The organism is Bradyrhizobium iriomotense (assembly GCF_018129405.1).
Lineage (GTDB): Bacteria > Pseudomonadota > Alphaproteobacteria > Rhizobiales > Xanthobacteraceae > Bradyrhizobium > Bradyrhizobium iriomotense_B.
In genome coordinates this window covers 1-56,786 of the sequence record NZ_JAFCLP010000019.1, presented here as the reverse complement: position 1 = coordinate 56,786, position 56,786 = coordinate 1, and the positions used below count along the sequence as shown (strand labels likewise).

The 56,786-nt window shown below is 64.6% G+C and carries 53 protein-coding genes (1 of these 53 running past the window's edge); 19 read left to right on the top strand and 34 right to left on the bottom strand.

What is annotated here, in order from left to right:
• The 3 genes from JQ592_RS29590 to recJ all read right to left on the bottom strand — a co-directional run.
• A protein-coding gene (locus JQ592_RS29590; protein WP_211406303.1) for an aldolase crosses the window boundary here: on the bottom strand, nt 1–228 show its 5' portion. The gene continues 570 nt to the left of window position 1, outside the view; only the first 228 of its 798 coding nucleotides appear in the window; it begins with the start codon at nt 226–228; its stop codon lies beyond the left edge, outside the window.
• Nucleotides 229–324: 96 nt separating this feature from the next.
• Entirely contained in the window at nt 325–1,134 is an 810-nt protein-coding gene (locus JQ592_RS29585) for an SDR family NAD(P)-dependent oxidoreductase (RefSeq protein ID WP_211406302.1), read from the bottom strand.
• A 91-nt stretch (nt 1,135–1,225) separates the two neighbouring features.
• Nucleotides 1,226–3,067 carry a single-stranded-DNA-specific exonuclease RecJ gene (recJ, locus tag JQ592_RS29580; protein ID WP_211406301.1) on the bottom strand — a complete coding sequence of 614 codons (1,842 nt, stop codon included), beginning with the start codon at nt 3,065–3,067 and terminating at the stop codon, nt 1,226–1,228.
• Between the two features lie 285 nt (nt 3,068–3,352).
• Here recJ and JQ592_RS29575 point away from each other — a divergent pair, with 285 nt between their 5' ends.
• Nucleotides 3,353–4,429 (top strand): methyl-accepting chemotaxis protein, encoded by a 1,077-nt coding sequence (locus tag JQ592_RS29575; protein WP_211406300.1) that lies wholly within the window; start codon nt 3,353–3,355, stop codon nt 4,427–4,429.
• 212 nt (nt 4,430–4,641) lie between these two features.
• Here the strand turns inward: JQ592_RS29575 and JQ592_RS29570 are convergent, their stop codons facing one another.
• From JQ592_RS29570 to JQ592_RS29530, 9 genes are all read right to left on the bottom strand, one after another.
• On the bottom strand, nt 4,642–5,649 hold the full coding sequence (locus tag JQ592_RS29570; RefSeq protein WP_211406401.1) for a L,D-transpeptidase family protein: 1,008 nt from the start codon (nt 5,647–5,649) through the stop codon (nt 4,642–4,644).
• Nucleotides 5,650–5,890: 241 nt separating this feature from the next.
• Nucleotides 5,891–6,691 (bottom strand): phytochelatin synthase family protein, encoded by an 801-nt coding sequence (locus JQ592_RS29565; RefSeq protein WP_211406299.1) that lies wholly within the window; start codon nt 6,689–6,691, stop codon nt 5,891–5,893.
• Between the two features lie 323 nt (nt 6,692–7,014).
• Nucleotides 7,015–8,784 carry an adenylate/guanylate cyclase domain-containing protein gene (locus JQ592_RS29560; RefSeq protein ID WP_246820752.1) on the bottom strand — a complete coding sequence of 590 codons (1,770 nt, stop codon included), beginning with the start codon at nt 8,782–8,784 and terminating at the stop codon, nt 7,015–7,017.
• Between the two features lie 255 nt (nt 8,785–9,039).
• Nucleotides 9,040–10,047, bottom strand: a complete 1,008-nt coding sequence (locus JQ592_RS29555) for a 4-hydroxythreonine-4-phosphate dehydrogenase PdxA (protein ID WP_211406298.1) — start codon at nt 10,045–10,047, stop codon at nt 9,040–9,042.
• Nucleotides 10,044–11,594 carry a tripartite tricarboxylate transporter permease gene (locus JQ592_RS29550; protein ID WP_211406297.1) on the bottom strand — a complete coding sequence of 517 codons (1,551 nt, stop codon included), beginning with the start codon at nt 11,592–11,594 and terminating at the stop codon, nt 10,044–10,046. The genes JQ592_RS29555 and JQ592_RS29550 overlap by 4 nt, the downstream gene beginning before the upstream one ends.
• A 12-nt stretch (nt 11,595–11,606) precedes the next feature.
• Nucleotides 11,607–12,089, bottom strand: coding sequence for a tripartite tricarboxylate transporter TctB family protein (locus JQ592_RS29545; protein WP_211406296.1), 483 nt, complete (start codon nt 12,087–12,089; stop codon nt 11,607–11,609).
• A 225-nt stretch (nt 12,090–12,314) separates the two neighbouring features.
• The gene (locus JQ592_RS29540; RefSeq protein ID WP_211406295.1) at nt 12,315–13,307 is read right to left on the bottom strand and encodes a Bug family tripartite tricarboxylate transporter substrate binding protein; all 993 of its coding nucleotides are present in this window, start codon (nt 13,305–13,307) and stop codon (nt 12,315–12,317) included.
• Nucleotides 13,308–13,359: 52 nt separating this feature from the next.
• The gene (locus JQ592_RS29535) at nt 13,360–14,613 is read right to left on the bottom strand and encodes a CaiB/BaiF CoA transferase family protein (protein WP_211406294.1); all 1,254 of its coding nucleotides are present in this window, start codon (nt 14,611–14,613) and stop codon (nt 13,360–13,362) included.
• A 9-nt stretch (nt 14,614–14,622) separates the two neighbouring features.
• Nucleotides 14,623–15,417 carry an enoyl-CoA hydratase/isomerase family protein gene (locus JQ592_RS29530; protein ID WP_211406293.1) on the bottom strand — a complete coding sequence of 265 codons (795 nt, stop codon included), beginning with the start codon at nt 15,415–15,417 and terminating at the stop codon, nt 14,623–14,625.
• 119 nt (nt 15,418–15,536) lie between these two features.
• Between JQ592_RS29530 and JQ592_RS29525 the strand changes: the two genes are divergently transcribed.
• From JQ592_RS29525 to JQ592_RS29505, 5 genes are all read left to right on the top strand, one after another.
• A complete protein-coding gene (locus tag JQ592_RS29525; protein ID WP_211406292.1) occupies nt 15,537–16,202 on the top strand; it encodes a GntR family transcriptional regulator in 666 nt (221 codons plus the stop codon).
• Nucleotides 16,203–16,392: 190 nt separating this feature from the next.
• On the top strand, nt 16,393–17,364 hold the full coding sequence (locus JQ592_RS29520; protein WP_211406291.1) for an MBL fold metallo-hydrolase: 972 nt from the start codon (nt 16,393–16,395) through the stop codon (nt 17,362–17,364).
• Nucleotides 17,365–17,608: 244 nt separating this feature from the next.
• Complete coding sequence (locus JQ592_RS29515; protein WP_211406290.1) at nt 17,609–18,352, top strand: SDR family oxidoreductase; 744 nt, start codon at nt 17,609–17,611, stop codon at nt 18,350–18,352.
• 43 nt (nt 18,353–18,395) lie between these two features.
• Complete coding sequence (locus JQ592_RS29510) at nt 18,396–18,818, top strand: cupin domain-containing protein (protein ID WP_211406289.1); 423 nt, start codon at nt 18,396–18,398, stop codon at nt 18,816–18,818.
• A gap of 166 nt (nt 18,819–18,984) precedes the next feature.
• Nucleotides 18,985–19,671, top strand: coding sequence for an alpha/beta fold hydrolase (locus JQ592_RS29505; protein ID WP_211406288.1), 687 nt, complete (start codon nt 18,985–18,987; stop codon nt 19,669–19,671).
• A 97-nt stretch (nt 19,672–19,768) separates the two neighbouring features.
• Here JQ592_RS29505 and JQ592_RS29500 read toward each other — a convergent pair whose 3' ends face one another.
• The 3 genes from JQ592_RS29500 to JQ592_RS29490 form a co-directional block, all read right to left on the bottom strand.
• Entirely contained in the window at nt 19,769–22,912 is a 3,144-nt protein-coding gene (locus JQ592_RS29500) for an efflux RND transporter permease subunit (RefSeq protein ID WP_211406287.1), read from the bottom strand.
• A 5-nt stretch (nt 22,913–22,917) separates the two neighbouring features.
• A complete protein-coding gene (locus tag JQ592_RS29495) occupies nt 22,918–24,123 on the bottom strand; it encodes an efflux RND transporter periplasmic adaptor subunit (protein WP_211406286.1) in 1,206 nt (401 codons plus the stop codon).
• A 175-nt stretch (nt 24,124–24,298) separates the two neighbouring features.
• Nucleotides 24,299–24,481, bottom strand: a complete 183-nt coding sequence (locus tag JQ592_RS29490) for a hypothetical protein (protein WP_211406404.1) — start codon at nt 24,479–24,481, stop codon at nt 24,299–24,301.
• Between JQ592_RS29490 and JQ592_RS29485 the strand changes: the two genes are divergently transcribed.
• A complete protein-coding gene (locus JQ592_RS29485; protein WP_246820751.1) occupies nt 24,471–24,983 on the top strand; it encodes a TetR/AcrR family transcriptional regulator in 513 nt (170 codons plus the stop codon). The two genes, JQ592_RS29490 and JQ592_RS29485, sit on opposite strands and share 11 nt — an antisense overlap.
• Here JQ592_RS29485 and JQ592_RS29480 read toward each other — a convergent pair.
• The 7 genes from JQ592_RS29480 to JQ592_RS29450 form a co-directional block, all read right to left on the bottom strand.
• Entirely contained in the window at nt 24,971–25,729 is a 759-nt protein-coding gene (locus JQ592_RS29480; RefSeq protein ID WP_211406285.1) for a sulfite exporter TauE/SafE family protein, read from the bottom strand. The two genes, JQ592_RS29485 and JQ592_RS29480, sit on opposite strands and share 13 nt — an antisense overlap.
• 391 nt (nt 25,730–26,120) lie before the next feature.
• Nucleotides 26,121–26,672, bottom strand: a complete 552-nt coding sequence (locus JQ592_RS29475; protein WP_211406284.1) for a hypothetical protein — start codon at nt 26,670–26,672, stop codon at nt 26,121–26,123.
• Nucleotides 26,673–26,693: 21 nt separating this feature from the next.
• Nucleotides 26,694–27,413 carry a haloacid dehalogenase type II gene (locus JQ592_RS29470; protein ID WP_211406283.1) on the bottom strand — a complete coding sequence of 240 codons (720 nt, stop codon included), beginning with the start codon at nt 27,411–27,413 and terminating at the stop codon, nt 26,694–26,696.
• A 138-nt stretch (nt 27,414–27,551) separates the two neighbouring features.
• The gene (glpX, locus tag JQ592_RS29465) at nt 27,552–28,553 is read right to left on the bottom strand and encodes a class II fructose-bisphosphatase (protein ID WP_211406282.1); all 1,002 of its coding nucleotides are present in this window, start codon (nt 28,551–28,553) and stop codon (nt 27,552–27,554) included.
• Nucleotides 28,554–28,633: 80 nt separating this feature from the next.
• The gene (locus JQ592_RS29460; RefSeq protein WP_211406281.1) at nt 28,634–29,950 is read right to left on the bottom strand and encodes a homoserine dehydrogenase; all 1,317 of its coding nucleotides are present in this window, start codon (nt 29,948–29,950) and stop codon (nt 28,634–28,636) included.
• A 29-nt stretch (nt 29,951–29,979) separates the two neighbouring features.
• Nucleotides 29,980–31,200, bottom strand: coding sequence for an LL-diaminopimelate aminotransferase (locus JQ592_RS29455; protein WP_026311799.1), 1,221 nt, complete (start codon nt 31,198–31,200; stop codon nt 29,980–29,982).
• Between the two features lie 214 nt (nt 31,201–31,414).
• Complete coding sequence (locus JQ592_RS29450) at nt 31,415–31,690, bottom strand: hypothetical protein (protein WP_211406280.1); 276 nt, start codon at nt 31,688–31,690, stop codon at nt 31,415–31,417.
• 257 nt (nt 31,691–31,947) lie between these two features.
• Here JQ592_RS29450 and JQ592_RS29445 point away from each other — a divergent pair, with 257 nt between their 5' ends.
• Together JQ592_RS29445 and JQ592_RS29440 are read left to right on the top strand one after the other, a co-directional pair.
• Nucleotides 31,948–33,765: a PHA/PHB synthase family protein gene (locus JQ592_RS29445; protein ID WP_211406279.1), complete on the top strand. Its 1,818-nt coding sequence runs from the start codon at nt 31,948–31,950 to the stop codon at nt 33,763–33,765.
• 64 nt (nt 33,766–33,829) lie between these two features.
• A complete protein-coding gene (locus JQ592_RS29440) occupies nt 33,830–34,228 on the top strand; it encodes an MAPEG family protein (RefSeq protein ID WP_211406278.1) in 399 nt (132 codons plus the stop codon).
• Nucleotides 34,229–34,377: 149 nt separating this feature from the next.
• Here JQ592_RS29440 and argC read toward each other — a convergent pair whose 3' ends face one another.
• Both argC and JQ592_RS29430 read right to left on the bottom strand, forming a co-directional pair.
• Complete coding sequence (argC, locus tag JQ592_RS29435; protein ID WP_211406277.1) at nt 34,378–35,361, bottom strand: N-acetyl-gamma-glutamyl-phosphate reductase; 984 nt, start codon at nt 35,359–35,361, stop codon at nt 34,378–34,380.
• Nucleotides 35,358–36,023, bottom strand: a complete 666-nt coding sequence (locus JQ592_RS29430; protein WP_211406276.1) for an FMN-binding negative transcriptional regulator — start codon at nt 36,021–36,023, stop codon at nt 35,358–35,360. The genes argC and JQ592_RS29430 overlap by 4 nt, the downstream gene beginning before the upstream one ends.
• A 558-nt stretch (nt 36,024–36,581) precedes the next feature.
• On the opposite strand from JQ592_RS29430, the gene JQ592_RS29425 reads away from it, so the two are divergent.
• Nucleotides 36,582–37,475 (top strand): MBL fold metallo-hydrolase, encoded by an 894-nt coding sequence (locus JQ592_RS29425; RefSeq protein WP_349630507.1) that lies wholly within the window; start codon nt 36,582–36,584, stop codon nt 37,473–37,475.
• A gap of 41 nt (nt 37,476–37,516) precedes the next feature.
• Here JQ592_RS29425 and JQ592_RS29420 read toward each other — a convergent pair whose 3' ends face one another.
• On the bottom strand, nt 37,517–38,047 hold the full coding sequence (locus JQ592_RS29420; RefSeq protein ID WP_211406275.1) for a DedA family protein: 531 nt from the start codon (nt 38,045–38,047) through the stop codon (nt 37,517–37,519).
• A gap of 272 nt (nt 38,048–38,319) precedes the next feature.
• Here JQ592_RS29420 and parE point away from each other — a divergent pair, with 272 nt between their 5' ends.
• The 4 genes from parE (at nt 38,320) to JQ592_RS29400 (ending at nt 42,750) form a co-directional block, all read left to right on the top strand.
• A complete protein-coding gene (gene parE, locus JQ592_RS29415) occupies nt 38,320–40,365 on the top strand; it encodes a DNA topoisomerase IV subunit B (protein WP_211406274.1) in 2,046 nt (681 codons plus the stop codon).
• 407 nt (nt 40,366–40,772) lie between these two features.
• Nucleotides 40,773–41,555 carry an outer membrane protein gene (locus JQ592_RS29410; protein WP_211406273.1) on the top strand — a complete coding sequence of 261 codons (783 nt, stop codon included), beginning with the start codon at nt 40,773–40,775 and terminating at the stop codon, nt 41,553–41,555.
• 218 nt (nt 41,556–41,773) lie between these two features.
• Nucleotides 41,774–41,959 (top strand): hypothetical protein, encoded by a 186-nt coding sequence (locus tag JQ592_RS29405; RefSeq protein ID WP_018641722.1) that lies wholly within the window; start codon nt 41,774–41,776, stop codon nt 41,957–41,959.
• A 20-nt stretch (nt 41,960–41,979) separates the two neighbouring features.
• Nucleotides 41,980–42,750: an SDR family NAD(P)-dependent oxidoreductase gene (locus JQ592_RS29400; RefSeq protein WP_211406272.1), complete on the top strand. Its 771-nt coding sequence runs from the start codon at nt 41,980–41,982 to the stop codon at nt 42,748–42,750.
• Nucleotides 42,751–42,845: 95 nt separating this feature from the next.
• Here JQ592_RS29400 and JQ592_RS29395 read toward each other — a convergent pair whose 3' ends face one another.
• Complete coding sequence (locus JQ592_RS29395) at nt 42,846–43,607, bottom strand: outer membrane protein (RefSeq protein ID WP_211406271.1); 762 nt, start codon at nt 43,605–43,607, stop codon at nt 42,846–42,848.
• A 163-nt stretch (nt 43,608–43,770) separates the two neighbouring features.
• Nucleotides 43,771–45,036, bottom strand: coding sequence for an FAD-dependent oxidoreductase (locus JQ592_RS29390; RefSeq protein WP_211406270.1), 1,266 nt, complete (start codon nt 45,034–45,036; stop codon nt 43,771–43,773).
• A 105-nt stretch (nt 45,037–45,141) separates the two neighbouring features.
• Here JQ592_RS29390 and JQ592_RS29385 point away from each other — a divergent pair, with 105 nt between their 5' ends.
• Nucleotides 45,142–45,426 (top strand): hypothetical protein, encoded by a 285-nt coding sequence (locus tag JQ592_RS29385; protein ID WP_211406269.1) that lies wholly within the window; start codon nt 45,142–45,144, stop codon nt 45,424–45,426.
• A gap of 25 nt (nt 45,427–45,451) precedes the next feature.
• Here JQ592_RS29385 and JQ592_RS29380 read toward each other — a convergent pair whose 3' ends face one another.
• Entirely contained in the window at nt 45,452–46,963 is a 1,512-nt protein-coding gene (locus JQ592_RS29380; RefSeq protein ID WP_211406268.1) for a caspase family protein, read from the bottom strand.
• A gap of 188 nt (nt 46,964–47,151) precedes the next feature.
• Between JQ592_RS29380 and JQ592_RS29375 the strand changes: the two genes are divergently transcribed.
• From JQ592_RS29375 to fabA, 4 genes are all read left to right on the top strand, one after another.
• A complete protein-coding gene (locus tag JQ592_RS29375; protein ID WP_211406267.1) occupies nt 47,152–48,150 on the top strand; it encodes a helix-turn-helix transcriptional regulator in 999 nt (332 codons plus the stop codon).
• Between the two features lie 300 nt (nt 48,151–48,450).
• On the top strand, nt 48,451–49,950 hold the full coding sequence (locus JQ592_RS29370; RefSeq protein WP_211406266.1) for a DEAD/DEAH box helicase: 1,500 nt from the start codon (nt 48,451–48,453) through the stop codon (nt 49,948–49,950).
• Nucleotides 49,951–50,113: 163 nt separating this feature from the next.
• Nucleotides 50,114–51,181, top strand: a complete 1,068-nt coding sequence (locus JQ592_RS29365) for a GGDEF domain-containing protein (RefSeq protein ID WP_211406265.1) — start codon at nt 50,114–50,116, stop codon at nt 51,179–51,181.
• Nucleotides 51,182–51,258: 77 nt separating this feature from the next.
• Entirely contained in the window at nt 51,259–51,789 is a 531-nt protein-coding gene (gene fabA / locus JQ592_RS29360; RefSeq protein ID WP_211406264.1) for a bifunctional 3-hydroxydecanoyl-ACP dehydratase/trans-2-decenoyl-ACP isomerase, read from the top strand.
• A 96-nt stretch (nt 51,790–51,885) separates the two neighbouring features.
• On the opposite strand, the gene JQ592_RS29355 is transcribed toward fabA, so the two are convergent.
• The 6 genes from JQ592_RS29355 to sufC all read right to left on the bottom strand — a co-directional run bounded on the left by JQ592_RS29355 (nt 51,886) and on the right by sufC (nt 56,635).
• Complete coding sequence (locus JQ592_RS29355; RefSeq protein WP_211406263.1) at nt 51,886–52,323, bottom strand: TfoX/Sxy family protein; 438 nt, start codon at nt 52,321–52,323, stop codon at nt 51,886–51,888.
• Nucleotides 52,324–52,506: 183 nt separating this feature from the next.
• Nucleotides 52,507–52,905, bottom strand: coding sequence for a HesB/IscA family protein (locus JQ592_RS29350; RefSeq protein ID WP_026311794.1), 399 nt, complete (start codon nt 52,903–52,905; stop codon nt 52,507–52,509).
• Nucleotides 52,906–52,954: 49 nt separating this feature from the next.
• Nucleotides 52,955–53,326, bottom strand: coding sequence for an SUF system Fe-S cluster assembly protein (locus JQ592_RS29345; RefSeq protein WP_018641712.1), 372 nt, complete (start codon nt 53,324–53,326; stop codon nt 52,955–52,957).
• On the bottom strand, nt 53,323–54,570 hold the full coding sequence (locus tag JQ592_RS29340) for a cysteine desulfurase (RefSeq protein WP_211406262.1): 1,248 nt from the start codon (nt 54,568–54,570) through the stop codon (nt 53,323–53,325). Before JQ592_RS29340 ends, JQ592_RS29345 begins: the two co-directional genes overlap by 4 nt.
• Nucleotides 54,567–55,871, bottom strand: a complete 1,305-nt coding sequence (gene sufD, locus JQ592_RS29335; RefSeq protein WP_211406261.1) for a Fe-S cluster assembly protein SufD — start codon at nt 55,869–55,871, stop codon at nt 54,567–54,569. Before sufD ends, JQ592_RS29340 begins: the two co-directional genes overlap by 4 nt.
• A gap of 11 nt (nt 55,872–55,882) precedes the next feature.
• Complete coding sequence (sufC, locus tag JQ592_RS29330; RefSeq protein WP_211406260.1) at nt 55,883–56,635, bottom strand: Fe-S cluster assembly ATPase SufC; 753 nt, start codon at nt 56,633–56,635, stop codon at nt 55,883–55,885.
• Nucleotides 56,636–56,786: the final 151 nt, after the last annotated feature.

The window sequence follows — 56,786 nt, the reverse complement described above, 5'->3', positions numbered from 1 at the left end:
CTCGCGGAAGGCGTAGCCGTAGGGGTTGACCAGGAAGAGATCGTCATGGCCGGGCACGACGGCCGAGAAGTGGTTGCAGATGCCCTCTTCAAAGCCGTTGCGCGCGGCCATGCGGAAGCAGGCGGCGAGGTCCTCGCGCGCGGTCCGGATTGCGTCGGTGGCAAGGTCCGGCCGGTTCGAGCGGAATGGCGCGGGCGAGGAAGCAGGCGAATGAAGGCTGTGCGCCATGGCGATGGACACCTCTGTCGGTCGGAAGTTGCCGACGTTGTACAGGGGCTGCGCCTGCGCGTCAGCCCCTGCGACCGCCACCCTGCCCTGCGCCGCTCAAGCGCGCCGCGGCACGCCGCCGGCATTCATGCCGCCATCGATGACGAGCTCGCTGCCGGTGACGTAGCGCGAGGCGTCGGAGGCCAGATACAGCACGCCGGAGGCGATTTCGGCAGCCTGCCCGGCGCGGCCCAATGGCGTGACGACCCGCGCGCGCTCCTCCGGATCGATCGGGGCGTTCTGACCGGCACCGGTCGCGCCGGTCGGGATCTTGCCCCAGATCGGCGTGTCGATGATGCCGGGATGGACTGAGTTGACGCGGATGCCGTCGCCGGCGGCCGCGCACTCCATTGCGATCGACTTGGCGAACAGCCGCACGCCGCCCTTGGTCAGCGAATAGGCCGAGAGGCCCGGCGAGCCGCGCAGGCCCGCGAGCGAGGACATCATGACGATCGAGCCGCCGCCGGTTTTGCGCATCAACGGCAGGCAGTGCTTGACCGAGAGGAAGACGCCATCGAGATTGATCGCATTCTGCCTGCGCCAGTCAGCGAGCGTCATGTCGACGATCGAGGGCACGGAAATGCCGATGCCGGCGTTGGAGACGAGTGCATCGAGCCGGCCGTAGCGCTTGGCGATGTCCGCGACGACCTCGATCCAGCGCTCCTCGCTGGTGACGTCCTGCTCCAGGAAGATCGCCTTGCCACCGGCTTTTGTAATGCGCCGCGCGAGTTCGGGGCCGCGCAGTTCGTCGATGTCGGTTGCAATGACGGTGGCGCCCTCGCGCGCGAACAGCTCGACGATGGCTTCGCCGATGCCCGAGGCGCCGCCCGTCACCAGCGCGACCTTGCCCTCAACCTGCCCTGCCATGTTCACTCCCTTTTTTGTTGTTTGAGCGAGTTACCTTTTGCGCATGATCTCCGCGCAAACGCGTTCCGCGTTTGTCGCGAGGGATCATGCGTCATCTAATCACGGATGGCCCCTGGTCCGGTAGCGCGACGTCGACGACGCGGAATTGCACCCGTTCGGCGCCCTGGTAGCGGTCGACCGACAACGAGCCCGCGACATGCATCTGCTGGCCGCGATTGGCGAGCAGCGCATTGCCGAGCTTCTGGCCGACCGAGCGGAACGCGATGCCGTTGACGATGGCGCCGTCGCCAGACTTGAAGCGCAGGCGCAGATGCGCCTGCCCGACCTCGTCGGCAAACACGAGCTGATGCCCCGGCAGTGCCAGCACGGGCTCCGGATTGCCGCTGCCGAAGGGACCGGCGCGATTGAGCGTGGTCGCAAGCTCCGTCGTCACCGCGCGCGCGGAGACCGCGCCGTCGATATAGAGTTCATTGACGTGGCGCGCTTCGGCGACGTCGCGCGCCAGCGCGTGCTCGAGATAGGCGCGGAATTCGGCGAGCTTCTCCTTCCGCAGCGTCACGCCCGCGGCCATCGCGTGGCCGCCGCCTTTCAGCAGAATGCCATCGGCGACCGCCTGCCGCACCGCCTTGCCGAGATCGACGCCGGCGATCGAGCGGCCCGAGCCGGTGCCGATACCGCCCGGCTCCAGCGCGATGGCGAAGGCGGGCCGCGAAAACTTCTCCTTCAGGCGCGAGGCAACGAGACCGACCACGCCCGGATGCCAGCCTTCCGACGCCGTGACGATGACGCCGAGCTTGTCCTCGAGACCGATCGAAGCGAGCGCCTCGGCTTCGGCCTGCGCTTCCGCGGCCTGCTCGATGACACGGCGCTCGCTGTTGAGGCGATCGAGCTCGGCCGCGATCCGCGCCGCCTCGACGCTGTCGCCTTCGAGCAGCAGCCGCACGCCGAGATCGGCGCGACCGATGCGGCCGCCGGCATTGACGCGCGGCCCCAGCATGAAGCCGAGATGCCATGCCTCGGGCGGCCCGTTGAGCCGCGCCACGTCCATCAGCGCGGTATGGCCGATATGGTCGCGGCGCCGCATCGCAATCAGACCCTTGGCGACGAAGGCGCGGTTGAGGCCGATCAGCGGCGCGACGTCAGCGACGGTGCCGAGCGCGACGTGATGCAGCATGCCGAGCAGATCGGGCTCGGGCATCTCCGTACTCCAGAAGCCGCGCTGGCGCAGCTCGCGATTGACGGCAACCAGCGTCACCAGCACGAGCCCGACGGCGGCGAGATGGCCAAGGCCCGAGAGATCATCGAGCCGGTTCGGATTGACCAGGGCATCGACCTCCGGCAGCTCGGTGCCGGCCTGATGGTGGTCGATCACGACGACGGACATGCCGAGGCGCTTTGCTTCCGCCAGCGGCTCGATGCTGGTGGTGCCGCAATCGACGGTGACGAGCAGCGTGGCGCCTTTGGCCGCCAGCCCCCGCACGGCCTCGACGTTCGGACCGTAGCCCTCAAAGATGCGGTCGGGAATGTGGATCAGCGGATCGAGCCCGCAATGGCGCAGGTGCCAAGCCAACAGCGCCGCCGAGGTCGCGCCGTCGACGTCGTAGTCGCCGAAGATCGCGACCTTCTCGCCCCTCGCCGCCGCATCCGCGATCCGCTTTGCGGCCGCCTCCATCTCCGTGACCGTGAACGGATCCGGCAGCAGCTTGCGGATGGTCGGATCGAGGAAGTCGGGCACGGCGTCGATATCGACACCGCGACCCGCCAGCACCCGCGCCAGCAATTCCGGCAGCTGGTGCCGCTGCACGATGGCGAGCGCCTTGGCCGCCCCGCGGGCGTCGAGCCGGTCGCGCCAGAGCTTGTCAGTGAGCGAGCGCGCCACCCCCAGGAACGCCTGGGGCAGTTCGACGGGCAAGGCTGTGGCAGGCGGCGTCATGACGAGGCTATCGGTTGGGAACTCGGACTCCGGGCGCTCACGCTGGCGGCCCGGGACTGGCTTGAAGGGATTGGCCGGGAAACTCCGGCGATTTGCAACGGCCGGGCCGCACAAAGCGGTGGATGGCCGGCCGGGAGGCCGGAGTGACTACCATTTAGGCATTCCGCCGAACAGCAAATTAAGCAGGCGTTAGGCGGAATCCTCGAAAAAGAATCGTATTCGATCTGACGTGATTTTGTTCCGGGTTCATTGCAGATCTGGCCTCATTGCCAAGGGAAGTCCCCGATGTCTGCTGCGCTGGGTCTGAAAGCCAAGCCGATCGCCACCGAACCTGCCGACGATGACTCCGACATCTCCGCACTGATCAATCGCCTCACTGCGGAGGTCAACCAGATCGCGGTCGACAAGACCAAGGCGATCCAGCAGATCACCAACCAGATGAAGATGCTGGCGCTGAACGCGCTGATCGAAAGCTCGCGCGCCGGCGCACAAGGCGCGGGCTTCGCGGTGGTGGCGCAGGAGGTGCGCGGCGTCGGCCAGCAGGTCGAGACCATCGCACGCGAGCTCGAGACCCAGCTGACGAAACGGACCGGCGACCTCGTCGCTTCTATCGACCGCATGAGCCAGCGCTCGCGCGGAGAGCGCATGGTGGACCTGTCCCTCAACGCGGTCGAGCTGATCGACCGCAATCTCTATGAGCGCACCTGCGACGTGCGCTGGTGGGCGACCGACTCCGCCGTGGTCGATTGCGCGGCCTCGCCCGCGCCGGCAGCGGTCACCTATGCCTCGCAGCGCCTCGGCGTGATCCTCGGCGCCTATACCGTCTATCTCGACCTCTGGCTCTGCGACCTCGACGGCAACGTCATCGCCAACGGCCGCGCCGACCGTTTTCGCGTCGTCGGCCAGAACGTCGCCCACACCAAATGGTTTCGCGAGGCGCGCACCCTGCGCTCCGGCGACGACTATGTCGCCGGCGACGTCGAGAACCAGCCGCTGCTCGGCAATGCGCAGGTCGCGACCTATTGCGCCAGCGTCCGCGCCGGCGGCCAGGCCAATGGCGCGCCGATCGGCGTGCTCGCCATCCATTTCGACTGGGAGCCGCAGGCCCGCGCCATCGTGCAAGGCGTCCGCGTCGGCGACATCGACAAGGCCCGCGTGCTGCTGGTCGACTCGAATTTCCGCGTCATCGCCGCCTCCGACGGCCAGGGCATTTTGAGCGAGCGCATCTCGCTGTCGCTGAACGGCCAGCGCTCTGGATTCTATCAGGACCGCTCGGGCACGATGGTCGCCTTCCATGCAACGCCCGGCTACGAGACCTATCGCGGCCTCGGCTGGTACGGCGTGATCGTCTGCGGGGCCTAAAGGTCGCCCAATCAAAAAAACTCGCGAAACAACCCCATGCACAGTAGCCGGGCGTTGTTCTCACTGGTGTTTTTTCCGCGCTCAAGCCTCGCTTTGACTCGTCGGGCAAAACAGTGGCATTATGCCATTATTCCGAAATCAGAAAACGCAACGCGTTGACCTGCTGACGACCGGCGTGAGCGCCCCCTTCACCTGGCCCTTCACTTGGCCCCTCACTTGGCGCCCTCGACAAAGGCGACTGGTGTGCCCTTCGCGACGCTGCCGGCGACACGTTCGGCGTCCCAATTGGTGAGACGTACGCAGCCGTGGGATTCCGCCTTGGAGATCTTGTCCGGCGACGGCGTGCCGTGAATGCCGTAGCCTTCGGCGGACAAATTGATCCACACCGTCCCGACCGGGTTGTTCGGCCCGGGCTTGATCGTGAAAGGCTTGCGGGACCGGACGCCCTTGAAGCGATAAGCGGGATTGTAGCGATAGAACGGATTCTTGCTGACTTCGGTAATCCTGAGCGTTCCTGACGGCGACGGCTTGTCCTCGCTGCCGACGGTCGCCGGATAGACTCCGATCAGCGCATTCGACTTGTCGAACAGTTTGACGATCTGCCTGACCTTGTCGATCTCGACCCTGTCGGCCTTGGCGGGCGCCCCCTCGCCTGTGCTCGCGGTGTCGGCGACAACGATGGTGTCGCCGGCCCGGTCGAAACGGCGCCCGGGATTGAGCGCCGCGAGAAGTTGCTCGCTCATGTGAAATTTCTCGGCGAGAGCCTCGCGCGGACTGGTGAAGCCGAGCTTCGGGATGTCCTTCATGTCCTCCATCTTCGACGGCAGCTTGTTCAGGAACGGACCCGCCACGTCCTGCTCGGTGATGGCATAGGTCAGCGTCACCGGCCGCTCGTCCGCCCGCAGCGCGTTCCAGATCTCCTCGGTCGGCACGTCCGAGCCCGGCAACTGGCGGGCTTCCGCATAGGCGCGCAGCGCCTTCTTCGCGTTCTCGCCGAACCTGCCGTCGATCTCGCCCGGCGAGAAATGCGCCCTGTCCAGCAGGACCTCCAGCCGCACGCCCGCCGGGGTCGGCTTCTCGTTCGAGAGCGTCTTCTTCGAGGGCTCGGAGGAATTGATGGCGTCCGCGGTCATCTCGGCCGCGAACGCGGGTGCTGCCGCCAGAACAAGGATCAGAGCGATGCAGAATACCCGGGCGCGATCGGCCGACCGGGCGCTCATCATCGTCCGTCGCAACACGCCATCGCCCATGTGCCAGCTCCGGGATGGAGGCGTTCACCGGACCGGCAACTCGGCGCGACCGCGGAAGTTTCTAGGCGAGTACCTATAAACCCGGCGGCGCGATGCGACTGGGACTACGTCCGCTTGCCCCTATAGCGACCAAGTTAGTGCGGCGGCGCAGTATGTCGCGATGGGCCAATTGCGGAAGTTTCCGTTTCATCGACGTGAAGTGAGGAACGCCTCAAGGGGTCTCAACAAGAATATACCCGCGATTCTCAACCGTATCGAACGTGCGCATACCGTTAACGAGGGTCGCAGTTGGCATCCACACCCAGCCAGCGCTCGCAGGATTGACGTCAAGGACAAGGACCGAGTCGGATTCAGCGTCGTATGCGCCAAGCGGCGAGATATGTCCGGGGCCCTGTTGGCCTACAGCCTTGCGTTGGTAGGCGACGATCACATAGTCACCCCGACGCTTGAGGTTTTCAAGTAAATCAGTCCGAATATCCTGCTCGGGCTTGCTGTCATCAACGATGACAAGCCGGGTCGTAAGACCATTCGCCCTCAGCATCTCATCGAGCTGACGGACCTGATAGCCGAAGTCCTGGATCTGTTTTCCATTGACCGTCATTGGTTCGCCGAGAACTTGCGCGCGGGTCTTCAAGCCTTTGGTGATCACGTTGTCCTGTGTGAAGCGAGGGATCGTGGGGTCGTAGGCGCTCGGAATGTATTTAAGGTCTTCTGAATGTAATCGGCTCCGGTCCCGCGGCAGATCAGGGCTCCGACCTCGAACGGCGTTGAGCACGATTGCGGCAGACGCGGGTCCACAAAACGCGCCGTTCGACTCCGCTTCGAACTGATTGGCAAGGGCGGGAAAGTCCACCTTCGCAGTTGAGCGGGCCAGCCGCGCAAGCCCCTCATCCGACGAGAATGGCACAAGCTCCTGAGAAATGGTCGCTGGTGGATTGTCCAGCGCAAATGCTGCCGGAAGTTGCACCGTCGCCAGCAAGAGCGCGAGTGCAATTCGCGCGAGACGTGACATGGTTAGCTCCTATTTCTTGGAAGCCCCACGGAATTTAATCTAACGAGCCGAAAGACCGGTTACAAAAGAAATGTTGCCGCGTTTTCGCGACTCAGGAGACTGAAGTCGCCTATGGATCATTCGCATCGTTTGACCGAGCGGCGGGCGCTTCCAGTCTTCCCCGACAAGCGGACAATCTATGAATCGATGGGCAGGTCTCAAACGGGCCAAAACCGGACCCGCCGTTACCGGCGTGGCGCAAAGTTGCGTTTTCGGAGTGTCTGCTTTGCCCTGTGGCAGAGCGCCGTTTGCCTCAACAGGCTCAACCGCATTCCACCAAATGCCTAGCAGTGCGGGTTTGTTACGCCTGCACGACGCAGGCCGTCTGCGAGGTGCTCCCGGTACTTCAGGTCAAGGTAGGGGGTCGTAATATCGAACAGCTGCTGCGGGTTCGCCGCCCGACAGATGAAATCATGGACCAACGGTCGCGCTTCCTGCTCGCGTCCGAGTTGACCAAAACTTGCGAGCAGGATCCTGAGCCCCAGGTGGAAACGGCGCGTGCGGATTGCAAGCTGACTATAATGGACCGCCTCCTCGTAATTCTCCTGATGATAATGGGCGAGCGCGATGAAGCTGAGAAAAGCGCCGGCTTGAGGATCGTTCGGATTTAGGCGAAGGCAACTCAGCAGAGCGTCGAGACCTTCTCTGAAGTGTCCGATATAGATCCGGACCAGACCAAGGGCGAAAAACCCGAGCGCGAAATTCGGGGTGAGGTCGATCGAACGCTGCGCCTCCGCGAGCGCCTGCGCATGCATTCGCATCACCAAGCTCGTCCAAGACAACGCATAGTGGCAGTAGGGGTCGCGATCATCGATCGCAACCGAGCGCATCGCAGCCGCATGAGCCTCGGACGCGTCGCTTGCGACTTCGCTAGTCCAGCCGTGCCAGATCCGACTATTGAGCGTGCGTGCAAGGCACATGTGTGCCTGGGCAAGAGTAGGATCAAGACTGATCGCATGCCGCAGCAGAGCAACTGCGTGGTCCTGGTTCTCGGGAGTCATTTGTGAAAAATGCCACATGGCACGCATGCAGCAATCGAACGCGTCCAGGTTGCCGATGCTTTTGCGAAAGGCTCGTTTCCCTTCCATAAGCAGCATCTCGGGCTCAATCGCGCCGACCACGCTCTGGGTGATCTCGTCCTGGATGGCAAAAATGTCGGCCATGTCGCGGTCGAACCGCTCAGCCCACAGGTGATTGCCGGTTTCCGCCTCGATTAGCTGGCCTGTGATCCGCACCCGCTGACCAGCCCTTCTTACGCTTCCTTCGAGGATGTACCGCACGCCGAGTTCGCGAGCGACCTGCTTCACATCGACGGCTCGCCCTTTATAGACGAACGTCGAATTTCGCGCGATGACGAAAAACCATCGGTGATGGGATAAGGCGGTAGTGATGTCTTCTGTGATGCCATCGGCGAAATACTCCTGCTCGGGATCGCCGCTCATGTTAGAGAAAGGGAGCACCGCAATGGATGGTTTGTCCGGCAGCGAGAGTTCACCGCCCAACACTCCTGTGGCTACCGGATGCTCAGGTCGCCAATCCACGGAGTAGACCAAAACCGGACGACTGATGTTCTTAAGCGATCGTTGTCCGATCGGCATAAGCGGAAACTTCAGCTTGCCTTCGATCTGATCGCGGACTGCACCGGAGATACAAACTCCGCCGGGGTCAGCAACGCCCTGCAACCGTGCAGCAACGTTTACTCCGTCACCGAACAGGTTGTCGTTGTCCACCATCACGTCGCCGAGATTGATGCCTATTCGAAGTTCCATCCTCCGGTCGCTCGGGAGATCGGCGTTGTGGCGAGCAAGCGCGCGCTGGATGGCGACTGCGGCGCGCACGGCCTGCACCGGGCTGCTGAACTCTGCGATCACGCTGTCTCCGGCAGATCCGAAAATGCGCCCCGCATGTTCAGATATGAGGTCGGATATCGTGCGACGGTACGCGTCCAGGGTCCGCAGGGTCGTTTCTTCGTCCGCACCCATCAGGCGGCTGTATCCGGCAACATCCGCTGCCAAAATTGCCGCGAGCCGCCGTTCCACGCGATTGTCGGTCAAAACGGCCTCCCGAGATCGGTAGATCCGTCCAACCTATCAAAGCATAGGGCATTGCCCTTCGGCTAGGGCCGATGTCGGCTTTGGCGCATTTTCGACGGTTTCGGGGAGATTGTCAGCTGGGTGATATCCGCTTCTGCCCTAGCTTTTCCCGGAGACGACTGGCAAAACGTAGCGGAGAGCTTGTCTGCGGCGCATCCTTCGAGACGCCCGCCTATGGCGGGCCCTCAGGGTGAGGTCGCGTTTTGCGGCGAGATATCAGACCCTCGTGCGGCGCGCTGCCATCTCCGCCGCCAGCAGCAGCGCGGCGCGGCTGGCGCCGATCGATGCGATGCCTTGTCCCGCGATGTCGTAGGCGGTGCCGTGTGCGGGCGTGCAGATCGGGAAAGGGAAGCCGCCGAGCAAGGTCACGCCGCGGTCAAAACCCATCAGCTTCATCGCGATCTGGCCCTGGTCGTGATACATCGTCAGCACGGCATCGAAGGCGCCGGCCTTGGCGCGCAAGAACACGGTGTCGGCCGGGAATGGTCCCTCGGCAGCAATGCCCTCGCGCTGTCCGGCCGCGACCACGGGCGCGATCACGTCGATCTCCTCGCGACCGAAATTGCCGCCGTCACCGGCATGCGGGTTGAGACCGGCGACCGCAATGCGCGGCCGGGCGAAGCCGGCGTTGCGCATGCAGGCATCGGTCAGCTTGAGCGCACGATGGATGCGTTCGCTGGACAGGTTTGCAGCGACGTCCTTCAGCGGAATATGCGAGGTGACGCGTGCGTTCCAGAGCCGGTCGAGCACGTTGAATTCGCTTGCGGGAGTCTTGAGGCCGACGACCTCCGCGGAAAATGCGATCTCGTCGTCATACTCGGCGCGGGCAAGCCGCATCGCCTGCTTGTTGAAGGGGGTGAAGCAGACGGCATCGACGCGGCCGTCGCGGCCGAGCTCGAGCGCGTGACGGTAATTGGTCAGTGCGAATTTTCCGCCGGCAAGGGTGGCGGTCTTCGGCTCGACCTCTTGTGGAGCGAGGTGGTGGAGATCGACAAACAGCGCATCGCCCTGCGCTGCGCGAAGATCGGCGCCCTGCTCCACCATGCCCAGGTCCGGCCTGACACCCGCGATGCGCGCGCCCTCGTCGAAGATACGGCGGTCGCCGATCACGACGACGCGGCAGCGAGCACCGATATCGACGTCCGCCACCAGCTTGGCCGTCAGCTCCGGGCTGATGCCGGCGGGATCTCCCATCGCGAGTGCAATGAGCGGCTTTGCGGTCATATGATCACCTTCTCTGGAACTGTCTCTTGGACTGTCGTCTCACCGGTGGATGGCGCTGGCTTGCGCAGCAAGCGCGCGAGCTGCAATGCAAGCGGCAGCAGGAGCAGCGCGATGCCACCGACGATCAGGCACGTCACCAGCTTGTTTGCGAAGAAAATCCCGAGCGATCCCTTCGAGAGCAGCATCGACTGCCGGAATGCATCCTCGGCCTTGTCGCCGATGACGATGGCGAGCACGAGGGGCGCCAGCGGATAGAACAGTTTCTTGAAGAGATAGCCGACGATGCCGAAGCCGAGCATCATGACGACGTCGAGATAGGAGTTCGACACCGAATAGGCGCCGACGACGCAGATGATCACGATCAGCGGCGCGATGACGACGAAGGGAATCCGCATCAGGGCGGCAAAGACCGGGACGGTCAGCAGCACCAGCGCGACGGCGACGATGTTGCCGACATACATCGAGGCGATCAGGCCCCAGACGAAGTCTTTCTGGTCGACGAACAGCATCGGCCCGGGATTGAGGCCCCAGATCATCAACCCGCCCATCATGACGGCCGCGGTGGCCGAGCCGGGAATGCCGAGCGACAGCATCGGCAACAGCGCACTGGTGCCGGCGGCGTGATCGGCGGTCTCGGGCGAGATGATGCCTTCCACCTCCCCCGTGCCGAAATATCGGCCGCGGCGGGAGAAGCGGCGGGCGATGCCGTAGCTCATGAAGGAGGCCGCGGTCGGGCCACCCGGCGTGATCCCCATCCAGCAGCCGATCGCGGCGCTGCGCAGCAGCGCTAGCGCATGGCGCGGCAGGCGGCCGACGGCGCGAAACACCTCGCGCCAATCGATCTTCGAAGAGACGGCGCGGGCATGAAATTCCTCCTCAACCGCGACCAGGAGCTCGCCGATGCCGAACAGACCCATGACCGCGACGACGAAGCTCACGCCCTTGACGAGTTCGTCGACACCCATGGTGAGGCGGACGCTGCCGGAGACGGTGTCGATGCCGATGGCGGCGATGGCAAAGCCGATCGCAAGCGCCACCACGGTCTTGATCGGGGCCGCGCCGCCCATGCCGACGAAGCTGGCGAAGGCCAGGAAATAGACCGCAAAGTACTCCGGCGGCCCGAAGGCGAGCGCGACCTGCGCCACCCAGGATGCGAGGAAGGTGATCAGGATGACGCCGATCAGCGCGCCGAACGCCGCCGAGCCGAAGGCGGTGGCGAGTGCCGTGGTCGGCCGGCCGTCGCGCGCCATCGGATAGCCGTCGAAGGTGGTCGCGACCGACGACGGCTCGCCCGGAATGTTGAAGAGGATCGAGGTAACCGAGCCGCCGAACAGCGCGCCCCAATACATGCTGGAGAGCAGGATGATCGCCGACACCGGCTGCATGCCGAAGGTGAGCGGCAAGAGCAGCGATACCCCGTTCGGCGCGCCAAGCCCCGGCAGCACGCCGACGAGAATGCCGAGCAGCACGCCGACCGCCATCAGGACGAGATGCGGCACGGTGACCGCGATGGTGAAGCCGTGCAGGAGCTCCTGGAGATTTTCCATCGCGCCGCTCCCTCAGAAACCGAGCGCGGATGCGAGCGCGCCATGCGGCAGGCTCACCTGGAACATGCGCTCGAACACGACGTAGAGCGCGAGCGCCGTGGCTGCCGCCATGGCCAGCGCACGCGGCACGGATTGGTGCCGGGGGATCGCCAGCACCGCCAAGACATAGAGGCTTGAGGCGAGATACATCCCGAGCAGCGGGATCGCGGCAACGAAGATCGCGGCCGGCACGAACAGGCCGGCGAGCCGGTGTAGCTCCGTCGGCGTGATCGCGATGGGGACGTTTGCGAGCGTCGCGGCCGGCACAAGGCCCCGCACCAGATTGTAGAGGCTGCCGAGCACGACGATGATTCCGGTCAGGAACGGGAACGTGCCGGCGTCGACGCCCGCGCTCGACCAGCCGATGCCGTTGTCGAGGCTGGAGACGACGACGGCCACACCGAAGCTGCCGGTGAGGATTGCGGTCGCAAGTTCAAGCGCGCGGCGCGAGATCATGGAGGGCTCCAGTCAGGTGGCGTGCAGCGGCCGGTGAATGACGCACGCGTTTTCCAAGCCATCAAGTGTCGTCCCGGCGAAGGCCGGGACCCATAACCCCAGGGAGGCATTTGGCGAAGACTCGACGCCACGTCGGTACCACCACCAACGCTCCTCGATAGATCACGCGGTATGGGTCCCGGCCTTCGCCGGGACGACAGTGGAGATTGTGGCACCAGCCCCGCCTCACTTGACGAGCCAGCCCTGCTCGCCCGCGACCTGCTTGACGTGATCGAGGTCCTCCTTGATGAACTTGTCGAACTCGGCGCCGGTCAGGAAGGTGTCGACCTGGGAGGTCTTCTCGATGTAGTCCTTCCATTCCGGCGTCGCCTGCACCTTCTTCATGAGGTCGACGTAGAACGCGGCCTGCTCCGGCGTGACCTTGCCGGGCAGCCACACCGTGCGCGGCTGCTCATATTGCTTGATGTCGAGGCCCTGCTCGACGCAGGTCGGAACGTCGCTCCAGCCTTCGGTCGCGGTGACCTTGGGCCCTTGCGGCAACCGCTTCGGGCTGAACACGCAGAGCGGTCGCTGCGTGCCGCCGCGCCATTGTCCGAGGCTTTCGCTGGGATTGTTGACGTGGGAGTCGAGATGGCCGCCGGCGAGCTGCACGGCGGTCTCGGCGCCGCTCTTGAAGGGGATGTAGGTCAGCTTGACCTTGCCGGCCTTCTCGATCATGCGGGTCAGCACCTCGTCGGTGTCCTTGGACTGCGCGCCACCCATCCTGAATTCGCCTGATGCAGCCGCCTTCAGATAGTCCCCCGCATTCTTGTAGGGCGCGTCCTGCTTGACCCACAGCAGGAACTCGTCCTGCGCCATCGCCGCGATCGGGGTGAGATCGGTGTAGTTGAAGGCGACCTTGGAGACGAGCGGCTGCTGCCAGGCGTTGGAGGTGCCGAAGATCACCTTGTAGGGATCGCCCGCGGAGGCCTTGCCGTAGACATAGCCTTCGGCGCCGCTGCCGCCGCCCTTGTTGACGACGACGATCGGCTGCTCCGTCAGCTTGTGCTTGGTGATGATGTTCTGCACCGCGCGGGCGAGATTGTCGGTGCCGCCGCCGGGGCCGGCGGTGGCGACGAACTCGATCGGCTTTTGCGGCTGCCAGGCGGCGAGCGCCGGCATGGTGCCGGCAAGCACGGTTACGGCTGCGGGGAGCAGAAATGTTGACGTCCGACCCATGATTTCCTCCAGCTGATTTTTTGTCTTTTGTTGTTGTCGTATCGACGTCCGGTCAGGCGACGCGTTCCTCGCGTCTTTTCAGGGCCGAAACGATTGCGCCTTCTTTTTCGAGCGCTTCGATCTGCGTCTGGTCGAACCCGTACTCGGCCAGAACCTCTCGCGTGTGCTCACCATAGACCGGTGCGCCTGACAGCACCTTGCCGGGCGTGCCTGAGAATTTCACGGGAAGCCCGATCGTCTTCACGGGGCCGAGCGTGGAGTGCTCGACCTCGACGACCATCTCGCGCGCCAGCGTCTGCGGGTCGCTCAGGGCTTCCAGCATGTCATGCACGGGCCCGCACGGCACGCCCTTCTCGTCCAGCGCCGCCAGCCAATGCGCCCGCGATTGGTTGCGGAAGCGCTCGCTCAGGACGGCTTCGAGCTCCTTCAGGTTCGCCATGCGGTCGGAACCGTTGACGAAGCGTGGATCGGCGGCGAGCTCGCTCGCGCCGAGCGCTTCCAGCATCAACAGCCAATGCTTCTTGTTGGCGCCGCCGACCACGAGCCAGCCGTCCGAGGCTTCGAACGCCTGATACGGTGCGTTGAGCGGATGGGCCGAGCCCATCGCGCGCGGCGCGGTGCCCGCGGCGAGCGCGATGGTGGACTGCCAATAGGTCTGCACCAGCGCGGCCTCGTAAAGCGAGGTCTCGACCCACTGCCCTTCGCCGGTCTTGAGGCGATGCGTGTAGGCGGCGAGAATGCCCATGCTCGCGAGCAGGCCGGCGGTGATGTCCGACAGCGGCGGGCCGCATTTGACGGGCGGACCATCCGGGCGTTCGCCGGTAAAGCTCATGATGCCGCTCATCGCCTGCGCCACCAGATCGAAGCCGCGGCGGTGCTTGTAGGGGCCGGTGCGGCCGAAGCCGGACAGTGAGCAGTAGATCAAGGCCGGAAACTGCTTGTGCAGCTCCTCGTAGCCGAAGCCGAGGCGCTCCATCGCGCCCGGCGCAAAATTCTCGACCAGCACGTCGGCATCCGCGATCAGCCGGCGCAGCACCTCTTTGCCGCCGTCGGTCTTGAGGTCCAGCACGATGCCGCGCTTGTTGCGGTTCATCATCAGGAAGGAGGCCGCCTCCTCGCCGATCTTCGGCGGCACAGAGTGACGGGTGTCATCGCCGTTCGGCCATTTCTCGATCTTGATGACGTCGGCGCCCATGTCGGCGAGCATCAGGGTGCAGGTCGGACCCGCCATGACGTGGGTGAGATCGATGACCTTGAGGCCGGCCAGCGGTCCCGAACGGCGAGACGTGGATTGTGAACTTTGCATTGGCCCGTCCTATTGGCCGCGCCATTGCGGCGCGCGCTTGTTGAGGAAAGCATCGAGCCCTTCGCGAAAGTCCTGGCTCGTGTAGCACATCAGGATGAGGTCTTCGCCCTCGTCCGACGTCAGCCGCCTTTGCAGGCGGGCGACCGCCTGCTTGGTCGCATTCAGCGTCAGCGGCGCATGGCTGGCGAGCAGCCGGGCGACCTCCTCAGTGCGCCTGTCCAGCGCGGCCAGATCGTCGACGACCTCGCCGAGCAGTCCGACGCTGGCGGCTTCCGCGGCGTCGACCAGACGTGCGGTGAAGATCAGATCCTTGACGCGGGCGGCGCCGATCAGCGCGGTGAGACGGCTGACATTGGACATCGACAGGCAATTGCCGAGCGTCCTCGCGATGGGAAACCCGATCTTCGCAGCTTTCGTGCCGATGCGGAGGTCGCAGGCCGCGGCGATGCCGGCGCCGCCGCCGGTGCAAAAGCCGTTGATCGCGGCGATGGTCGGCACGCGGCACTGCTCCAGCGTCGAGAGCACCCGATCGATCCGGGTCTCGTAGTCGATCGCGTCCTGCGGCGTTCTGAATTCGCGGAACTGGTTGATGTCGGTGCCGGAGGCGAAGGCCTTGTCGCCGGCCCCGCGCAGCACCAGCACCTTGATTGCGAGGTCGCGATCGGCCGCCTCGCAGATCGCCGCGAGGCGCTCGTACATCGCGAAGGTGAAGGCGTTACGGGCCTGCGGGCGGTTGAAGGTGATCCGCCCGATGCCATCCTTGCATTCAAAAACGAGGTCGTCCGCCTCCGCAGCCAGGTCCATTTCCTCATATCCTCTTGTTTTTTACATTTTTGAATGCAAAATTTGCGCTTAGCAAGCTGGAACTTCCAGATTTCGACCGATTACAGCGTTTTTGCATTCAAACTGGAGCTCGGGTCCCAATGCTTCACGAGGAGGTCGTCGGCCGCATCCGCGCCATCCTGCTCGACGGTGAGATCCCGCCGGGCGCGCGGATTCCCGAGCGCGAGCTGTGCGAGCGGCTCGAGATCTCGCGCACGCCGCTGCGCGAGGCGCTCAAGGTGCTCGCCGCCGAAGGCCTGGTGCAGCTGCTGCCGCATCGCGGCTCGCGCGCGGCAAAACTGACCGACAAGGACATGCGCGACCTGTTCGAGGTCTGCCAGGGCCTCGAAGCCCTCGCCGGCGAGCTCGCCTGCGAGCGCATCAGCGACGCCGAGATCGGCGCGATCGCAGCAGCCCATGACGAGATGGTGCGGCATTATCGCGAGGGCGATCTGATCCAGTACTATCGCGGCAACCGCGCCATCCACGAGGCCATCGTCGCCGCGGCCGGAAATCCCGCGCTCGCGGGGCTCTACGCCTCCGTGACCGCGCGCATCCGCCGCGCGCGCTATGTCACGCCGATGACGCCGCAGCGCTGGGCGCTCGCGGTGAAGGAGCACGAGGCGATCCTGAACGCGCTGCAGCGGCGCGACGGCGCCGGCCTCTCGCACATCCTGCGTGCGCATCTGCGCCACAAGCGCGAGGAGGTTTTGCAGGCGGGTTTTGCGGAGACGGAAGGAAGTGAGCCCACGCTGCGGATCGCGTGAGATTATTGCAGCGACGATTCCGCGGACACAATCGCGACACAATCATTGATTGTTTCTTGATCACCTCGCGATCATCGCCAATCCGTTTCCTCTTGCGAGCCTGTCTGAACCGGCGCAGCATCTCGCTGTCGGCCTAAGGCCGCACATCACGCGCGAACAATCGTGCGGATCTAAAAAATGGAGGATACGAATGACACCCGATGTCTCTCGTCGGTCCCTGCTCGCACTCGGGGCCGGCCTCGGCGCCAGCGCGCTCCTTGGCAGCAGCGCGATCGCGCGCGCGCCAAAGCTCGGCACCCAGACGCCCTACTGGCACCGTTTCATTCTCGGTGATGCCGAAGTGACCGTCGTGTCCGACGGACCGCTGCCGCTCGGCGATCCCTCCGGAACCTTCACCGGCGTTCCCAAGGAAGAGGTGAAGAAGATGCTGGCGGACAATTTCCTGTCGCCGGACAACGTCGTGCTCGAACAGAATTCTCCGATCGTCAACACCGGCGACAAGCTGATCCTGTTCGATACCGGCATGGGCAGCTCGAAAATGTTCGGCGCCAGCACCGGGCGACAACAGAAGAGCATGACCGAGGCCGGCATCAAGCCGGGGGACATCGACGCCGTGGTCTGCTCGCATGCCCATATCGACCATATCGGCGGCATCGTGGACGAAGGCGGCAAGCCGCTGTTTCCGAACGCGCAGATCTACATCTCCCAGACCGATTTCGACTTCTGGACCGACGAAGGCAAGCTCGGCAGCCCGGCCAAGGACTTCGTCGTCCACGCCCGCAAGAACCTGCTGCCGGTCCGCGACCGCATCGTCTTCTTCAAGGACGGCCAGGAATTCCTGCCGGGCGTGCAGGCGATCGCCGCGCCCGGTCACACCGTCGGCCACACCATCTTCATGGTCTCCTCGGCCGGCAAATCCTTCGCCTTCCTCGGCGACCTCTCGCACCATTCGGTGCTGCTGCTGGAGCGGCCGCGGATGGAATTCTCCTACGACACCGACCCGAAGCAGGCGGCGGAATCCCGCGTGAAACTGCTGACCATGCTCGCGGCCAACAAGACGCCGGTGATGTCCTATCATTTCGCCTGGCCGGGCTACGGCCATGTCGCCAAGGCCGGCGAGGGATTCCATTATTATCCCGAACCGATGCAGATGACGCTGTAGCCGGTGACATCAAGCCCGGGTCGCGCATGTGCGGCCCGGGCGCGTTATCTGATCCGCGCGCGCGACGGAGGGGAATGATCCCTGACCAATTTCTGTCCCCGCTTCTGGAGCATTTTTCGACAAGGCAGGCCCGTTCCAGGCAAGAGCCGGCCTCATTGCTCGGCTAAGACTCTGCTCGCATCATTCATCGGCGCGAGAGAGGCCCCTTCCCCGCTCGCGTTCGAAAACGCTCGGGAGACATGCCATGAAGATCGTCGTGATCGGCGGCACCGGTTTGATCGGATCCAAGCTCGTGGCGAGGCTGACGCAGCAGGGCCACGAGGCAGTGGCCGCCTCGCCGAAGACGGGCGTGAACGCCGTCACCGGCGAAGGGCTCGCTGCCGCGCTGGCCGGCGCGGATGTCGTGGTCGACGTCGCCAATGCACCATCCTGGGAGCCAGCCGCCGTGCTCGAATTCTTCCAGCGTTCGAGCCAGAACCTTGCGACGACAGAGGCCGCCGCGGGCGTCAAGCATCACGTCGCGCTGTCGATCGTGGGAACGGATCGCTCGCCCGACATCGCCTATTTCCGGGCCAAGCTCGCGCAGGAGAGCATCGTCAAGGCCTCGTCGGTGCCCTACTCCATCGTGCGCGCCACCCAGTTCTTCGAATTCCTCGGCGCCATCGCGGAGACGGGCGCGACTGAGGGGCGGATCGTCGTTCCATCGGCGGCGTTTCAGCCGATCGCATCCGACGACGTGGTCACATGCCTTGCGGAGGTCGCGACGGGACGACCGCTCAACGGCACGATCGATATCGCCGGACCTGAAAAGGCACCCTTCAACGAGTTCGTTGCGCGCCGTCTGAAAGCGGCCGGCGACAGCCGTCCGGTGGTGGGTGACGCCAAGGCCGGCTATTACGGCTCCCCCATCGAGGACACCTCGCTGGTCCCGCTTGGCGAGGCGCGGCTCGGAAAAACGCCGCTCGCGGCATGGCTGGCCACGGCCTGAAGAATTCGCGCATCACTGCAACGACCGCAATGAAGGACATTCCATGCGCAAATTGCTGATCGCAACGGCGGCTTACGCCGTCATCTTCCTGACGACACATGCCGCCGAGGCGCAGCCCGCGGCCAAGTCGGCCAAGGTGACGGTGGTGTTCGACCATGCGTTGCCGAATGTCCCCGGCAAGAGCATGAAGGGCGTGCTGGTCGAATATGGCCCCGGCGGCTCCTCGCCCGCCCATACCCACGCGCGCTCCGCGTTCATCTACGCGACCGTGCTGGAGGGAGCGATCCGCAGCCAGGTCAATGACGAGCCCGCAAAAGTCTATCAGAAGGGCGAGAACTTCTTCGAGAAGCCCGGTGATCGCCACGCCGTCAGCTCCAACGCCAGCGACACCGAGCCGGCGAAGCTGCTAGCCGTGTTCGTGGTGGACACGGCCAATACCGAACTGACGACGCCGATCGCGAAGTAACGCCGGCTGCAGGCCGCCAAACCTGCTCGGGGTGCAATTTCGCATTCGCCCGATTATCCTTGCCGTCCTCTGTCGACTGAATTGATGGCGCGTTAGACGTAAGGCTCTCCTGCTTCACGTTTCACGAGCAGATGCGCTCGCCCTCAAGCAGCCAATGGAGATCATCATGAGCAAACCCAGCATCGTTTTCGCACACGGCCTCTGGGCTGACGGATCGTGCTTCGGCAAGCTGATCCCGAAATTGCAGGCCGAAGGCCATGAGGTCATGGCGAGCCAGCACGGCCTCGACTCTCTCGCAACCGACGTTGCCGCGGTGACGGCCTGTCTTGGCCGCGTTCCCGGGCCAGTGGTCCTCGTCGGCCACTCCTACGGCGGCACTCTGATCACGCACGCCGGAACCGATCCGCGGGTGGCCGCGCTCGTCTACATCGCGGCGCTCGCGCCCGATGCCGACGAAACCTCCCAGAGCCAGCTTGCCAAGTTTCCGACCACAGAGGTGTTCAGCCATCTCGATGCGCCGCAGGGGCGCATCTGGCTCAAGCCAAGCGGCCTCAAATATTTCGCGGGAGACCTGCCCGAGTCCGAGCAGAAGCTGGTGTATGCGACTCAGGGAGCGCCGGTGGCAGACCTCTTCAACCAGAAGGTCGACGGCACGGCGTGGAAATCCAAGCCGAGCTGGTATGTCCTCGCGACCCAGGACCAGACGGTTCACCCGGACCTGCAGCGCTCCGTCTCGAAGCGCATGAACGCCACGGTGACCGAAGTGACGTCGTCCCACGTCCCAATGCTGTCGAAGCCGGACGTGGTCCTGGACGTGATCCGCAAGGCTGCGAGCGCGGTCTCCAAGAGCTGACATCGGCAGCTGACATCGGCGCCGCTGGTGGGCTGATGCGGATGCGATCATAGTTTCCAAGATCAGGCCCGGCGACGTGCGTCGCCGAGCCAGTGATCTATTCCGCGGGCTCCGCAACGGCGACCGGCGTTGCGGCTGCATCCGTCCGCTTGCCCGGAAAAATCCGCCGGACCAGGACGAACAGCGCGGGCACGAAGAAGATGCCGAGCACGGTTGCCGCGATCATGCCGCCGGCAACGCCGATGCCGACCGCGTTCTGGCTGGCCGAGCCCGCCCCGGTCGCGACCGCCAGCGGCAGCACGCCGAGGATGAAGGCGAGCGAGGTCATCAGGATCGGGCGCAGGCGCTGGCGCGCGGCGTGCAGCGTGGCCTCGACCAGGCTGCGGCCGGCCGCGATCTGCTCCAGCGCGAATTCGACGATCAGGATCGCGTTCTTGGAGGCGAGGCCGATGGTGGTCAAAAGGCCGACCTGGAAATAGACGTCGTTGGCCTGGTTGAACAGCGTCGCTCCCGCCAGCGCGCCGAGCACGCCGATCGGGACCGTCAGCATCACCGCGAACGGCACCGACCAGCTCTCATAGAGCGCGGCAAGGCTCAGGAAGACGATCAGCAGCGAGATCGAGTAGAGATACAGCGTCTGGCTGCCGGTCAGCCGTTCCTGGAATGACAGGCCGGTCCATTCGTGGCCGTAGCCCTTCGGCAGCTTCGCCATCTGCTCCTCCACAGCCTGCATCGCCACGCCCGAGCTGACGCCCGGCGCCGCCTGGCCCTGAAGCTCGACGGCGGCAACGCCGTTGTAGCGTTCGAGGCGCGGCGAGCCAAAGCTCCAGCGGTCGGTGGCCACCGCCGAGAACGGCACCATGGAGCCCGCGGTGTTGCGCACGTACCAGCGGCCGATATCGCTGGTGTCCATGCGGAACGGCGCATCGCTCTGCACATAGACCTGCTTGACGCGGCCGCGGTCGATGAAGTCGTTGACATAGGCGCCGCCCCAGGCCGCCGACAGCGTGGTGTTGAGGTCGCTGAGGTTCACGCCGAGCGCGGTGGCCTTGGCCTGGTCAACGTCGAGATTGAATTGCGGCGTATCGTCCTGGCCGTTCGGTCGGGCTTGCGCCACGCGCGGGTCCGCCGCGAGCTGGCCGAGCAGCTGGTTGCGCGCCTTAATCAGCGCCTCGTGACCGTTACCGCCGGTGTCCTGGAGATAGAGATCGAAACCGCCGGCATTGCCGAAGCCCGGGATCGAGGGCGGCAGCACAGCAAACACCATGGCATCGCGGATCTTCATGAACGCGCCCATGGCGCGGCCGGCCACGGCCTGTGCCGAGGTCGCCGGATGCTTGCGCTCGTCGAACGGCTTCAGGCTGACGAAGGCAAGGCCCACGTTCTGCCCCTGGCCGGCAAAGCTGTAGCCGCTGACGGCAAACACGCCTTCCACGGCGTCCTTCTCTTTGTCGAGATAGTGGTGCTCGACCTGCTTGATGACATCGAGCGTGCGCGCCGAGGTCGCGCCGACCGGAAGCTGGATCAGGGTCATGATCGTGCCCTGATCCTCCTCAGGCAGGAACGAGCTCGGCAGCCGCTGGAACAGGACGACCATGCCGGCGACGATCGCGACGAAGGCGATGATCACGCCGGCGATACGCTTGATGGCGCCGCCCGCGGTACGCTGATAGCCGTCGGCCATGCGGTCGAAGCCGCGGTTGAACAGGCCGAAAAAGCCGCGTTGCGCACCATGATGCTTCGGCGGCTTCAGGATGGTCGCGCACAGGGCCGGCGTCAGCACCAGCGCCACCAGCACCGAGAGCAGCATCGCCGTGACGATGGTCAGCGCGAACTGCCGGTAGATGATGCCGACGGAGCCGTTGAAGAACGCCATCGGGATGAACACCGCCGAGAGCACGACGCCGATCCCGACCAGCGCGCCGGTGATCTCGCGCATCGATTTCTCGGTCGCCTCGCGCGGGGAGAGGTGCTCCTCGACCATGACGCGCTCGACGTTCTCGACCACGACGATGGCATCGTCGACCAGAAGGCCGATCGCCAGCACCATCGCGAACATCGTCAGCGTGTTGATGGAGTAGCCCGCCAGCGAGAGCACGCCGAACGTTCCCAGCAGCACCACCGGCACCGCGATGGTCGGAATGATGGTGGCGCGCCAGCTCTGCAGGAACACGAACATCACGACGAAGACGAGCGCAATCGCCTCGAACAGGGTGTGGATCACCTTCTCGATCGACAGCTTGACGAACGGCGTGGTGTCGTAGGGATAGATGACGCGGAGGCCCTCCGGCATGGTGACGCTGAGCTGAGCGATGCGCGCCTTCACCGCTTCCGAGGTCGCAACCGCGTTGGCGCCGGTCGCAAGGCTGATGCCCATGCCGGCCGCGGGCTTGCCGTTATAGCGCGCGGTGGAATCGTAGGACTTGGAGCCGAGCTCGACACGCGCGACGTCGCCGATGCGGACCGTCTGGCCTGACGTCGCGGTGCGCAGGATGATGTCCTTGAACTGCTCGACCGTCTGCAGGCGGCTCTGCGAGGTGATGGTGGCATTGAGCTGCTGGCCGCCGACGGACGGCAGGCCGCCGAGCTGGCCGGCCGTGACCTGCGTGTTCTGGGTCTGGATCGCCGCGATCACATCGCCGGGCATCAGATTGTATTTGGTCAACTTGTCGGGATCGAGCCAGATGCGCATGGCGTATTCGGCCCCGAACAGCGTCACCTGGCCGACGCCGGCAACGCGGCTGATGGGATCATTGATCGACGACGCCACGTAGTCGGCGATGTCGCTGGCGGCGAGCCGGCCGTCCTCGGAAACGAAGCCGAGCACCATCAGGAAGCTCGCCGACGATTTCACCACCTTGATGCCCTGCTGCTGCACGACTTGCGGCAGCAGCGGTGTGGCAAGCTGGAGCTTGTTCTGCACCTGCACCTGGGCGATGTCGGCATCGGCCTCGTTGGTGAAGGTCAGCGAGATCTGCACGACGCCGGTCGAGGTGCTCGACGACGACATGTATTGCAGATAGTCGAGGCCGGTCATGTTCTGCTCGATGACCTTGGTCACCGAGTTCTCCGCGGTCTCCGCGTTGGCGCCGGGATAGGTCGCCGTGATCGTGACCACGGTCGGCGCGATCTGCGGATATTGCGCGATCGGCAGCCGCATGATCGCGAGCACGCCGCCCAGCATGATCAGGATGGCGATGACCCAGGCGAAGATCGGCCGCTTGATGAAGAAATGCGACATGGCGATTACTGCTCGGTTGTGGCGGGTGCGGGCCGCGCATCGGCCTGCCGCGTCGAATTCACCGTGAGGCCGGTTGCCGGATCGACCGCGACCTCGACGGTCTTCACGGGGGCGCCGGGGCGAGCCTTCTGCGTTCCGTCGACAACGAGGCGGTCGCCCGCCTTGGCGCCGGAACGGACGAGCCAGTTGCCGTCGACGTCCTCGCCGAGATCCAGCGTGCGTTGCTCGATCTTGCCGTCCTTGTCGACAAACATTGCCACCGCCTGCCCCAGCGGATTGCGCGAGACCGCCCGCTGCGGCACCAGGATCGCGTTCGGATCGACGCCGGCGACGACGCGCGCGCGGACATACATGCCCGGCAGCAGCGCCCGCTCCGGGTTGGCGAAGATCGCGCGCGAGGAGACCGAGCCGGTGCTCTCATTGACGCTGGCATCGGTGAAGCCGTATTTGCCCTTGTGGCCATAGGCCCGGCCGCTCTCCATCAGCAATTCCACCTGCACGCCCTCGGCGGGGCGCTTCAGCTTTCCGCTCGCGATCTGGTTGCGCAGACGCTCCATCTCCGAGGTCGACTGGTCGAGGTCGACGTAAACGGGGTCGAGCTGCTGGATCGTCGTCATCGCAGTCGTCTGGCTCGCGGTGACCAGCGCGCCGGGCGTGATCGATGATTTGCCGATCCGGCCCGAGATCGACGCGGTGACCTTGGTGCGGTCGAGCGAGATCGCGGCGGTCTCGCGGTTGGCTTCGGCCGCCTTCAGATCGGCCTCGCCCTGCTTGTAGGCGGCGACGGCATCGTCGACATCCTGCTGGCTCGCTGCATTGGTCTGAAGCAGCTGGGTCTTGCGCGCGGCCTTCAGCTTGACGCTGACCACCGTCGCCTCCGACCTCTGCACCGCGGCCTCGGCGCTGGCCAGCGCGGCCTTGTACTGCACCGGATCGATCTCATAGAGCAGATCGCCTTCCTTCACCTCGGCGCCCTCCACGAAATCGCGCTTGAGCAGAATGCCGGTGACCTGCGGCCGGACCTCGGAGACCTGGTAGGCGACGACCCGCCCCGGCAGGACCGTCGAGATCCTCGCCTCCTGCGGCTTCAAGGTCAGAACGCCGACCTCCGGCACCATCTGCCGTGGTCCCGCTTGCTGGCTCTGCTCGCCGCAAGCTGCGAGCGACAGCAGAGCAAGTAACGGAACAGCGCGAACGATCGGGGGACGCATGATGACGATCCATGAGCTGAGGTTTGGGCTGAGGTTGCCGGCCTCCCGGAGAGGCCATTTACATTGACACATCTGGAAACTATGCAGTTTCCATCAGGAAACTTGGGAGTTTCCATACCCGAAGTCAAGTGCTAGACTGCCCGGATGCGTCCGCTCAAGCAGTCGTGAACCGACCTCAACTGAACGACAGGTTTTGCATGGCGAGGAAATCCGTCAGCCGCAGACAGGCCAGCGGCAGTCCATCCCCCGAACGGGACGTCGCCCTTCCCGCGCCCGATGCGCGCCTGATGCATTTGCTGGCGGCGGCGAAGGACACGTTCACCAGCAAGGGCTTTGCCGCGACGACGATGGACGACATCGCCGGCGCCGCCGGCATGTCGAAGAAGACGCTCTATAAGCTATTCGTGAGCAAGACCGAGTTGTTCCGCGCCATGCTGCTGCGCAGTCTGCCCGAAGCCGATTACGCCGACGCTCCTTTGGAAGGATCGCCAGTGACCCGGCTTCGCAACATGCTCCGGGAGGCTGCGGACGTGGCGCTATCGCCGGGCGAGATCGCGCTGCAGCGCCTGATCATCGGTGAACGTCAGGCCTCGCCGGAGCTGGGGCGCATGTTCGCCGAGGTCATCATGGAGAGCGGCACGGAGCATATCGTCGACCTGCTCAGGACGATACGCCTCGAGCCTCGGTTCGAGGGCGTGCCGCTGCGCCTCATCGCCGAAATGCTGTTCGGCATGGTGTTCGGCCATGATCATTTCAGGCTGCTCACCGATACCGGATTCAAGCTCAACCGCCGCGTAGTGGACCGGCGGATCGATCTTGCCATTGCGACGTTCTGCGCGCCGGAGGATCAGGCGAGATAGCCGGACACACCGTCCCACAACAGCTTCAGCGCGGTAATGACCAGCAGGCCGTAGCAGGCCCGATAGATCTGCCGCTGGTCGAGCCTGCCGTGCAGCCGCCAGCCGAGCCAGACGCCTGAGGGAATCGCGAGCAGGCAAGCCGCCATCACGATCCAGACATTGCCAGATGGCCGCACCAGCAGCAGCCATGGTACCGCCTTGGTCGCATTGCCGACGGTGAAAAACAGGCTGGTCGTGCCCGCATAGACCTCCTTGCTGAGGCCGAGCGGCAAGAGATACATCGCAAGCGGCGGTCCGCCGGAATGCGCGACCATCGTCGTGACGCCCGAGGCGAGACCGGCCGCGACGGCCTTCGGCGTCGAACGCGGCCGAACGATCACCTTCGGATCGCTCAGGAGCCACAGGCCGACGAAGATCAGAGTGACGACCGCCATCACGATCGCAACAGCGCGGTGGTCGAGCACGCGAAACAGCAAATAGCCGAGCGCGATGCCGACCACGAGCCCGGGCAACAGCAGCACCAGATCCGGCTTCGACCAGGTCGAAGGCTTCCAGTAGCGCAGCGCGAACAAATCCATCGCGATGAACAGAGGCGCGAGCAGACCGCCGGCCGTGACCGGGTCCATCACGAACGACAGCAGCGGAATGCCGACGATCGAGAACCCGCCGCCGAACGCACCCTTCATGAAGCAGATCAGGAACACGCCGGCAAAGGCGATGAGGACAGTAGTGACCGTCAGTGCCATCTGCGCGTCTCCAAGTCCCTCGCCTCCAAGTCCCTCGCGTGCAAGTCCGTCAGCCGCGTCCGAATAGCGCCGTCACTCCGCTTACGACCTCGGGGGCCGACCGTCCGGGTTTCGGAAAAACAGGCCGGGCAGAACTGAGGGCAGTCCAAAGGTCAATCCAAGGAATGCCAGAAACAGATCGAGATAACTCACTGGCAATGTCGTCACTCCGCTGGCACCGAGCCGTTGCCGGTGCAATTTGCTCATTGCTCGGAATATGATCCGATCATTATATCGGTACAATAAGAACATTGCTCTCGGTGCAATGATTGTCGGCAGTGCGAAGCGCCCTCGCCTCCGGCCGGAGGTGAGTGCTCGTCGCTCGTCGTTCTGAGAGGATTGGTCGCGCGGTTCAGTTGCGGCTGACAAGGAAGTGCGCGATCGGCTGCAGCGCATCGATATCCGGAACAGCCGCACTGGCCTGGACGCCCGCGCACCATGGATATGGCAACGCTGCCAGCCAGCGCATGACCGACTCGGAGGTCTCGGCGGGAAGCAGGTACATGGCCTCGATCTCGATCACCAGCTTCGTCACGCGGCCATCGCCGGATCCGAAATGCCAGTCATAACGTCCGCAACCAACGCGAACGGCACCGCCCTGCCTCGCCGACATTCCGACCAGCCAGTCGCAACGGAGGTGCGGCAGATGGTCCGCGCCGGGACGTGACAGGCAAAATGTGCGCACATTTTCGTACTGCTCGCCGAAGCCAGTAACCAGCACCTGGGTCACCTGATCGAGGCCCTTCGCCGCGCTTGGAAACGAAATGGCGTCGGTCTTGACGATCATTTCGAGCTCGCAATCGTCAGCGAAAGCGCGCGTCATCAACTGCGGACGGTTGCCATCCTTCGCCAGAATATAGGTGCTGATCGCATCGGCGGCGGTGATGGCGGCGGGTCGGCTCATTCGGTTATGCCCTGGCCGCCTTCAGCACCCCAGCCTGTCGGCGATGCCGCCAAAATCCTTCGCGATGATGTCCCAGTTGCCGGTCGCTTCGAAATCGACCTTCTGCAACGGCCCGTACTCCGTCGGCCTTGCCACGAACGCGGTCTTCAACCCGTTCTTCTGCGCGGCGGCGAGATCGCCGTTGTGAGCGGCGACCATCATCACCTCGTCCGGCTTGAGGCCAAGCAGGCGTGCAGCGCCGAGATAGGTTTCGGGATCGGGCTTGTAATGCTCGAACAGCTCGGCCGACATGATGAGATCCCACGGCAGGCCGGCAAACTTGGCCATGTTGGTGAGGAGCGCGACGTTGCCGTTCGACAGCGGCGAGATCACGAATTTCGTCTTGAGCCGGGTCAGGCCGGCAACGCTGTCGGGCCAGGGATTGAGGCGATGCCAGCCCCTGGTGAGGTAATCGAGGTCGGCGTCGGTGAGGCCCTTGATCTCGAATTTTTCGACGAGCTTCTCCAGCGAGCGCCGATGCAGATCATCGAGCATGACATAGCCGCGCTCGGGGTGCTTTCGCACATCGTCCATGGACGCGATATACATGCCGCGCCAGCCGTCGACCAAAGCGGTCCAGTCGGCGCTGATGCCGCGGCCCTTCGCCCACCACATGAAGTCGGTGATCAGGCTGGTGCGCCAGTCCACGACCGTGCCGAATACGTCGAAGACGAGAGCTTTGACGGCGGAAAGGTCGGACATGTGCGCTTCCTCCACGCTCGTCATTCCGGGATGCGCCGCGAGGCGCAGGCCCGGAATCCATACTCCCGATCGTGGTTATGGATTCCGGGCTCGACGCTACGCGTCGCCCCGGAATGACGGCTGTTGCTATTGCATTGCTTAGTCCAGATGGAACTTCGCGAGTTCGCGGTGCTCGGCCTTGATGTAGCGCACGGTACCGGTGACGGAGCGCATCACGACCGTCTCGGTCTCGATCACGCCGTCCTTGCGGAACTTGACACCCGAGAGCAGCGAGCCCGTGGTGACGCCGGTGGCGGCGAACAGGCAGTCGCCGCGCGCCATGTCCTCGATGCCGTAGATCATCTTGGGATCGTTGACGCCCATCTTGGCGGCGCGCTCGCGCTTCTCGTCGGAATCGAGGATCAGGCGGCACTGCATCTGGCCGCCGATGCAGCGCAGCGCCACGGCCGCGAGCACGCCTTCCGGCGCACCGCCGGTGCCGAGATACATGTCGACGCCGGTGTTGTCGGGGTCGGCGCAATGGATCACGCCGGCGACGTCGCCGTCGGTGATGAGGCGCACGGCCGCGCCGGTCGAGCGCACGCTCTCGATGATGCTGGCATGGCGCGGACGGTCGAGCACGAGAACGGTGATGCCGTCGGGCTTGACGCCCTTGGCCTTGGCGAGGCGGCGGACGTTGTCGGCGGGCGAGGCATCAATTTCGACGACACCCTTGTCGTAACCGGGACCGATCGCGAGCTTCTCCATGTAGACGTCGGGCGCGTGCAGCAGCGTGCCGCCATCGGCCATCGCCATGGTGGCGATCGAGCCCGGCATGTTCTTGGCGCACAGCGTCGTACCTTCGAGCGGATCGACGGCAATATCGACCTGGGGGCCGGCCTTGAGGCCGACCTGCTCGCCGATATAGAGCATCGGCGCCTCGTCGCGCTCGCCCTCGCCGATCACGATGGTGCCCTGGATCGGCAGCTTGTTAAGCTCGCGCCGCATGGCGTCGACGGCGGCCTGGTCGGCCGCTTTCTCGTTGCCGTGCCCGCGCAGCCGCGCTGACGACACCGCCGCCCGCTCCGTCACACGCACGATCTCCAGCGTGAGAATGCGCTCGAGCAAGGCGTGCGGGGGGACTTCAATATGGGTCGACATCGGCTCACTCCTTCGAAACGTTTGGGACGGAAATCTCCGTCCGCATCAACTCGTAACACCCACAGTTCGTTCGAACCGTGTCAGTTCTTCTCGATCCTTATGACTTGCGGCCGTCCGCTGATCACCTTGTCCTTCTGCACGGCGGCGAGCGCACGGCGCACCGCGTCCTCATGCGTTGCGTAGGTGATCAGGATGACGGGCACGGGGACCGCCTTGCCGTCGGCACTCGCAGCACCGCCATTGGGATGGCGCTGCACGATCGACTCGATCGAAATCTTCTGTTCTGCAAGCCGGGTCGCGATCGCAGCCGCAGTGCCCGGGAAATCGCGCGCCAGCAGCCGGATGTAATAGCCGCCTTCATGCCGCTCCATCGGCGCCTTTTTCGTGTCGCGTAAGTGAGAGATCGGCCGGCCGAACGGATTGGCGCGGATGCCGCGCGCAACGTCCGCGATGTCGGCGACGACAGCGGACGCGGTCGCAGCACCGCCGGCGCCGGGGCCGACCAGCGTGATCGGCGGAATGCCCTCGCCATCGATCGTGACCGCATTGGTGACACCCATCACCTGCGCGATCGAGGAGGATTTTGGAACCATGGTCGGATGCACGCGCTGCTCGATGCCCTTGGCGGTGCGAACGGCAACGCCGAGCAGCTTGACGCGGTAACCGAGATCGGCGGCCGCACGAAGATCTTCCGGCGCGATGGAGGAGATGCCTTCGACATACACCGCGCTTTGAGCAACTTTCGTGCCGAAAGCAAGGCTGGCGAGAATGGCGAGCTTTTGCGCGGTGTCGTGGCCGTCGACGTCGAAGGACGGATTGGCCTCGGCATAGCCGAGCCGCTGCGCATCCTTCAGGCATTCGGCAAACGAGAGGCCTTCCTGCTCCATCCGGGTCAGGATGTAATTGCAGGTGCCGTTGAGGATGCCGTAGACGCGGTCGATGCCGGTTCCGGCAAGACCCTCGCGTAACGTTTTGATGACGGGAATCGCGGCGCCGACGGCTGCCTCGAAATTCAGCGCGCCGCCGTGCTTTTCGGCGGCCTTGGCCAGCTTGATGCCGTGCTTGGCGAGCAGCGCCTTGTTGGCGGTGACGACCGACTTGCCGGCATTGAGCGCAGCTTCGACCGCGGAAAGCGCGGGATCGCCCGCGCCGCCCATCAGCTCGACGAAGCAGTCGACCTCGGGATGGGTGGCGAGCGCAAGCGGATCCTTGGCCCATTCGACGCCGCGCAGGTCGATGCCGCGCTTCTTGGCCTTCGACCGCGCGGTGACGGCGACGACGCGAATGCCGCGGCCGCTGCGGCCCGTGAGCACGCGCGCTTGCGTTTCGATCAAGCGGACGACTTCGGCACCCACGGTGCCGAGCCCCGCTATGCCCACTTTCAGGGGTGCGACCATGATGCTTTCAGAGAACCTGTCGAAGAGAATTAGCGCCGGTTGGCGAGCGGAACGACGTTGTGCAACGTTTCGATGCCGCTTTCAAGGAAGCGGCGCACGCCGCGCGCGGCCTGCCTGATCCGTTGCTCGTTTTCCACCATGGCGATGCGGACATATCCTTCACCATGCTCGCCGAAGCCGACGCCGGGCGACACCGCAACGCCGGATTTCTCCACCATCAGGGTCGCGAACTGCATGCTGCCGACGCTGCGGAAGGCTTCCGGCAGCGGCACCCAGGCAAACATCGAGGCCTCCGGCGGCGGAATCTCCCAGCCGGCGCGGCCGAACGATTCCACCAGCGCGTCGCGGCGCTTGCGATAGGTGTCGCGCATCTCCTTGATGCAATCGTCCGGGCCGTTCAATGCCGCGGTCGCGGCGACCTGCACCGGCGTGAAGGCGCCGTAGTCGAGATAGGATTTGACGCGGGCAAGCGCTGCAATCACGCGCTCATTGCCGACCGCAAAGCCCATGCGCCAGCCGGCCATCGAGTAGGTCTTCGACATCGAGGTGAACTCGACGGTGACGTCCATCGCGCCCGGCACCTGGAGCACCGAGGGCGGCGGATTGTTCTCGTCGAAATAGACCTCGGCATAGGCGAGATCGGACAGGATCAGGATCTCGTGCTTCTTCGCGAACGCAACGAGATCCTTGTAGAAGTCGAGGCTCGCGACATAGGCGGTCGGGTTGGAGGGATAGCAGACCACCAGCGCCAGCGGCTTCGGGATCGAATGCACGATCGCCCGCTCCACCGCCTCGAAGAATTGCGGCGTCGGCTCCGAGGGGACCGAGCGGATCACGCCGCCCGCCATCAAGAAGCCGAAGGCGTGAATCGGGTAGCTTGGATTCGGACAGAGGATGACGTCGCCGGGCGCGGTGATCGCCTGCGCCACGTTGGCAAAGCCCTCCTTGGAGCCCAGCGTTGCCACCACCTGGGTGTCGGGATTGAGCTTCACGCCGAAGCGGCGGGCGTAATAGGCGGCCTGGGCCCGGCGCAGGCCGGGGATGCCACGGGAGGCCGAATAGCGGTCGGTGCGCGGCTTGCCGAGCGTCTCCTTGAGCTTCTCCAGCACATGCGGCGGCGCCGGCAGGTCCGGATTGCCCATGCCGAGGTCGATGATGTCGGCGCCGGCATTCCGCGCGGCCGCCTTGGCCCGGTTGACCTGCTCGAACACGTAAGGCGGAAGGCGGCGGATGCGGTAAAATTCTTCCATGGCTCTCTGGGCTCCGGGCAACCGGTCAGGACAGAATCGACTGGCCACGAGCGCCGATCGCAAAAGCGCCCGGCCCGGCCGTTAAATGGCTCAAAATCAAATACTTAGAGCAATTTTCGACGGCGGAGGCTGAAGTCGTTCGCCCTGACTCTCGGCTGAACTCAGGTCTTTTAGCACGGCAAGACGGGGGCGCCAGCGATTACCTTGCACGGCCTCATTTGGCGTCCTTGGCGGCAACGGCCTGGCGATCGCGCGCCGCCGCAAGCTCGGACTCGATCTTGGCGCGCTGGTCCGGCGGGATGATCGCCTGATCGCGATCAGGCGGCAGGTCGTGCACCGGCAAATAGGTGCCGGGCTCCTTTGGATGTGCCTGCGCATCCGCAGGCGTGAGATCGGCGAGCTGACTCGAGCAGCCGCCCAGGGCGAGCGCCGCCATCAGCAGCGCGCCGCGGATCGGCAGCGTCTTTTGCAGGTCCCATAACGCCAACACTTGGGAAATCCCCTACACGTCCCAAAGCACGGCCCCGGGTAAGCCTACCCGACACCGCGCCCAAGCTCAAACCATTGCTGCCCGAAATGGTGCGAGCCGAGAATACAACCCCGGTCCCTACCAAGCCGGCCGGTGCGGCCTGATTATGACGGAACCAAGGAAACTTGTCGCAGTGCAGCACATCTTGGAGCGTGATTAACGCCAAACCTGCGAGCTTCGCGGTGACGAGTACGGAATGAATCGTTACTGTTCTGCGCATGAGTACCGCCACGACCGACAAGCCCGGCTCCGGGACAACCGAGACGAAGTTCGATGCGGAAGCCTTCGCGATGAATGTCGCGCGGGCGATGGAAAGCGGCGGCAAGGCGCTGGCCGCCTACCTCAAGCCGCGCGAGAGCGGCGAGGTGCAGGACCGCCCGCCGCCCGAGCTCACCGAGATGGTCAAGACCTTCACCGCGGTCGCCGAATACTGGCTGTCGGACTCGTCGCGCTCGTCCGATCTGCAGACCAAGCTCGCCAAGGACTATCTCGACCTCTGGGGCTCGGCGGCGCGCCGCATGGCCGGCCAGGACGCTCAGCCTGCGATCGCGCCCTCGCCGCGCGACAAGCGCTTCGCCGACCCGGAATGGAAGTCGAACCAGTTCTTCGATTTCGTCATGCAGCTCTATCTGCTCACGACCAAATGGGCGCAGGAGCTGGTGCGTGACGCCGATGGCCTCGATGTGCACACCCGCCGCAAGGCGGAGTTCTACGTCCAGCAGGTCACCAACGCGCTGTCGCCGTCGAACTTCGTGCTGACCAATCCGGAAGTGCTGCGCGAGACGATGGCGAGCAGCGGCGGCAACCTGGCGCGCGGCCTGAAGATGCTGGCCGAGGACATCGCGGCCGGCAAGGGCATGCTGAAGATCCGCCAGTCCAACCCGGACAACCTCGTCGTCGGCGTCAACATGGCGACGACGCCGGGCAAGGTGATCTACCAGAACGAGATGATGCAGCTGATCCAGTACTCGCCGACCACGGAGAAGGTGCTGCGCACCCCGCTCCTGATCGTGCCGCCCTGGATCAACAAGTTCTACATCCTCGATCTCAAGCCGGAGAAATCCTACATCAAGTGGTGCGTCGACCAGGGCATCACCGTGTTCGTGATCTCATGGGTCAATCCCGACAAGCGGCTCGGCAACAAGAGCTGGGAAGACTACATGAAGGAAGGCCCGCTCACGGCGATGGACGTGATCGAGAAGGTCACCGGCGAGATGAAGGTCCACACCGCCGGCTATTGCGTCGGCGGCACCATGCTCGCGACCACGCTGGCCTGGCTTGCCGAGAAGCGCCGCCAGCGCGTGAGCTCGGCGACGTTCTTCGCGGCGCAGGTCGACTTCACCCATGCGGGTGATTTGCTGGTCTTCGTCGACGAAGAGCAGATCGCCGCGCTCGAACATGACATGAAGACGGCCGGCGTGCTCGAAGGCTCGAAGATGGCGATGGCCTTCAACATGCTGCGGTCCAACGACCTGATCTGGTCCTACGTCGTCAGCAACTACCTGAAGGGCCAGCAGCCGAGCGCGTTCGATCTGTTGCACTGGAATTCCGACGCGACGCGCATGACGGCGTCGAACCATTCCTACTACCTGCGCAACTGCTATCTGGAGAACCGTCTCTCGACCGGCACGATGGTGCTCGACAACACCCTGCTCGATCTCTCCAAGGTCAAGGTGCCCGTCTACAACCTCGCCACCCGCGAGGACCACATCGCCCCGGCCGAGTCGGTGCTGTACGGCTCGCAGTTCTTCGGCGGGCCCGTGAAATACGTCTTGTCCGGCTCGGGCCACATCGCCGGCGTCGTCAATCCGCCCGCCTCGAACAAGTATCAGTACTGGACCAACGACAACATCAAGGACGTCAGCGTCGCCGAATGGATGAAGGGCGCGGTCGAGCACAAGGGCTCGTGGTGGCCGGACTGGCGCGAATGGCTGGGCAGCCTCGATCCCGAGGAAGTCCCGGCGCGCAGTGTCGGCAGCGAGGCGCTGCCCCCGATCGAGGACGCGCCCGGCAGCTATGTCAGGGTTCGCGCATAGCGGACTCTGCCGCGCTCTTGTATAGACTCGCTCGCAGCATGGCGACGACAGAGGGGACCGGACTATGACGCGCGAATTGTTCTGGCTGACACTGACGGTGATCCTGACCGGGATCCTCTGGATTCCCTACATCATCAACCGCTGCCAGGTTCGCGGCCTTTCCGGCGCCATGGCCAATCCGTCGCGCAATGACAAGCCGCAGGCGGACTGGGCGAACCGGCTGATGTTCGCGCATGACAACGCGGTCGAGAACCTCGTGATCTTCGCGCCGCTGGTCCTGATCCTGAACGCGATCGACTATTCCTCGAAATGGACCGTGCTCGCCTGCGCCGTCTATTTCTGGGCCCGCGTCGCCCATCTGATCGTCTACTCGCTCGGCCTGCCGGTGTTCCGCACCCTCGCCTTCACCGTCGGCTTCCTCGCGCAGGCCGTGCTGGCGCTGGCGATCTTCAGGGTGATTTGAGTCCCGTGTCCCGGCCAAGGCGCGACACGTCAGTGACGCGACGCAGAACCGGGATCCAGAAAACTGCAAGCGCGGCTAGAAGAATGGGCCCCGGCTCTGCAGCGCATCACTGAAGAAGTGCTACGCTGCGTCCGGGGCACGAGACTACCCTACTCCTCCGGCAGGCCCAGCATCAGCCGCATGTTCTGCACGGCCGCACCCGAGGCACCCTTGCCGAGATTGTCCAGCCGGGCGACCAGCACGGCCTGGTGATATTTGTCGCTGGCGAAGACGTAGAGCTCGAGCATGTTGGTCTCGTTGAGCGCTTCCGGCTCGAGCCGGCCGCCCTTGCTCGCCTCGTTCTGCAGCGGCATCACGTTGACGTACTTTGAACCGGCATACCGCTTGGCCAGCGCGGCCTGAAGCTCGGCACCGCCAGGCTTGCCCGGCAGCGTGTCGAGCTGGAGCGGCACGGAGACCAGCATGCCCTGCCGGTAGTTGCCGACCGAGGGAATGAAGATCGGCCGCCGCGTCAGGTTCGAATAGAGCTGCATCTCCGGCAGATGCTTGTGCTCGAAGCCGAGGCCGTAGAGCTCGAAGGCCGGCGCGCTGCCGTCTTCAAAACTCGCGATCATCGACTTGCCGCCGCCGGAATAGCCGCTCACCGCATTGATGGTGACGGGATAATCCGGGGGCAACAGGCCGGCATCGACGATCGGCCGCAGCAGTGCGATGCCGCCGGTCGGATAGCAGCCGGGGTTGGACACCTTCTTCGCGGCCTTGATCTTGCCGGCCTGGTCCGCCGTCAGTTCCGGAAAGCCATAGGCCCAGTCGGGCGCGACCCGGTAGGCGGTCGAGGCGTCCAGCACCTTCGGCCCCAAAGCGCCCATGCTGTCGATCAGCGCCACCGTTTCCCTGGCGGCATCGTCGGGCAGGCAGAGGATGACGAGATCCACCTCCTCCATCAGCGCCTTCTTGGCAGCGGGATCCTTGCGCTTGTCATCGGCGATGGTCTTCACCGCCACGTCGCTCTGGAGCTTCAACCGCTCGTTGATGCCGAGCCCGGTGGTGCCGGAGCCGCCGTCGACGAAGACGGTGGCGGGCTTCTTGGCCGCGCCGGTGGTCGGGGTTTTCGTGGTCTCAGCGAGGCTCATGGCGCGGTCCTTTCGAGCTTGTTCGTATCGTCTGCAAAGAGTTGCGGCCGGGTCTGCCGCATCAGTTGAGAAATCTGCTTCGCGTCGGCATCGCCGTCGCCAAGCGCGTTCGCGATCGCTGCGAAATCGGCGTCGGATTTGTGCTGGTTGAGCTTGAAGCTGCCCTCGACCTCTTCAACCGTCATGACCAGGCCCACGATTCCCGTCTTCAACGCCTCGAGCCGCCCAGCGGTCATCTTGCCCGAGGTCCAGGGCTTCTTCGGCAGCAGCCAGTTCTCGAACTTGTCGCTGAGCGTGTCGACCTGCACCGAGAGCTCCTCATCCGACAACGGCCGCACCGGCCCGCTCAGATGCACCGACTGGTAGAGCCAGGTCGGAACCTGATCCGGCGAGACATACCAGTCCGGCGATACATAGGCATCGGGACCGTTCACCGCGATCAGCCAGGAGGCTGCGCCGTCGGCAAGCTTTAGCAGCGGATTGTGACGGGCGAGATGAAAGGCGGCCTGCGGCGTGCCGTCAGCCGCATAGGTCAAATAGAATGGCAACGGCGAGGCGACCGGCTTCTTGCCGTCGAAGGCGCACATAGTGCCGAAGCCGCGCTCTTCCGCAAATTTGAGGCTTGCGGCGCGGTCCTGCTTGAAAAAGGGTGGCGTGTACATCGTGGTCTCCTGCTGGGCCTCCTTGTGGGAGCCGCCGGATCAGATCGCGCTGACAGGAGAGAGGATGCCGCGGATCGGTTCCAGCGGCAAAGACGGTGATCTCAAACGCGATCGACCGCCCAAACCGCTAAGCTGCGGCGGCGGCGACGGGCGAACAGGATGGTCGCGGCGTTGATCATGGCGCGCGGCTATAAGGCCAGCGGGTTCCGGGGTCAAGTCCAAATCGGCTGGCGGGATGCCGGGGCCGACGCCACGATGCCGCACTGGTGACGGCAGGATGCCGCACTGATGACGGCACGATGCCGCACTCGTGACGGCACGATGCCGCTCGGATGTCATCGGGGTGCAGCGGAATTTCCGTTAAGCATGGGGGTTCCCGAGAATGACCGGCGGGCCACAACCTCGCCCGGTCCGTGCCTTTCGCAACCCAGCCTCAGGACATCGCCATGAACGAGATCACTCGTCGCGCAACGCTGGCCGGCGCCGCCGCCTCGGCGCTCCTGCCCTTCGTGAAGACGTCACCCGCAAGCGCCGCCGCGCCCCCGGCCGAGAAGCAGAATGCGAGCTTTTATCGCTTACAACGTCGGCACCCACCAGGTCACGGTGGTCTGCGACGGCGTTGCCACCGTCAATCTGACCGACAATTACGCGGCCGGCGCCAGCAAGGACGACATCAACAAGGTCTTCGCCGAACATCACCTGCCGACCGACAAGGTCACCCACACGTTCAACCCCGTGGTCATCAACACCGGACCGAAGCTCGTCGTCATCGATACCGGTCTCGGCCCCGACCAGTTCACGCAGTCCAAGGGCAAGGTCGGCCAATTCCACAACAATCTCGCGGCCGCCAGCATCGACCGCGCGGCGGTCGACACCGTCATCATCATCTCCCACTTCCATGGCGACCACATCAACGGTCTCCTGGCAGCCGAGAACAAGCCCGCTTTCCCCAATGCCGAGATCGTGGTGCCGGCGGTGGAATGGAAGTTCTGGATGGACGACGGCGAGATGAGCAAGGGGATGGGCAATCCGATCCTCGAGGGCAATTTCAAGAACATCCGCCGCGTGTTCGACGCGCTTGGTCGCAAGGTGACGCAATACGAGGCCGGCAAGGAGGTCGCGCCCGGCATCACCTCGGTTGCGAGCCCCGGCCACACGCCAGGCCACAATTCCTTCATCGTCGCCTCCGGCGCCGAGAAGGTGCTGGTGCAGGTCGATATCACCGCAGGCGCGGCGTTCCTGTTCGTGAAGCATCCTGAATGGAACATCGCCTCCGATGTCGACAAGCCGCTCGCCCAGGAGACCCGGCGCAAGCTCTACGACATGGCGATTGCCGAGAAGATGCCGATCCAGGCCTTCCACGCCGCCTTCCCCGGTCTCGTCCGCGTCGAGAAGGAAAAGGACGGTTCCGGCTATCGCTGGATCCCCTCGATCTGGAACGCCTCGCTGTAGGCTGCGCCTGACGCGCTGACCGGGCGGCCCCCGCTGCCCGGTCAGATCAGCCGCCAGATCCATTCCATGATTTTCGCGATCACGTCCCCGAACAGCAGCAGTGCCGCCGACCAGATCAGGGCCGAGACGAAATTGGCGATCTGGAAGCTCCAATAGGGCATCTCGAAGATACCGGCTGCGAGCGGCACCGAGGCCCGCAAGGGACCGAAGAAGCGGCCGATGAAGATGCTGGGTATGCCCCAGCTGCGCACGAAGGCCTCGCCCCGGGGAAGGAGTTCCGGATAGCGCGAGAGCGGCCACATCTCGGCGACATGCTCCTTGTAGCGATAGCCGAACCAGTAGGAGACCCAGTCGCCCAGCGCCGCTCCGAGGCCGCCGGCGATCCAGACCGGATAGAAGTTGATGCCGCTCACCCCGATCAGCGCACCGATCGCCACCAGCGCGCCCCAGGCCGGAACCAACAGCGAGATGAAGGCGAGCGACTCCCCGAAAGCCAGCAGGAACACGATCGGAGCCGCCCAGGCCTGGTGAGCGCGCACGAAATCGGCCAGGGCGTGCGCTAACTGCTCCATTCCAGAATAAGCCTTCCCGCCTGCTCAAGGTGCTGCTCGATGAAAACGACTGGTAAGCCAAGGACTTGTGTGACATCAAGTCACAAAGCCGATCGAAACCGGTCCGAGACGTCAAATTGCCGGGAACTAATGGCAATGCGGTGTAAAATCGCCGGGATTGGCCCGTAACCACGCCGCTTGGCCGGCCCGGCGGTAACCTTTCCAAGCCAGAAGTGGCATAGTCCGCTGAACCGATTCGCCGCCCACGCGGCCCCCTAAGCACATCAAGACATATGTCCAAGCAGTTGAAACCAAAAGCAAAAGACGACTTTTTCGGCGGCGATGAGCCGAAGCCGCGTGCGGCTGCGAAAGCGGCGCCGCGTGCAAGCGGCGGGGAAGCCGACTACACCGCAGCCGACATCGAGGTGCTCGAAGGCCTCGAGCCGGTGCGGCGCCGGCCCGGCATGTATATCGGCGGAACCGACGAGAAGGCGCTGCACCACCTGTTCGCCGAGGTCATCGACAACTCGATGGACGAGGCCCTCGCCGGCCACGCGACCTTCATCGAGGTTGACCTCAGCGCCGACGGGTTCCTGACCGTCACCGACAACGGCCGCGGCATCCCGATCGATCCGCACCCGAAATTCCCGAAGAAGTCGGCGCTCGAAGTCATCATGTGCACGCTGCATTCGGGCGGCAAGTTCGACAGCAAGGTCTACGAGACCTCGGGCGGCCTGCACGGCGTCGGCATCTCCGTCGTCAACGCCCTCTCCTCCCGCCTTGAAGTCGAGGTCGCACGCAGCCAGAAGCTCTATCGCATGAGCTTCGAGCGCGGCCATCCCAAGGGCAAGCTCGAGGACCTCGGCAAGATCAGCAACCGTCGCGGCACGCGCGTGCGCTTCAAGCCCGACACCGACATCTTCGGCGCCAAGGCCGCGTTCAAGCCGCAGCGCCTGTTCAAGATGACGCGTTCGAAAGCCTATTTGTTCGGCGGCGTCGAGATCCGCTGGAACTGCGCGCCCGAGCTGCTCAAGGGCATCGAGGATGTGCCGGCGGAGGCGACGTTCCACTTCCCCGGTGGCCTCAAGGATTATCTCGCCGCGGCGATCCACGCCGACACGCTGGTGCACCCGGATATCTTCTCGGGCAAATCGGGCCGCAACGGCGCGCATGGCGCCTGCGAATGGGCCGTGGCATGGACCGCGGATGCCGACGGTTTTCTCTCCTCCTACACCAACACCGTGCCGACGCCCGATGGCGGCACGCACGAGTCCGGCCTGCGCAGCGCGCTCTTGCGCGGCCTGAAGGATCACGCCGAGCGCGTCGGCCAGGGCAAGCGCGCCGCCTCCGTCACCTCCGAAGACGTGATGGTGGGCGCGGCCGTGATGCTCTCGGTGTTCGTGCGCGAGCCTGAATTCCAGGGGCAGACCAAGGACCGCCTCGCCACCGCCGAGGCGCAGCGCATCGTCGAGCAGGCGATGAAGGATCCGTTCGACCATTGGCTGTCGGGCAATCCGAACATGGCCAACCGGCTGCTCGACTTCGTCATCGACCGCGCCGAGGAGCGCCTGCGCCGCCGCCAGGAGAAAGAAACGGCGCGCAAGACCGCCGGCAAGAAGCTGCGCCTGCCCGGCAAGCTCGCCGACTGCACCGATGCCGGCACCGAAGGCTCCGAGCTCTTCATCGTCGAGGGCGACTCGGCAGGCGGCAGCGCCAAGCAGGCCCGCGACCGCAAGACCCAGGCGGTGCTGCCGCTGCGCGGCAAGATCCTCAACGTCGCCTCCGCCGGCAAGGACAAGCTGACCGCGAATGCGCAGCTCTCCGACCTCGTGCAGGCGATCGGCTGCGGTCAGCTTCTGCATTATCGCGAAGAGGATCTGCGCTATCAGCGCATCATCATCATGACCGACGCCGACGTCGACGGCGCCCACATTGCTTCGCTGCTGATCACCTTCTTCTACCGGCAGATGCCGCGGCTGATCGACGAAGGCCACCTCTTCCTCGCGGTGCCGCCGCTCTACAAGCTGACCCACGGCTCCAAGTCGGTCTACGCCCGCGACGATGCGCACAAGGAGGCGCTGCTCAAGAGCGCGTTCAACGCCAACGCCAAGGTCGAGGTGAACCGCTTCAAAGGTCTCGGCGAGATGATGCCGGCGCAGCTCAAGGAAACCACCATGGATCCGAGCAAGCGGACGCTGCTCAAGGTGGTCCTGCTCGCCGACGACCGCGACACGACGGCGGATTCGGTGGAACGGCTGATGGGCACCAAGGCCGAAGCGCGCTTCGCCTTCATCTCGGACAAGGCCGAATTTGCCAACGAGGAGCTGCTCGACGTCTGACGTCGCGCGCACCCCTCGAAAAAGGCCCCCGGCTCCATCAGCTCCGGGGGCTTTTTCATGTGGGGGACGATGCCGCCCGTCCCGGCGATTCCTGCCGGAGCGCGACTCGGCCAGCGACTCAGCGGCGGCAAAGGCTGAGCAGGTTTGCCTCCGTTTCGGACAAAACCGAATTTGCTAACGAAAACTTACCCGGATCCGCAGCTCGCTGATCTTCGTAAGATATTGATATTACGTGACTTTCCTGATGTCCTGCATCGTCACGCTAAAACCCTGCCGACCGGCGTTTTCCGGCGACTGTGCCTGCCACGCAACAGCTTTTCGACGGGAAACGTCTATAGTTCGGGCATCAGATGACACGAACTTCAGTGCGCTCGCGCCTGCTGCAGACCAAGGTTGGGGATTTTATCATGAAGAAGATTTTGCTGGCTCTGACCGCGGTTGCGGCAATGACCGGTTCGGCCTCGGCGGCCGACCTTGCTGCCCGTCCCTACGTGAAGGCCCCGGTTGCGGCGCCCGTCGCCAACTGGACCGGCTTCTACATCTTCGGCGGCGGCGGCGGTGGCCTCTCGAACGCCGACCAGTCCGTCCAGACCACGGTCGGCGCGGTTCCGCTGACGATCACCCAGCGCCAGGGTGGCTCGGGCTGGTTCGGCACCGTCGGTCTCGGCTACGACTGGCAGTTCAGCGGCACCTGGGTCGCCGGCGTGTTCGCTGACGGTCAGTTCGGCAGCATCCGCGCCACGGTTCAGGATCCGATCAATGGCTGGACCGGCAACCAGAAGCTGGAAGACTCCTGGGCCGCCGGTGTTCGCCTCGGTTGGCTGGTCGCCCCGAACGTTCTCTCCTACGTCAACGGCGGTTACTCCGGCGCTCACTTCGGCCAGACCAACTTCCTGACCCTGGCTGGCGTGCCGGCCGGTGCTCACCTCGGCAGCTACAACCGCAACGGCTGGTTCATCGGCGGCGGCGTCGAGAACAGCCTGAACATCTTCGGCATCACCTCGCCCGGCTGGTTCATGAAGACCGAGTATCGTTCGGCCTTCTACAACGCCAAGACCCAGACCGAGCTGTCCGACGTCGGCAACGTCCCGCTCGCCAACAGCATCCGCGCCAACAGCTGGAACCAGACGATCTCGACCTCGCTGGTCTACCGCTTCAACTGGACCGGTCCGGTCGTCGCGAAGTACTGATCTGATCTCACATTCAGACGTCAAAGCCCCGGCATCGTCCGGGGCTTTTTCGTTGCGGGGATCACCTTGCGCACGGACATGTGTCCTCCTCGCAGCCTTGCGGCCACGGCCCATTGTATCCGAACCGACGCTGCGGCTAGTCTGAGCCGAAGTTTTCGTGACTGCGGCAATCTTTGATGCCGTGGACCGCGACAGAAGCAGACCGACGGGAGGAACGCATGCGCAGATTTCTGCTTGTAGCAGGCCTGTTTGCGACTGCCGTCGGGCTGCTCTGGATCGGACAGGGCACGGGCACCGTTCCCTGGCCGCGATCGAGCTTCATGGTCAACCAGCTGCAATGGGCGGGCTATGGCGCAGCCATGGCCGGCTTTGGGCTGGTGCTGATCTGGCAGAGCAACCAATAGAAGAAACCAGGGAATACAGCATGACATCCAACCGGTTCGATCTTCGCGGCAAGGTCGCGGTCGTCACAGGAGGCAATGGCGGCATCGGGCTTGGCCTGGCGCACGGACTTGCCGACGCCGGCGCCAATATCGCCGTGGTCGGACGCAACGAAACCAAGTCGGCCGCGGCCGTTGCCGATCTCAAGCAGCGCGGCGTGAAGGCGATTGCGGTTGCCACCGACGTGACCGACAAGGCGGCCGTCGCCGCCATGATCGACCGCGTCACCGAGGAATTCGGCCGCATCGACATTCTCATCAACAATGCCGGTATGAGCATCCGCAAGCCGCCGCATGAGCTCGAGCTCGACGAGTGGAACAAGGTGATCGACACCAACCTCACCAGCGCCTTCGTGTGCTCGAAGCTGGCCTATCCGGCGCTGAAGGCGTCCGGCAACGGCAAGGTGATCAATATCGGCTCGATGATGTCGATCTTCGGCGCGAGCTTTGCGACCGCCTATGCGGCGAGCAAGGGCGGCATCGTGCAATACACGCGCGCCTGCGCCAATGCCTGGGCTCCCGACAACATTCAGGTCAACGCCATCCTGCCGGGCTGGATCGACACCGACCTCACTCGCGGCGCACGGCAGCAGGTGGCGGGATTGCACGAGCGGGTTTTGGCGCGCACGCCTGCCGGCCGCTGGGGCGACATCGACGATTTCGCCGGCATCGCGGTGTTCCTCGCCTCGCCTGCGTCCAACTTCGTCACGGGCACCGCGATCCCCGTCGATGGCGGGTTCTCGGTGATGGCCTGAGACACGAAAGCGACGCGCAAAAAAGAAGCCCCGGCGATGCCGGGGCTTTGAATTTGGCAGAGATCGTCTTCTTTTGCTGATTGGTCGTTGGTTGCTCAGTAGCGCGCGATGACCGGCGCGTCGAACTTGTAGCTCGCGCGCACGACGGCCCACTGGATGTCGCGCGGCTTGGCATCGAAGGTGTAATTACCCGCGAGGCCGCCGAGCTGATAGGTCTGGCTGCCGAAGGCAGCGTAGTTGTATTCGAGGCCGACGATCCAGTTGCGGGTGACGCCGTATTCCCAGCCGGCGCCGACGGTCCAGCCATTGGCCCAGTGAGTCTGACCGCCCGTCGCCGTCACGACCGGGTCAGTGACCGAGAGCCGGTTGTTGACGCCCGCGTAGCCGCCCTTGATGTAGAAGAGGTTGTTCTGCACGGCGAAGCCGGCGCGACCGACGACCGTCGCCAGCACATTTGCACGCCAGGAGAACACGTCGTTCGCCGGGGCGAACGCGGTGTTCACGACCGTGCCCTTGTTGTCGAGGCCGGAGATGGTGCCTTCCATGCCGAACACGAAGTTGTTGGCCTGCCAGTTGTAGCCGATCTGGGCGCCGCCCATGATGCCCGACTTGCGCTGGCGATAGCCCTCGCCCGGGAGCAAATCGCCGAACGCCGCACCAGTCCCGTTGTTGATGAACTGCTCGTTGGTCCATGCGCCACCGATGTGGCCGCCGACATAGAAACCGGTCCAGTTGAACAGCGGCTCGACATAGGCAGGCGCCTTCGTGTAACGCGCACCGAGATCGGCGGCGGACGCAGCGCCGGTCGAAACCAGAGCGGTCGTGCAAGCGAAGGCGGCAATCAATTTGTTACGCATGGTACACCCCGTGTCCTTTGATGGGCGCACGCTCACACGCAACTCTTACTCAAATTTGAATCAAGAAAGTTAAGACGCCGGATTGGCGATCGGCGCGCCTTGAATCCGCCGGCGCTGTTGCACGCACGCAACGCGTCACGCGCGATTTAACGCGACATTATCCCTACCGAATTGCGGCGCTTACGATGCCGGGGGCGGCCTTCGACTGCACGTGCTCGGGCCGCACACCGAGCGCGATCAGCCGCGCCGGAATGCCCTGCAGCCACGGCAGCGCGGTGATGAGGCGCACGATCAGCGGCACCTTCAGCGGCCGATCGCCGCCCTGCAGGGCGCCGCTGATGATGTTGTTCTGCACGACCACCTGCATGCGTTGCGTCATTCTCACCGGGAACTCGCGCCGGCGCCGCACGGCGTCGAGCTCATCCTCGGACGGGCAACCGCGCCCAAGCTTGTCCGCGAGCAGATTGGCGGTCGCGACCGCATCCTGCACGGCGAGATTGACGCCGACGCCGCCGACCGGCGACATCGCATGGGCGGCATCGCCGATGAGAAGCAGGCCCGGCCGCGTCCAGCGCTCGAGGCGATTGATCGCGACGGTGAGCAGCTTGATGTCGTCAAAGCTCTTCACATCGGCAATGCCGGATCGAAGCACCGGCGCCATGCGCACGACGTCGTCGAGCAGCGCCTGCAATCCCCTCGCCTTCACCGCATCGTACTGCCCCTTGGCGATGACATAGGCGCATTGCCAGTAGTCGCCGCGGTCGAAGGTGATCATCATCTTGCCGGGCTCGATGCGCGCAAACAGGTTCTCGGTCTCGTCAGCCTTGCGGCTGGCGCGGAACCACAGCACGTCCATCGGCGCACCGACCTCCTCGACCTCGAGGCCGGCGCGCTCGCGTACCGTCGAATGCCGGCCGTCGCAGGCGACGGTGAGATCGGCCTCGATGTCGATGGCGCCGTCCGGCGTCTTCGCCCGCACGCCGGCGATGGTGTCGCCGCGGCGGATCAGATCGACGGCTTCGGTGTTCATCATCACCTTGAGCGAGGCGAAGCGCCGGCCCTCTTCGCGCAGGAAATTCAGGAAGTCCCATTGCGGCATGAAGGCGATGAACGGGTACTTGGTGTGCAGCCGGCTGAGATCGGCGATCCGCACCGGCGTACCGCCGAACAGTCCATCCATCTTCTGCAAGCGTTGATGCGGCAGCTTCAGGAAGCCGTCGATCAGGCCGAGCTCATCCATCACCTGAAGCGTCGAGGGATGCACGGTGTCGCCGCGAAAGTCGCGGAAGAAATCCGCGTGCTTCTCCAGCACCACGACGTCGATACCGGCACGCCCGAGGAGATAGGCGAGCATCATGCCGGCGGGCCCGCCGCCGACGACACAACACCGGACTCTTACGGAGGAACTCGGGTTCAAGGCCGCGCTCATTTACGATCTAAGTTTTCTGTGCGGTGCAGCAGGCAAGTTTAATTTGCCGCAGCTGTGAATGCCCGTTAGCGTTGCAGCAAATTAGATTGCTTTCAGGAAATTGAAGTGCGGACGATCCTTATACTGCTCGGCGTGTGGATCCTGATCAACGTGCTTTTCGTCGTGATCATGATCCCGCCGCGCAAGCCGCGGAAGCCCGACCCAGGCCCGACCGGCACGCTGGCGCCAGTTCCCATCAAGCAGAACGGCTATCCATTCGAGGAGCAGGAGAAGCTCCTGCTGCGTCACGTCGTCATCTCGATCGCGATGGGCGCGTTCCTCTCGCTGGCGCCCCCCTTGATCGAAGCCGTCGAGTCCATCAAGCGCTTGTTCAGAAAGCGGCGCGCCTAAAGCGCGATGAGATTGGGATGAATCGTCAGTTGTTGCTGCGGTTCGCGGCCCGAAAGCTCTTGATCTCCGAGACGCTGCCGTCGCGATAGGTCAGCTCGACCGAGACGAACTGCGTGGCCGGGGCAAGCTTCATGTAGAGCGGCATGCCGGCGCTGATCGCGCTGGGGTCGCGCATGTCGCAATTCGGCATCTTCAGCACCTGGTTGGGCACGGCGGTGTCGATGCCGATGCGCACCTCGCGGATCGCGCAGCGATACGAGACGAGATGCGTGTAGTAGACCAGCAGCCCGTTGAACTCCCGGAACGACAGCCAACTCGTCGAGGTCATGTCGAGGATCTTGCGCTGGTCGCGGATCAGCGCGGCCTCGGGATCGAACCTGATCGGGAACGGGCCCTGCATGTCGCCGGCCTGGTCGACATAGCGGACCTCGATGGTGCCGGCCGCAGCATCCGGCGGCAGCTCGATCGACGGGTTCGGCATCCGCTTGCGCGTGCGCGGATCGAGCGTGTCGATGAAGCCGGTCTCGCGGAAATCGCCCTTGCCCGCCATGCGCCAGGAAATCCCGAGCGTCGGATCGGCGAAGGAGAACACCACGCTCCAGCCGCCATTGTGGCGCGAGAAGCTCGCGATCGGCGCGTTGGTGGTTTCCTCCTTCGGCACGCGCGGCACCGACACCGGCGGCAAGGCCGCCACCTTCTGCGGTGGATCGGCCGGGCGCGCGGCCGCGTCCTTGGCGATGCCGCTGAGGAAGACGTCGTCGACCATCTGGTCGAAATAAACCGGCACCTGCTTGTGCCTGACGGTGTCGGCCATCTCGCTGACGAGACGGCGGGTGCGCTGTGCCACCTGCACGAGGTTCTCGCCGGGTTCGAGCAGCTGCTTGGCGAAAGTGCGCGTGAACACCGAATTGGGATTGGCGTCGTCGTTGGAGAGCCGATCGAGCGCGGTCTGTCGGGGCCCGGCCGAGAACACCGAGAACACGCCTTCGGGCAGCTGCGTCATCGGCGCGAGCCCGCCGCCGCCGGCGACCGCGCGCGTGCCTGATCGTTCGAACGGATTGTTGCGGCAGGCGTCGAACACCAGGATCGAGGTCCGCGCCTTCTTGTTCTGGAGACGCTCGACGATACGGTCGGCCAGGATCGAGGCGTCGCGCACCAGCTCTTCCTGTCCTTCCGTCGCCGCCGGCACGTCGGTCGGCAGCAGATAGTTCTGGCCCGCGATCTCGAAACCGTGGCCGGCGTAGAAGAAGAACGCGGTGTCGCCGGGCTCGACCGTCCGGTCGAAGGCGAGCAACGTCTCGGAGAATTGCTGCCGGCTCTGGTTCTCGGCCACCATCACGGAGAAGCCGAGCTGCTTCAGCGTGTCGCCCATGGTGCGGGCGTCGTTGACGGCCTTGAGGAGCTTCGGGACGTTCTTGTAGTCGTTGTTGCCGACGACCAGCGCGACGCGCTTCTCGGCATGAGCGGGCAGCGCGGTGCCGCAGAGGCTAGCCGCGAGGCCGAGGGCCGCCAGAATCCTGAAAAGCCGACGCGTCATCGAAAACATCCCGTTAGAGAACGGCCTCGTTGATCGGAACCCCTGCCGTTGCTGTGATAGTCGGCCCAGCCGCATTGACGGTTCAACAGCCACCTCTTCGGTTCCATCGTATGACCTATGGCAGATTCCATCGGAATCTGCTTTTTCTTAGTTTTCCCGGGCAATCGTACCGGACGCGAGGGGCTGCCGTGTATCGCTGGTGTACCGACGAGGTCGAGCCGCATGACCGCTTCGACTATTGGCGCGAAGTCCGGTCCAAGGGACTGTTCGGCGTCACCGCCGAGCTCAAGCGCGAGCGACGCGCGGACTTCTACGGCGAGTTCTCGCTGCGCCAGCTCGGCGGCGCCGGCCTCGTCGAGCTGAAGGCCTCGCACTATACGGTGGAGCGCAGCACCACCGACATCGCCTACGCGCCCAGCGACAGCATCTGCGTCTACCAGCAGCTCGGCAGCGGCGGCTGGTTCGGCGGCATGCGCGGCAGCGATTTTTCGATCGCCAATGGCAGCTTCGCCACCAGCCATACCGACCTGCCCTATCGCACCGTGCCGCTCGGGAACGGCGGCTTCCATTTGCGGATCCTGAAGATTCCCGTGAGCAGCATCCCGGCGCAGGACAAGCGCATGCGCGAGCTGTCGGCCCGAACGTTCAACGATCCCAGCCTGGCGCCTCTGCTCGGAGCCTGCTTTGCCGATCTCGGTGAGGCCGCCGCGGCTGACGACGGGGCCAACGGTGCCCAGGGCTCCCTGGCTCAGGCCTCCCTAGCTCAGGCCTCCCTGGTGCAGGCTCTGGCGCATCTGGCACTGATCGAGCGCGGCATCGTGCGGCCGGGTAGCCGGCTCGGACAGGCTGCCCTGCGGACAGCACGCCTGTCGCAGGCGCGGCGCCTGATCGCGCGCCACCTGCAAGACCCGAACCTCGCGCCGGCAATGGTCGCCGATCTGCTCGGTGTGTCCCTGCGGCACCTGCACATGCTGTTCGAGGCCGCCGAGAAGAGCTTTTCGCAGACCGTGACCGACCAGCGCCTCAAGCAGAGCCGCCGCCTGATGCGGGAGGCGCCGGAGCGGCTGATCGCCGACATCGCCACCGCCTGCGGCTTCGAGAGCCTGGCGACCTATTACCGGGTTTTCAACGCAGCCTACGGGATGGCCCCCGGCGACTTCCGGGCCCAGGGTTCCGAAGGGCATTAGCTGGTCTCCCCGGCGGCCGCCGCCCAGCCCATGGCCGAGGCGGAAATCCCAGCCATGCCCGGGATTTGGGCAAAAACCTCAGGGTTTTTAGGGCCTTCCCGCGCCTGCTCCATTGACTTTGGCCAATTCCCGCCTATGTTCCGGGGCGACGCGGCTCAGATCGAAGAGCGATTCCTGGGCCTTGCGCTTTGTTCGCGTGAGTCAGCACCCCCAGCTTCCTAGAGAGCGCGCCGTTTCGGGGTGGAACGCGACCAGCCTTATTACCCTCGATTCCGAACGGCGGTTTCGACCAGAGGCTCAATGTCCTTTTCAAATCTCGGACTGTCCGAAAAAGTCCTCGCCGCAGTGGCGGCCACCGGTTACACCAACCCCACCCCCATTCAGGAACAGGCGATCCCCCACGTCCTCGCACGCAAGGACGTGCTCGGCATCGCCCAGACCGGCACCGGCAAGACCGCGGCTTTCGTGCTGCCGATGCTCACCATCCTCGAAAAGGGCCGCGCCCGGGCGCGGATGCCGCGCACGCTGATCCTGGAGCCGACCCGCGAGCTCGCGGCGCAGGTGAAGGAAAACTTCGACCGCTACGGCGCCGGCCAGAAACTCAACGTCGCCCTCCTGATCGGCGGCGTCTCCTTCGGCGACCAGGATGCCAAGCTGATGCGCGGCGTCGACGTGCTGATCGCCACCCCGGGCCGCCTGCTCGACCATACCGAGCGCGGCGGCCTCCTGCTCACCGGCGTCGAGCTGCTTGTCATCGACGAAGCCGACCGCATGCTGGACATGGGCTTCATTCCCGACATCGAGCGCATCTGCAAGCTCGTCCCCTTCACGCGGCAGACCCTGTTCTTCACCGCGACCATGCCGCCGGAGATCCGGCGCATCACCGAAGCCTTCTTGCACAATCCGCAGAAGGTCGAGGTCTCCCGGCCCGCCACCACCGCCGTCACCGTCACCCAGGCCCAGGTGCCCGCCGGACGCGAAGCGCACGAGAAGCGTGAATTGCTTCGCCGCCTGCTGCGCGAGGCCAAGGACCTCAAGAACGCGATCATCTTCTGCAATCGCAAGCGCGAGGTCGCGATCGTTCACAAGTCGCTTCAGAAGCACGGCTTCAGCGTCGGCGCGCTGCATGGCGACATGGACCAGCCGGCCCGCATGGCCGCGCTCGACCAGTTCCGCAAGGGCGAGCTGCCGCTCCTCGTCGCTTCCGACGTTGCCGCCCGCGGCCTCGACATTCCCGAGGTCAGCCACGTCTTCAATTTCGACGTCCCCCACCACGCCGACGACTACGTCCACCGCATCGGCCGCACCGGCCGCGCCGGCCGCACCGGCACCGCGATCTCGATCGTGACGCCGCTCGACCAGAAGTCGATGGCCGCGATCGAGAAGCTGATCGGCCAGAGCATTCCGCGCGCCGAAGGCGATTACGAAGTGCACGCAGAAGCCGGCGATGCGATCGAGCGTCCGCGCGAGCAGCGCGGCCGTGAGCGTTCGCGTGGCGGACGCGGCAAGCCGCAGCGCGGCGAGCGTCGCGGTCACGACCGCGAGCGCAGCCACGAGGCGCGCGGCGAAGCACGGCCCGCCGCCGAGGCGAGGCCTGCACGCGAGGCAAGGCCTCAGCGCGAAACCAGGCCATCATCCGAGCCGCGTCATGGTGCGCGCGCGCAGGCCAACAATTCGCATGTGCCGTCGATCGGCCGTCCCGAGCCGCGCCGCCAGCGCGAGGTCGACACCGAGCCGGGCGATCACTCGCACCTGCCGGCATTCCTGCTGCGGCCGGTTCGCTCCCCCGCCGGCGCCTGAAGCGCGACGCGCTTCAGGCTGGTTGAGACAGACTGCCGCTCAATTTTTCAGACGCATTCGTGAACGTATATTTACGGGGTGTTCACGATCGTCCGTTAGCCTACGAACATAATTTAAGCATTACTGCGGTCGAGGGCGCACCGACCGCTGTGGGGTATGTTCCGTGGTCAAGGTTCTCGACGAACACGAACGCACGATGGCGTTCGCCGAGGTAGCGCTCGGTCAGATCCGCTCGCTCCGCCAGACCGCAATTCCCCGCAATTACGAGATCTGGTACGTCTACGCCACCGGCTACAACGCGCCGCTCAACAAGATCGTCAACGAGACGCTGGCGCGCCACGGCAAGCTGACCGAAGCCGATCTCGAGCAGATCTACGAGACCTATCTCTCCCACATCAAGACCACCGACCGCATCGACAAGGTCGGCGCGCGCGTCATCGGCGAGATCGACGACGTGATGCGGGTACTCAGCGATGCGCTCGGGATGACCGGCTCCTACGATGCCAGCCTGTCGGGCGCGTCCGAAAAGCTGTCGTCGGCCAAGAGCCGCGAGCAGATCAAGGCGATCGTCGAGACGCTGATGCGTTCGACCAGTAAGATGCGCGAGACCAACAAGGCGCTGGAAGACCGCCTGACGCTGTCGAAGAACGAGATCAGCAATCTCCAGCAGAGTCTGGAGGCGATCCGCGCCGAGAGCCTGACCGACCCGCTCACGGGCCTCGGCAACCGCAAATATTTCGACCGCATGATCGGCATGGCCGTGCAGAGCGCGCTCGCCTCGGGCGAGCCGCTGTCGCTGCTGCTGTTCGACATCGATCACTTCAAGTCGTTCAACGATTCCTACGGCCATCTCACCGGCGACCAGGTGCTGCGGCTCGTCGGCCTGTCGCTGAAGCAGACCATCAAAGGCCAGGACATCACCGCGCGCTATGGCGGCGAGGAATTCGCGGTGGTGCTGCCCAACACCGCGCTGCGCCAGGCTCTGACCGTCGCTGATCACATCCGCCGAGCGGTGATGGCGAAGGAATTGAAGAAGAAATCGACCGGCGAGATTCTCGGCCGCGTCACCATCTCCGTCGGCGTCTCCATGCTCAAGCAGGGCGACGACACCGACGCGCTGATCGAGCGTGCGGACGCTTGCCTCTACGCCGCCAAGCGCAACGGCCGCAACCGCGTGATCTGCGAAGCCGATCCGGAATTCGCGGTCGAGAGCCACAGCCGGGTGGCGTGAGCGGAAGCCGAGCCGCTTGACATTCCGACCTGACGAACAACATCCTCCTCGCCGCCTGCCCGCGAGGACTTGTCGTCGTGCCCAATCCTCATGACTTCCACACGCCGCAGCCGTCCTACACCCGGGACGAGCTGCTGAGATCGAGCGAAGGCGGCTATTTCGGCCCGGGCAATGCGCAATTGCCGGCACCGCCGATGCTGATGATGGACCGCATCACCGAGATCAGTTTGGATGGCGGCGAATTCAGCAAGGGCCATATCGTCGGCGAACTCGACATCACACCAGGCCACTGGTTCTTCGATTGCCATTTTCGCGGCGACCCGATCATGCCGCCCTCCCTGGGCCTCGACGCCATGTGGCAGATGATCGGCTATTGGCTCGGCTGGTCGGGCTCGCCGGGCAAGGGCCGCGCCATCGGCGTCGGCGACGTGGAGTGCACGGGCGAAATCACACGCGATACAAAGAGCGTGCGCTACGAGGTCGCGATGCGCATGGTCCGGCGCGGCAAGCTGGTGCTCGGAATTGCCGACGGCCGCGTGCTTGCCGACAGCACCCGCATCTTCACGGCCAAGGATATGAGGGTCGGCCTGACCAAGGCGGTGGACTAAGGTCTCGTAGGGTGGGCAAAGGCGCGGTAGCGCCGTGCCCACCATCTCTCCAGCATCACGTTCGTGAATGGTGGGCACGCTTTCGCTTTGCCCACCCTACCGCACCGTTTTCTTGGTCGCTTTCTTGGCCGGACGCTTCTTCTTGGCAGCGGGCTTCTTCGCCGCCGCCCTTTTTGCGGCCTTCTTCGCCACCTTTTTCCCCTTCGGCCGCTTCTTCACCTTGGCGCGCTGGGCGGCGGCGAGCGCCGCCCTCGCCCATTGGGCAAGCTCGGTGGAATCGTCGAACAGGCGCGCCGGCAGCTCCCAGTAGGAGTTGACCACCACGGTCTTGGCACGGGTCGAATACTGGAACGGCTTTGAGCCTTCGGCTTCAAAGTCCGGGATGGTCGCCTCGTCGGCGCGCAAGAACAGGCCCGCACGCAGCGACAGCGCGAAATTGGTGCCGTCGGCTGAGATGCCGTAGCCGGAGAACATTTTTCGGATGGTGACGGGGCCGAAATCGGCGAACAGGTCGATCAGGAATTCGCGGTCCATGGCCCGGGTGCCTCCCCATCGTCGTCCTGGCGAAGGCCAGGACCCATTACCCCAGGGAGGAGTTTAGCGAAGACTGCCCGTCGTGCCAGTGTCGGTACTGACACCGCCCATCACCGCGAGATCACGCGGTATGGGTCCTGGCGTTCGCCAGGACGACGGCGGAGTAAAACGAGAGAGCCGGGCTTACCCGTCGATCTTGGCCGGCCGCAGCTCGACCGACTCGCCGCAGCCGCAGGCGGAGACCTGGTTGGGGTTGTTGAAGACGAACTGGGCCTGCATCTTGTCGGCCTTGTAGTCCATCTCGGTGCCGAGCAGGAACAGCACGGCCTTGGGATCGACCAGGATCTTGACGCCCTTGTCCTCGACGACCTCGTCGGTCGGGCGTATCTCGTGGGCGTATTCGACGGTGTAGGACTGACCGGCGCAGCCGCCGTTCTTCACCCCGACGCGCAAGCCCACGATCTCCGAGTCCGCACGTTGGGTCAGCTCGGTGATGCGCTGGGCAGCGGCATCCGTCAGCCGCATCACCTGCGGTCGCGGCCGCCGGGGTTTTGGTGAGGATGCTGGTGTTGCCTGGGTCATATTGTTTATGTGGTCCGTTGCAGAACGAATTCAATGCGCGTTGAGACCGTCACCACATGTTGAGCACGAGGCGGGCCTCGTCGCTCATGCGCTCCGGCGACCACGGCGGTTCCCAGACCACCTTGACGTCGACCACGCCGACGCCGGGGACGCTGGCGACCGCGTTCTCGACCATGGTCGGCAGCTCGCCGGCGGCCGGACAGTTCGGCGTCGTCAGCGTCATCTGGACGTCGACGGAGCGGTCGTCCTTGATCTCGACCTTGTAGATCAGGCCGAGCTCGTAGATGTCGGCCGGGATTTCCGGGTCGAACACGGTCTTGAGTCCGGCAATGATCTCGCGGGTCAGCCGCTCGGTCTCCTCCGGCGGCAACGCCGAATGGGTCTCCATCGGATTGGCTTTGATTTCGGCCGTGTCACTCATGCGAACAAATCCCGCGCCTTCAGCAGCGCCTGTGCCAGATGATCGACTTCTTCCCGCGTATTATACATGCCGAACGAGGCCCGGCATGTGGCCGTGACGTTGAACCGCTCTAAAAGCGGCATGACGCAATGGGTGCCGGCGCGCACGGCAATGCCCTGGCGGTCGATCACGGTAGCGACGTCATGGGCATGGGCGCCCTTGAGCTCGAAGGAGATCACCGGGCCCTTGCCGCGCGCCGTGCCGATCAGCCGCAGCGAGTTGATCTCGCGCAAGCGATCCTGGGCGTAGGTGACGAGGTCGTGCTCGTGCGCGGCGATGCGCTCCTTGCCGATCGAATTGACATAGTCGATGGCGGCACCGAGGCCGATCGCTTCGACGATGGGCGGGGTGCCAGCTTCGAACTTGTGCGGCGGGTCGCCATAGGTGACCCAGTCCTTCGCGACCTCGCGGATCATCTCGCCGCCGCCATTGAACGGCCGCATCGCGACAAGGTGCTCGTGTTTGGCATAGAGCGCGCCGATGCCAGTCGGGCCATAAATCTTGTGGCCGGTAAAAGCGTAGAAATCGCAGTCGAGATCCTGCACGTCGATGGGCAGGTGCACCGCGCCTTGCGCACCGTCGACCAGCACGGGAATGCCGCGATCGTGGGCCAGCCGCACGACCTCCTTGATCGGAACGAAGGTTCCGAGCGCGTTCGACATCTGGGTGATGGCGACGAGCTTGGTCTTCGGCGTCAGCAGCTTCTCGAACTCGTCGATCAGGAAGTTGCCCTCGTCGTCGACGGGCGCCCATTTGATCACCGCGCCGTGGCGTTCCCTGAGGAAATGCCAGGGCACGATGTTGGAATGGTGCTCCATGATCGAGAGGACGATCTCGTCGCCCTGCTTGATGTTCGGCTCGCCCCAGGACGACGCCACGAGGTTGATCGCCTCGGTGACGTTGCGGGTGAAGATGATCTCTTCAGTCCGGCGGGCGTTGACGAATTGCGCGACCTTTGTCCGCGCGCCCTCGTAGGCCTCGGTCGCGGCATTGGCGAGGTAGTGCAGGCCGCGATGCACGTTGGCGTATTCGCTCGTATAGGCCTGCGTCATGCGATCGAGCACGGCGCTCGGCTTCTGCGCGGAGGCTGCGTTGTCGAGATAGACGAGCGGCTTGCCGTAGACCTGCATCGCGAGCGCCGGAAAGTCCTGGCGCACCCGCGCGACGTCATAGGCGCCGTTCTTGACTGCCGGATGCGTGCTCATGACCGACGCTCCAGCCAGCGCTCGGCGATGCCGATCACGTGCTCGCGCAAACCGTCATCGGCGATCTGCTCGATCGCTTCACCGACGAAAGCCTGGATCAGCAGCGCCTGGGCCTGCTTCTCCGGCAGGCCGCGCGCCTTCAGGTAGAACAGCAGGCTGTCATCGAGCGCACCGGCGGTGGCGCCGTGGCCGCAGGAGACGTCGTCGGCAAAGATTTCCAGCTCGGGCTTGTTGTCGGCCTCGGCTTCGTCCGAGAGCAGCAGCGCACGGGTCATCATCTTGCCATCGGTCTTCTGCGCGTCGGGACGGACGATGATGCGGCCCTGGAACACCGAATGGGCGCGATCGTCGATCACGGCGCGGAAGGTCTCGCGGCTGACGCAGTTCGGCACGGCATGGTCGACCAGCAGCGTGGTGTCGCCATGCTCGGTCTTCTGCAGCAGGTTCACGCCATTGGCCGAGAGCTCGCTGCCCTCGCCCGAGAACGTAATGAAGCCCTGCAGGCGGCTGACCGCCGCGCCGGTCGTCATGTTGAAGAAGTTCAGCTTCACGTTCGCACCGACCGTGACGAAATGCGAGGTGACGTTCAGCGCGTCCGGTGCATCGTCCATCAGGCGGATATGCGCGACATCGGAGTCATCGCCGATCGAGAGCAGCACGGCATCGTTGACCTGATAGGCCTTGGCACCGGCCGCAACAAAACTCTCGACGATGGTGGCGTGAACGCCCTTCCCGATCGCGACCTGCGAGCGACTGAAGGCCGACGCGGAAGCGGCGGTCGCGATGTGGATGATCTGGATCGGTGCGGACAGCTGCGCGCCGTCAGCAATCGACAGCACGACGCCGTCGGTCGCCATCGCCGCGTTCAGCGCGATCACGGCATCGGTGACCGCGGTCTTCAGGAGACTGGCGTCCTTCTCCAGCGTCTCCCGTAACGTCCTAAAGCTCATGTCGGAGCCGAGCGCCTTCACGTCGGAAAGATCGGCCGCGAACACGCCGTCGACCAGCACCAGCTTGCGGGCGCCCGCGATCGCATGCGCCTTCACGGCCTCCGCGGCGCGCTTCAGCGCGGCCGCATCGGGGCTGGCTGCCAGCGGCAGCACCTCGCCGACCAGCGCGCGCAGATCGGTGTATTTCCATTCCTCGATCCGGCGGTGCGGCAGGCCAAGACGCTCATAGGTCTCGAACGCCTCGCGGCGCGCCACGATCACGGCCGGCGAACCCGGCAAGCGGCCTTCGGCGCCGGCGAAGAGATCGCTCACCGCGCGGCCGTTCCCGGTCTTTGCCACAGCAACGTTCATCGCAAATTTCCTTACGCGGCATCCTCGAACTGGGTATAGCCGGACGCTTCCAGCTCCAGCGCCAGATCCTTGCCGCCGCTCTTCACGACACGGCCCTTCGACATCACGTGCACGAAATCAGGCACGATGTAGTTGAGCAGCCGCTGATAGTGGGTGATGACGACCATCGCACGCCCCGGCGAGCGCAGCGCGTTGACGCCGTCGGCCGCAATGCGCAGCGCGTCGATGTCGAGGCCGGAATCCATCTCGTCGAGGATGCACAGGCTGGGCTCGAACAGCGCCATCTGCAGCACCTCGTTGCGCTTCTTCTCGCCGCCGGAGAAGCCGACATTGACGCCGCGCTTGAGCATGTCCTGCGGGATGTTCAGCGACTTCGAGACCTCGCGGACCTTCTTCAGGAAGTCCGGGGTGGAATATTCGCTCTCGCCGCGCGCCTTGCGCTGCGCGTTCAGCGCGGTGCGCAGGAACGTCATGGTGGCGACGCCGGGAATCTCGACCGGATACTGGAACGCCAGGAACACGCCCTTCGCGGCGCGCTCCTCCGGATCCATCTCCAGGAGGTCTTCGCCCTTGAACAGGATCTGGCCGTCGGTGACCTCATAGCCGGGCTTGCCTGCGATGACGTGCGAGAGCGTCGACTTGCCGGAGCCGTTCGGCCCCATGATCGCATGCACCTCGCCCTCGTTCACGGTCAGCGTCAGCCCGTGGAGGATCTCACGCTCCTCGACACGAACCTTCAGGTCTTTCACTTCAAGCAAAGCCATCTTGGTATCCAGTCTATTCAATTGATGTTGGAGCGCGAGGTGCGCACCGCCGGGGTCGGCGATCAGCCGACCGACCCTTCAAGCGAGATCGAGATCAGCTTCTGCGCTTCGACCGCGAATTCCATCGGCAGCTGCTGCAGCACGTCCTTGA

Bases quoted from the DNA above. Each gene is read 5' to 3' on its own strand.
- JQ592_RS29585 (WP_211406302.1), bottom strand. From the start codon at position 1,134: ATGGCAGGGCAGGTTGAGGGCAAGGTCGCGCTGGTGACGGGCGGCGCC.
- recJ (WP_211406301.1), bottom strand. From the start codon at position 3,067: ATGACGCCGCCTGCCACAGCCTTGCCCGTCGAACTGCCCCAGGCGTTC.
- JQ592_RS29575 (WP_211406300.1), top strand. From the start codon at position 3,353: ATGTCTGCTGCGCTGGGTCTGAAAGCCAAGCCGATCGCCACCGAACCT.
- JQ592_RS29570 (WP_211406401.1), bottom strand. From the start codon at position 5,649: ATGAGCGCCCGGTCGGCCGATCGCGCCCGGGTATTCTGCATCGCTCTG.
- JQ592_RS29565 (WP_211406299.1), bottom strand. From the start codon at position 6,691: ATGTCACGTCTCGCGCGAATTGCACTCGCGCTCTTGCTGGCGACGGTG.
- JQ592_RS29555 (WP_211406298.1), bottom strand. From the start codon at position 10,047: ATGACCGCAAAGCCGCTCATTGCACTCGCGATGGGAGATCCCGCCGGC.
- JQ592_RS29550 (WP_211406297.1), bottom strand. From the start codon at position 11,594: ATGGAAAATCTCCAGGAGCTCCTGCACGGCTTCACCATCGCGGTCACC.
- JQ592_RS29545 (WP_211406296.1), bottom strand. From the start codon at position 12,089: ATGATCTCGCGCCGCGCGCTTGAACTTGCGACCGCAATCCTCACCGGC.
- JQ592_RS29540 (WP_211406295.1), bottom strand. From the start codon at position 13,307: ATGGGTCGGACGTCAACATTTCTGCTCCCCGCAGCCGTAACCGTGCTT.
- JQ592_RS29535 (WP_211406294.1), bottom strand. From the start codon at position 14,613: ATGCAAAGTTCACAATCCACGTCTCGCCGTTCGGGACCGCTGGCCGGC.
- JQ592_RS29530 (WP_211406293.1), bottom strand. From the start codon at position 15,417: ATGGACCTGGCTGCGGAGGCGGACGACCTCGTTTTTGAATGCAAGGAT.
- JQ592_RS29525 (WP_211406292.1), top strand. From the start codon at position 15,537: ATGCTTCACGAGGAGGTCGTCGGCCGCATCCGCGCCATCCTGCTCGAC.
- JQ592_RS29520 (WP_211406291.1), top strand. From the start codon at position 16,393: ATGACACCCGATGTCTCTCGTCGGTCCCTGCTCGCACTCGGGGCCGGC.
- JQ592_RS29515 (WP_211406290.1), top strand. From the start codon at position 17,609: ATGAAGATCGTCGTGATCGGCGGCACCGGTTTGATCGGATCCAAGCTC.
- JQ592_RS29510 (WP_211406289.1), top strand. From the start codon at position 18,396: ATGCGCAAATTGCTGATCGCAACGGCGGCTTACGCCGTCATCTTCCTG.
- JQ592_RS29505 (WP_211406288.1), top strand. From the start codon at position 18,985: ATGAGCAAACCCAGCATCGTTTTCGCACACGGCCTCTGGGCTGACGGA.
- JQ592_RS29500 (WP_211406287.1), bottom strand. From the start codon at position 22,912: ATGTCGCATTTCTTCATCAAGCGGCCGATCTTCGCCTGGGTCATCGCC.
- JQ592_RS29495 (WP_211406286.1), bottom strand. From the start codon at position 24,123: ATGCGTCCCCCGATCGTTCGCGCTGTTCCGTTACTTGCTCTGCTGTCG.
- JQ592_RS29485 (WP_246820751.1), top strand. From the start codon at position 24,471: ATGGACGACATCGCCGGCGCCGCCGGCATGTCGAAGAAGACGCTCTAT.
- JQ592_RS29490 (WP_211406404.1), bottom strand. From the start codon at position 24,481: ATGTCGTCCATCGTCGTCGCGGCAAAGCCCTTGCTGGTGAACGTGTCC.
- JQ592_RS29480 (WP_211406285.1), bottom strand. From the start codon at position 25,729: ATGGCACTGACGGTCACTACTGTCCTCATCGCCTTTGCCGGCGTGTTC.
- JQ592_RS29475 (WP_211406284.1), bottom strand. From the start codon at position 26,672: ATGAGCCGACCCGCCGCCATCACCGCCGCCGATGCGATCAGCACCTAT.
- JQ592_RS29470 (WP_211406283.1), bottom strand. From the start codon at position 27,413: ATGTCCGACCTTTCCGCCGTCAAAGCTCTCGTCTTCGACGTATTCGGC.
- glpX (WP_211406282.1), bottom strand. From the start codon at position 28,553: ATGTCGACCCATATTGAAGTCCCCCCGCACGCCTTGCTCGAGCGCATT.
- JQ592_RS29460 (WP_211406281.1), bottom strand. From the start codon at position 29,950: ATGGTCGCACCCCTGAAAGTGGGCATAGCGGGGCTCGGCACCGTGGGT.
- JQ592_RS29455 (WP_026311799.1), bottom strand. From the start codon at position 31,200: ATGGAAGAATTTTACCGCATCCGCCGCCTTCCGCCTTACGTGTTCGAG.
- JQ592_RS29445 (WP_211406279.1), top strand. From the start codon at position 31,948: ATGAGTACCGCCACGACCGACAAGCCCGGCTCCGGGACAACCGAGACG.
- JQ592_RS29440 (WP_211406278.1), top strand. From the start codon at position 33,830: ATGACGCGCGAATTGTTCTGGCTGACACTGACGGTGATCCTGACCGGG.
- argC (WP_211406277.1), bottom strand. From the start codon at position 35,361: ATGAGCCTCGCTGAGACCACGAAAACCCCGACCACCGGCGCGGCCAAG.
- JQ592_RS29430 (WP_211406276.1), bottom strand. From the start codon at position 36,023: ATGTACACGCCACCCTTTTTCAAGCAGGACCGCGCCGCAAGCCTCAAA.
- JQ592_RS29425 (WP_349630507.1), top strand. From the start codon at position 36,582: ATGCGAGCTTTTATCGCTTACAACGTCGGCACCCACCAGGTCACGGTG.
- JQ592_RS29420 (WP_211406275.1), bottom strand. From the start codon at position 38,047: ATGGAGCAGTTAGCGCACGCCCTGGCCGATTTCGTGCGCGCTCACCAG.
- parE (WP_211406274.1), top strand. From the start codon at position 38,320: ATGTCCAAGCAGTTGAAACCAAAAGCAAAAGACGACTTTTTCGGCGGC.
- JQ592_RS29410 (WP_211406273.1), top strand. From the start codon at position 40,773: ATGAAGAAGATTTTGCTGGCTCTGACCGCGGTTGCGGCAATGACCGGT.
- JQ592_RS29405 (WP_018641722.1), top strand. From the start codon at position 41,774: ATGCGCAGATTTCTGCTTGTAGCAGGCCTGTTTGCGACTGCCGTCGGG.
- JQ592_RS29400 (WP_211406272.1), top strand. From the start codon at position 41,980: ATGACATCCAACCGGTTCGATCTTCGCGGCAAGGTCGCGGTCGTCACA.
- JQ592_RS29395 (WP_211406271.1), bottom strand. From the start codon at position 43,607: ATGCGTAACAAATTGATTGCCGCCTTCGCTTGCACGACCGCTCTGGTT.
- JQ592_RS29390 (WP_211406270.1), bottom strand. From the start codon at position 45,036: ATGAGCGCGGCCTTGAACCCGAGTTCCTCCGTAAGAGTCCGGTGTTGT.
- JQ592_RS29380 (WP_211406268.1), bottom strand. From the start codon at position 46,963: ATGACGCGTCGGCTTTTCAGGATTCTGGCGGCCCTCGGCCTCGCGGCT.
- JQ592_RS29370 (WP_211406266.1), top strand. From the start codon at position 48,451: ATGTCCTTTTCAAATCTCGGACTGTCCGAAAAAGTCCTCGCCGCAGTG.
- JQ592_RS29355 (WP_211406263.1), bottom strand. From the start codon at position 52,323: ATGGACCGCGAATTCCTGATCGACCTGTTCGCCGATTTCGGCCCCGTC.
- JQ592_RS29350 (WP_026311794.1), bottom strand. From the start codon at position 52,905: ATGACCCAGGCAACACCAGCATCCTCACCAAAACCCCGGCGGCCGCGA.
- JQ592_RS29345 (WP_018641712.1), bottom strand. From the start codon at position 53,326: ATGAGTGACACGGCCGAAATCAAAGCCAATCCGATGGAGACCCATTCG.
- JQ592_RS29340 (WP_211406262.1), bottom strand. From the start codon at position 54,570: ATGAGCACGCATCCGGCAGTCAAGAACGGCGCCTATGACGTCGCGCGG.
- sufD (WP_211406261.1), bottom strand. From the start codon at position 55,871: ATGAACGTTGCTGTGGCAAAGACCGGGAACGGCCGCGCGGTGAGCGAT.
- sufC (WP_211406260.1), bottom strand. From the start codon at position 56,635: ATGGCTTTGCTTGAAGTGAAAGACCTGAAGGTTCGTGTCGAGGAGCGT.